At 65.6% G+C, this 55,571-nt stretch carries 51 protein-coding genes, 1 tRNA gene and 2 pseudogenes (2 of these 54 running past the window's edge); 20 read left to right on the top strand and 34 right to left on the bottom strand.

Going from position 1 to position 55,571, the window contains the following annotated elements:
• Positions 1–1,616, bottom strand: the 5' portion of a protein-coding gene (locus tag ACFPO9_RS26255; protein ID WP_379777093.1) for a sensor histidine kinase. Its footprint begins 202 nt before the window's first position; only the first 1,616 of its 1,818 coding nucleotides appear in the window; its start codon is at positions 1,614–1,616; the stop codon falls past the left edge of the window.
• 168 nt (positions 1,617–1,784) lie between these two features.
• Between ACFPO9_RS26255 and ACFPO9_RS26250 the strand changes: the two genes are divergently transcribed.
• Entirely contained in the window at positions 1,785–3,770 is a 1,986-nt protein-coding gene (locus tag ACFPO9_RS26250; RefSeq protein WP_379777090.1) for a helicase-related protein, read from the top strand.
• 7 nt (positions 3,771–3,777) lie between these two features.
• Here the strand turns inward: ACFPO9_RS26250 and ACFPO9_RS26245 are convergent, their stop codons facing one another.
• The 8 genes from ACFPO9_RS26245 to ACFPO9_RS26210 all read right to left on the bottom strand — a co-directional run bounded on the left by ACFPO9_RS26245 (position 3,778) and on the right by ACFPO9_RS26210 (position 9,043).
• Entirely contained in the window at positions 3,778–4,476 is a 699-nt protein-coding gene (locus tag ACFPO9_RS26245; protein WP_379777088.1) for an MgtC/SapB family protein, read from the bottom strand.
• 60 nt (positions 4,477–4,536) lie between these two features.
• The gene (locus ACFPO9_RS26240) at positions 4,537–4,752 is read right to left on the bottom strand and encodes a hypothetical protein (protein ID WP_379777086.1); all 216 of its coding nucleotides are present in this window, start codon (positions 4,750–4,752) and stop codon (positions 4,537–4,539) included.
• Positions 4,753–4,787: 35 nt separating this feature from the next.
• Complete coding sequence (locus ACFPO9_RS26235; protein ID WP_379777083.1) at positions 4,788–5,420, bottom strand: hypothetical protein; 633 nt, start codon at positions 5,418–5,420, stop codon at positions 4,788–4,790.
• Positions 5,421–5,536: 116 nt separating this feature from the next.
• Positions 5,537–6,058, bottom strand: a complete 522-nt coding sequence (locus ACFPO9_RS26230) for a TlpA disulfide reductase family protein (protein WP_379777080.1) — start codon at positions 6,056–6,058, stop codon at positions 5,537–5,539.
• Positions 6,059–6,122: 64 nt separating this feature from the next.
• Positions 6,123–6,752 carry a BON domain-containing protein gene (locus ACFPO9_RS26225; RefSeq protein ID WP_379777077.1) on the bottom strand — a complete coding sequence of 210 codons (630 nt, stop codon included), beginning with the start codon at positions 6,750–6,752 and terminating at the stop codon, positions 6,123–6,125.
• Positions 6,742–7,338 carry a phosphoheptose isomerase gene (locus tag ACFPO9_RS26220; protein ID WP_379777074.1) on the bottom strand — a complete coding sequence of 199 codons (597 nt, stop codon included), beginning with the start codon at positions 7,336–7,338 and terminating at the stop codon, positions 6,742–6,744. The genes ACFPO9_RS26225 and ACFPO9_RS26220 overlap by 11 nt, the downstream gene beginning before the upstream one ends.
• Positions 7,339–7,401: 63 nt before the next feature.
• The gene (locus ACFPO9_RS26215) at positions 7,402–7,764 is read right to left on the bottom strand and encodes a YraN family protein (RefSeq protein ID WP_379777071.1); all 363 of its coding nucleotides are present in this window, start codon (positions 7,762–7,764) and stop codon (positions 7,402–7,404) included.
• 1 nt (position 7,765) lies between these two features.
• A complete protein-coding gene (locus ACFPO9_RS26210; protein ID WP_379777068.1) occupies positions 7,766–9,043 on the bottom strand; it encodes a penicillin-binding protein activator in 1,278 nt (425 codons plus the stop codon).
• 10 nt (positions 9,044–9,053) lie between these two features.
• On the opposite strand from ACFPO9_RS26210, the gene rsmI reads away from it, so the two are divergent.
• A complete protein-coding gene (rsmI, locus tag ACFPO9_RS26205; RefSeq protein ID WP_379777065.1) occupies positions 9,054–9,962 on the top strand; it encodes a 16S rRNA (cytidine(1402)-2'-O)-methyltransferase in 909 nt (302 codons plus the stop codon).
• A 34-nt stretch (positions 9,963–9,996) separates the two neighbouring features.
• On the opposite strand, the gene ACFPO9_RS26200 is transcribed toward rsmI, so the two are convergent.
• On the bottom strand, positions 9,997–10,626 hold the full coding sequence (locus tag ACFPO9_RS26200; protein ID WP_379777062.1) for a hypothetical protein: 630 nt from the start codon (positions 10,624–10,626) through the stop codon (positions 9,997–9,999).
• A gap of 89 nt (positions 10,627–10,715) precedes the next feature.
• Between ACFPO9_RS26200 and ACFPO9_RS26195 the strand changes: the two genes are divergently transcribed.
• Positions 10,716–10,792, top strand: a tRNA-Pro gene (locus tag ACFPO9_RS26195).
• Positions 10,793–10,889: 97 nt separating this feature from the next.
• Here ACFPO9_RS26195 and ACFPO9_RS26190 read toward each other — a convergent pair.
• The 10 genes from ACFPO9_RS26190 to ACFPO9_RS26145 form a co-directional block, all read right to left on the bottom strand.
• The gene (locus ACFPO9_RS26190) at positions 10,890–11,798 is read right to left on the bottom strand and encodes a hydroxymethylglutaryl-CoA lyase (RefSeq protein WP_379777060.1); all 909 of its coding nucleotides are present in this window, start codon (positions 11,796–11,798) and stop codon (positions 10,890–10,892) included.
• 3 nt (positions 11,799–11,801) lie between these two features.
• On the bottom strand, positions 11,802–12,731 hold the full coding sequence (locus ACFPO9_RS26185) for a 2-hydroxyacid dehydrogenase (protein WP_379777056.1): 930 nt from the start codon (positions 12,729–12,731) through the stop codon (positions 11,802–11,804).
• 9 nt (positions 12,732–12,740) lie between these two features.
• Positions 12,741–14,789 carry an acetyl/propionyl/methylcrotonyl-CoA carboxylase subunit alpha gene (locus ACFPO9_RS26180; protein ID WP_379777053.1) on the bottom strand — a complete coding sequence of 683 codons (2,049 nt, stop codon included), beginning with the start codon at positions 14,787–14,789 and terminating at the stop codon, positions 12,741–12,743.
• A gap of 150 nt (positions 14,790–14,939) precedes the next feature.
• The gene (gene bioB, locus ACFPO9_RS26175; protein WP_379777051.1) at positions 14,940–15,968 is read right to left on the bottom strand and encodes a biotin synthase BioB; all 1,029 of its coding nucleotides are present in this window, start codon (positions 15,966–15,968) and stop codon (positions 14,940–14,942) included.
• Positions 15,969–15,991: 23 nt separating this feature from the next.
• Positions 15,992–16,816: a dethiobiotin synthase gene (gene bioD, locus ACFPO9_RS26170; RefSeq protein WP_379777048.1), complete on the bottom strand. Its 825-nt coding sequence runs from the start codon at positions 16,814–16,816 to the stop codon at positions 15,992–15,994.
• Entirely contained in the window at positions 16,813–18,018 is a 1,206-nt protein-coding gene (gene bioF / locus ACFPO9_RS26165) for an 8-amino-7-oxononanoate synthase (protein ID WP_379777045.1), read from the bottom strand. Before bioF ends, bioD begins: the two co-directional genes overlap by 4 nt.
• The gene (gene bioA, locus ACFPO9_RS26160) at positions 18,015–19,364 is read right to left on the bottom strand and encodes an adenosylmethionine--8-amino-7-oxononanoate transaminase (protein ID WP_379777043.1); all 1,350 of its coding nucleotides are present in this window, start codon (positions 19,362–19,364) and stop codon (positions 18,015–18,017) included. The genes bioF and bioA overlap by 4 nt, the downstream gene beginning before the upstream one ends.
• Before the next feature lie 5 nt (positions 19,365–19,369).
• Positions 19,370–20,158, bottom strand: coding sequence for an enoyl-CoA hydratase/isomerase family protein (locus tag ACFPO9_RS26155; RefSeq protein WP_379777040.1), 789 nt, complete (start codon positions 20,156–20,158; stop codon positions 19,370–19,372).
• Between the two features lie 16 nt (positions 20,159–20,174).
• Entirely contained in the window at positions 20,175–21,782 is a 1,608-nt protein-coding gene (locus ACFPO9_RS26150) for a carboxyl transferase domain-containing protein (protein WP_379777037.1), read from the bottom strand.
• 17 nt (positions 21,783–21,799) lie between these two features.
• On the bottom strand, positions 21,800–22,261 hold the full coding sequence (locus ACFPO9_RS26145) for a YchJ family protein (RefSeq protein WP_379777034.1): 462 nt from the start codon (positions 22,259–22,261) through the stop codon (positions 21,800–21,802).
• Here ACFPO9_RS26145 and ACFPO9_RS26140 point away from each other — a divergent pair.
• Entirely contained in the window at positions 22,212–22,472 is a 261-nt protein-coding gene (locus ACFPO9_RS26140) for a hypothetical protein (protein WP_379777675.1), read from the top strand. The two genes, ACFPO9_RS26145 and ACFPO9_RS26140, sit on opposite strands and share 50 nt — an antisense overlap.
• Before the next feature lie 12 nt (positions 22,473–22,484).
• On the opposite strand, the gene ACFPO9_RS26135 is transcribed toward ACFPO9_RS26140, so the two are convergent.
• Both ACFPO9_RS26135 and ACFPO9_RS26130 read right to left on the bottom strand, forming a co-directional pair.
• Positions 22,485–23,726 (bottom strand): D-amino acid dehydrogenase, encoded by a 1,242-nt coding sequence (locus ACFPO9_RS26135; protein WP_379777031.1) that lies wholly within the window; start codon positions 23,724–23,726, stop codon positions 22,485–22,487.
• A gap of 96 nt (positions 23,727–23,822) precedes the next feature.
• Positions 23,823–25,190, bottom strand: coding sequence for a serine hydrolase domain-containing protein (locus ACFPO9_RS26130; protein ID WP_379777029.1), 1,368 nt, complete (start codon positions 25,188–25,190; stop codon positions 23,823–23,825).
• 149 nt (positions 25,191–25,339) lie between these two features.
• Here ACFPO9_RS26130 and murQ point away from each other — a divergent pair, with 149 nt between their 5' ends.
• The 10 genes from murQ to ACFPO9_RS26080 all read left to right on the top strand — a co-directional run bounded on the left by murQ (position 25,340) and on the right by ACFPO9_RS26080 (position 35,315).
• Entirely contained in the window at positions 25,340–26,221 is an 882-nt protein-coding gene (gene murQ, locus ACFPO9_RS26125; protein WP_379777026.1) for an N-acetylmuramic acid 6-phosphate etherase, read from the top strand.
• Between the two features lie 76 nt (positions 26,222–26,297).
• Positions 26,298–27,563, top strand: a complete 1,266-nt coding sequence (locus tag ACFPO9_RS26120; RefSeq protein WP_379777023.1) for an MFS transporter — start codon at positions 26,298–26,300, stop codon at positions 27,561–27,563.
• Positions 27,564–27,702: 139 nt separating this feature from the next.
• Positions 27,703–28,845 carry an acyltransferase family protein gene (locus tag ACFPO9_RS26115; protein ID WP_379777021.1) on the top strand — a complete coding sequence of 381 codons (1,143 nt, stop codon included), beginning with the start codon at positions 27,703–27,705 and terminating at the stop codon, positions 28,843–28,845.
• Between the two features lie 17 nt (positions 28,846–28,862).
• Positions 28,863–30,473 (top strand): glycoside hydrolase family 10-like protein, encoded by a 1,611-nt coding sequence (locus ACFPO9_RS26110; protein ID WP_379777018.1) that lies wholly within the window; start codon positions 28,863–28,865, stop codon positions 30,471–30,473.
• A gap of 17 nt (positions 30,474–30,490) precedes the next feature.
• Entirely contained in the window at positions 30,491–30,883 is a 393-nt protein-coding gene (locus tag ACFPO9_RS26105; RefSeq protein ID WP_379777015.1) for an MAPEG family protein, read from the top strand.
• Between the two features lie 88 nt (positions 30,884–30,971).
• A complete protein-coding gene (locus ACFPO9_RS26100) occupies positions 30,972–31,907 on the top strand; it encodes an N-acetylglucosamine kinase (RefSeq protein WP_379777012.1) in 936 nt (311 codons plus the stop codon).
• A gap of 37 nt (positions 31,908–31,944) precedes the next feature.
• Complete coding sequence (locus ACFPO9_RS26095; RefSeq protein WP_379777009.1) at positions 31,945–32,883, top strand: N-acetylmuramoyl-L-alanine amidase; 939 nt, start codon at positions 31,945–31,947, stop codon at positions 32,881–32,883.
• 59 nt (positions 32,884–32,942) lie between these two features.
• On the top strand, positions 32,943–33,848 hold the full coding sequence (locus tag ACFPO9_RS26090; protein ID WP_379777006.1) for a LysR family transcriptional regulator: 906 nt from the start codon (positions 32,943–32,945) through the stop codon (positions 33,846–33,848).
• A gap of 32 nt (positions 33,849–33,880) precedes the next feature.
• A complete protein-coding gene (locus ACFPO9_RS26085; RefSeq protein WP_379777003.1) occupies positions 33,881–34,483 on the top strand; it encodes a M15 family metallopeptidase in 603 nt (200 codons plus the stop codon).
• Between the two features lie 103 nt (positions 34,484–34,586).
• Positions 34,587–35,315: a hypothetical protein gene (locus tag ACFPO9_RS26080; RefSeq protein ID WP_379777001.1), complete on the top strand. Its 729-nt coding sequence runs from the start codon at positions 34,587–34,589 to the stop codon at positions 35,313–35,315.
• A 4-nt stretch (positions 35,316–35,319) separates the two neighbouring features.
• Here the strand turns inward: ACFPO9_RS26080 and ACFPO9_RS26075 are convergent, their stop codons facing one another.
• The 3 genes from ACFPO9_RS26075 to ACFPO9_RS26065 are packed head-to-tail and all read right to left on the bottom strand — an operon-like array spanning position 35,320 to position 38,775.
• A complete protein-coding gene (locus ACFPO9_RS26075) occupies positions 35,320–35,844 on the bottom strand; it encodes a GNAT family N-acetyltransferase (protein WP_379776998.1) in 525 nt (174 codons plus the stop codon).
• A complete protein-coding gene (gene dacB / locus ACFPO9_RS26070) occupies positions 35,841–37,517 on the bottom strand; it encodes a D-alanyl-D-alanine carboxypeptidase/D-alanyl-D-alanine endopeptidase (RefSeq protein ID WP_379776995.1) in 1,677 nt (558 codons plus the stop codon). Before dacB ends, ACFPO9_RS26075 begins: the two co-directional genes overlap by 4 nt.
• Positions 37,518–37,536: 19 nt before the next feature.
• Positions 37,537–38,775, bottom strand: coding sequence for a nucleoside recognition domain-containing protein (locus ACFPO9_RS26065; protein WP_379776992.1), 1,239 nt, complete (start codon positions 38,773–38,775; stop codon positions 37,537–37,539).
• A 155-nt stretch (positions 38,776–38,930) separates the two neighbouring features.
• Here ACFPO9_RS26065 and ACFPO9_RS26060 point away from each other — a divergent pair, with 155 nt between their 5' ends.
• From ACFPO9_RS26060 to ACFPO9_RS26050, 3 genes are all read left to right on the top strand, one after another.
• Positions 38,931–40,718 (top strand): ABC transporter substrate-binding protein, encoded by a 1,788-nt coding sequence (locus ACFPO9_RS26060; protein WP_379776990.1) that lies wholly within the window; start codon positions 38,931–38,933, stop codon positions 40,716–40,718.
• A gap of 207 nt (positions 40,719–40,925) precedes the next feature.
• A complete protein-coding gene (locus tag ACFPO9_RS26055; RefSeq protein WP_379776987.1) occupies positions 40,926–43,754 on the top strand; it encodes a TonB-dependent receptor domain-containing protein in 2,829 nt (942 codons plus the stop codon).
• 202 nt (positions 43,755–43,956) lie between these two features.
• Positions 43,957–44,913 (top strand): S66 peptidase family protein, encoded by a 957-nt coding sequence (locus ACFPO9_RS26050; RefSeq protein ID WP_379776985.1) that lies wholly within the window; start codon positions 43,957–43,959, stop codon positions 44,911–44,913.
• Here ACFPO9_RS26050 and ACFPO9_RS26045 read toward each other — a convergent pair whose 3' ends face one another.
• Positions 44,914–45,459 carry a PaaI family thioesterase gene (locus tag ACFPO9_RS26045; protein ID WP_379776982.1) on the bottom strand — a complete coding sequence of 182 codons (546 nt, stop codon included), beginning with the start codon at positions 45,457–45,459 and terminating at the stop codon, positions 44,914–44,916.
• Positions 45,460–45,562: 103 nt separating this feature from the next.
• The gene (locus tag ACFPO9_RS26040; RefSeq protein WP_379777651.1) at positions 45,563–46,465 is read right to left on the bottom strand and encodes a LysR family transcriptional regulator; all 903 of its coding nucleotides are present in this window, start codon (positions 46,463–46,465) and stop codon (positions 45,563–45,565) included.
• 108 nt (positions 46,466–46,573) lie between these two features.
• Here ACFPO9_RS26040 and ACFPO9_RS26035 point away from each other — a divergent pair, with 108 nt between their 5' ends.
• The gene (locus tag ACFPO9_RS26035) at positions 46,574–47,590 is read left to right on the top strand and encodes a zinc-binding alcohol dehydrogenase family protein (protein ID WP_379776980.1); all 1,017 of its coding nucleotides are present in this window, start codon (positions 46,574–46,576) and stop codon (positions 47,588–47,590) included.
• A gap of 122 nt (positions 47,591–47,712) precedes the next feature.
• Here the strand turns inward: ACFPO9_RS26035 and ACFPO9_RS26030 are convergent.
• Positions 47,713–48,253: pseudogene (locus tag ACFPO9_RS26030) on the bottom strand (acyl-CoA dehydrogenase family protein); the annotation flags it as partial.
• A 256-nt stretch (positions 48,254–48,509) separates the two neighbouring features.
• On the opposite strand from ACFPO9_RS26030, the gene ACFPO9_RS26025 reads away from it, so the two are divergent.
• Complete coding sequence (locus ACFPO9_RS26025) at positions 48,510–48,899, top strand: hypothetical protein (protein ID WP_379776977.1); 390 nt, start codon at positions 48,510–48,512, stop codon at positions 48,897–48,899.
• Between the two features lie 199 nt (positions 48,900–49,098).
• Positions 49,099–49,347: pseudogene (locus ACFPO9_RS26020) on the top strand (IS110 family transposase); the annotation flags it as partial.
• Positions 49,348–49,420: 73 nt separating this feature from the next.
• On the opposite strand, the gene ACFPO9_RS26015 reads toward ACFPO9_RS26020, so the two are convergent.
• The 6 genes from ACFPO9_RS26015 to ACFPO9_RS25990 all read right to left on the bottom strand — a co-directional run.
• Complete coding sequence (locus ACFPO9_RS26015; protein WP_379776974.1) at positions 49,421–49,963, bottom strand: GNAT family N-acetyltransferase; 543 nt, start codon at positions 49,961–49,963, stop codon at positions 49,421–49,423.
• Positions 49,960–51,087: an acyl-CoA dehydrogenase family protein gene (locus ACFPO9_RS26010; protein ID WP_379776971.1), complete on the bottom strand. Its 1,128-nt coding sequence runs from the start codon at positions 51,085–51,087 to the stop codon at positions 49,960–49,962. Before ACFPO9_RS26010 ends, ACFPO9_RS26015 begins: the two co-directional genes overlap by 4 nt.
• Before the next feature lie 36 nt (positions 51,088–51,123).
• On the bottom strand, positions 51,124–51,792 hold the full coding sequence (locus tag ACFPO9_RS26005; protein WP_379776967.1) for an SDR family oxidoreductase: 669 nt from the start codon (positions 51,790–51,792) through the stop codon (positions 51,124–51,126).
• A 149-nt stretch (positions 51,793–51,941) separates the two neighbouring features.
• Positions 51,942–53,141: an acetyl-CoA C-acyltransferase gene (locus tag ACFPO9_RS26000; RefSeq protein WP_379776964.1), complete on the bottom strand. Its 1,200-nt coding sequence runs from the start codon at positions 53,139–53,141 to the stop codon at positions 51,942–51,944.
• Complete coding sequence (gene aceK / locus ACFPO9_RS25995) at positions 53,138–54,949, bottom strand: bifunctional isocitrate dehydrogenase kinase/phosphatase (protein WP_379776961.1); 1,812 nt, start codon at positions 54,947–54,949, stop codon at positions 53,138–53,140. Before aceK ends, ACFPO9_RS26000 begins: the two co-directional genes overlap by 4 nt.
• 162 nt (positions 54,950–55,111) lie before the next feature.
• Positions 55,112–55,571, bottom strand: the 3' portion of a protein-coding gene (locus ACFPO9_RS25990; RefSeq protein WP_379776958.1) for an isovaleryl-CoA dehydrogenase. It continues 725 nt past the right edge of the window; 460 of the gene's 1,185 nt are visible here — the last part of the coding sequence; its start codon lies beyond the right edge, outside the window; it ends in the stop codon at positions 55,112–55,114.

Raw genomic sequence — 55,571 nt, 5'->3', positions numbered from 1 at the left:
CGCGCGCGGTCCTCGGGCGCCATGCCGATGCCGCTGTCGCGCACCGCCACCACCACGTCGCCATCGGCTTCGTCGGCGGCCAGCACCACATTGCCGCCCGGCTTGTTGTACTTGATCGCGTTGTTCAGCAGGTTGTTCAGGGCGATGCGGAACAGGTCCTTGTCCACCGACACGGCGGCGATGTCGCGCGCCATCTGCAGCTCGAGGCGGATGCCCTTGGCCTCGGCGCGCGCGCGCGCCTGCTGCGATGCGTCGCGCAGCAGGTCGTCGAGTTTGACGCGGTGGCGCTCGGGGCGCATGCTGCCCATTTCCAGCTTGCTGACGTTGAGCAGGTTGTTGACCAGGGAGCTCATGCGCTCTACCTCGTCCTGGATCACGTTGATCGCCTCGACCCGGATCGCCGGATCGGATTCGCCGGCATCGGCCAGCATTTCGCCGTACATGCCGATCACGTTCAGCGGCGATTTCAATTCGTGCGACACGTGGGCGACGAAGTCGTTGCCGGCCTGGCGCGCGAGGTGCTCGCGGGTGGCGTCGCGCACCACCACCAGGGTGCCGTAGACCATCGCATGGCCATGCAGCGCCTGGGCGGTCACCCACAAACGCTTGTCCGGCACCAGCGCCGGGCTGAATTCGATGGTCATCTGGCTGCGGTTGTCCGGGCCGGCGCTGCGGAAGCGCGCCAGCATCGCGCGCAGCTCGGGGTCGCGGCACCAGGTGTCGAGCGGCTGCGACAGGACCTCGGCCACCGACACGCCGAGCAGCGGCTCGATCTTCCCGGTGGCGAAGGTGACGTCGCCGGCCTGGTCGAGCACCAGCATGCCGTCCGGCAGGCAGTGCAGGACCGCCTGCATCTTGTTGCTGTTGTATTCCAGCAGGCGGCTGCTGGCCATGTTCGCCACGTTGTCCTGCTCCAGCTCGTGGATGCGGTTGCTGGCCTGGTCGAGATAGCGATTCAGCTTGGTCGCCAGGCCGCGCACGTCCTGGTCGGCCTGCACCGCGGGCAGCATGGCCGGCTGGCGCGCGGCGATGGTCGCCAGCTGCTCGCCCAGCGCGGCCAGCGGCGCCATCTCGCGCTTGATCGTCAAATAGATGAGGGGCACCAGCAGGAACATGGCCAGCGCGATCAGCGCATAGAACTGCAGGTCCTTCATGGCCGCCATCGGACGCGGCTCGAAGTAGCCGATGCGCACCTGCAGGCGGCCCTCGGCGCTGGCGAGCGGGCCGCGGAATTCGCGGATCGCGCGCTGGTCGCGGGCCGGATCGACCAGGCGCTCGTCGAAGCCGGTCACCGCCAGCGGCGCGGCGGGCGGCAGGATGACGCCGGGACTGGCGACTTCGGCCAGGTTGCGGCCATTTTCGGCGCTCAGCGCGGCATAGGCGAAATCCGGATTGTCGCGGTAGGCCAGCACCGAATCGAGCACGCCGGGATGGGCCGCGCTGGGCGCCAGCACCGAGGCCGGCAAGGCCGCCAGCGAGCGCACCATGCCCAGGCCCTGCGCGCGCACCTGCTCCGCATGCTGGCTTTGCTGGCGCTGCAAGAGCAAGGCCATCACGAGCGCGATCACGGCCAGCGACGATACGACGAGTATCATGCCGATCCGGTTGTTTTTCATGGAAGAGTCTCCTGCGCGCCTTGGTGGAACGCCAGACTATAGTTGAAAATTTCTTATTGGAAAATAATATTCTGGTTCCTGCTTCTATTCCCGGCAACTTTTTGTATCCGCCGCAACAAACACCTTCCGCGATATAGTGCTACCTACTCAATATTGCATGATTTGCACATGAGCAATCCCCGTTTTCACACCGCCCCTGACGACGATACCCAGGACGACGACGCCTTCCTCGAGCGCGAACTGAAACTGCAGGAGCGCGGCGCCGAACTGGTCAAGATGGAAGGTCGCGTATTTGTCCGCTTCGGTGGGGCCGTGCGCGTGGACGGCCTGCACGTCGACTACCGCCTGGTGCCGGCGCGCGGCGTGCTGGCCAAGCCGAGCAAGTGGCGCAAAATGGATTTAAGCGCCCGCCGTGAACTCGTCGAGGAACGCGCCACCCGCGACGCCATGGACGACCTGAACCAGGAAGTCGAGGAATTCGTCCGCAAAATCGCCGACCAGTGCGATGACGCCGGCTTCGACCCGATGCTGTTCCTGCACGTGCTGGAAGAACTGGAAACCTCGGAGCCGGCCGAATATGTGTTCGAGCGCATCCAGCAGCGCCTCGAGCACGCCGTCGAGCGCGACCAGGAAGAGCGCCACGCCGCGCGCACCAAGGAAAGCATCAACCTGGCGGAATATCCGCAATCCTTCGAAGTCGCCAGCAAGATGGCGCGCCGCTTCATCGCCCTGCTGGGCCCGACCAACTCCGGTAAAACCCACCGTGCGATGGAAGCGCTGGCCGAGGCCGACAGCGGCGTCTACCTGGCGCCGCTGCGCCTGCTGGCGCTGGAAAACTACGAGCGCCTGCAGGGCGTGGTGGACGAGGATGGGAAACCGCTGGCGGTCAGCCTGATCACGGGCGAAGAGCGGCGCCTGGCCGAGAACGCGACCCACGTCGCCAGCACGGTCGAGATGCTGGACACGAAAACGCCGGTAGCCGTGGCGGTGATCGACGAAATCCAGATGCTGGCCGACCGCGACCGCGGCGCCGCCTGGACCGCGGCGGTGTGCGGCGCACCGGCCTCGACCGTCTACCTGGTCGGGGCGCCGGAAGCGCGGCGCGCGATCGAGGCGCTGGCCGAGCGCCTGGAATGCCCGCTCGAAGTCCACGTCCTGAAACGCAAGGCGCCGTTGTCGATGGAAGCCGGGGCCGTGCGCAAGATCCGCAACCTGCGGCGCGGCGACGCCGTCATCGCTTTTTCACGGCGCGACGTGCTGATGTGGCGCGACATGATCACGGAGATCGGCCTGTCGGTGGCGACCGTCTACGGCAATCTGTCGCCGGAAGTGCGGCGCGCCCAGGCCGAGCGCTTCCGCGAGGGCCAGGCCGACATCGTGGTCGGCACCGATGCGCTGGCCATGGGCCTGAACATGCCGATCCAGCGTATCGTGATGACGACCGCGGTGAAATACAACGGCGTCGAGGAAGAAGAAATCTCGGCCGCGCTGGCCAGGCAGATCGCCGGCCGCGCGGGGCGCTACGGCGTGCACGAGGAAGGTTTCGTCGCCGGTTATGACGACGATACCCACGACACCATGCGCGCCCTGATGAAGGAAAAGATCCCGCCCGTCAAAGCCAGCGGCTTCGCGGTCGCGCCATCGCTGGAACAATTGCACCGCATCGCCTCGGTGACCGGAGAAACATCGCTGGTGAAACTGCTGCGCCGTTTCGTGCACAACATCGACGTGCCGGACGGCTTCTTCTACCCGCGCATCACGGAAGAACAGAACGAGCGCGCCGAGTGGCTCGATACCCTCGATTTGTCGGTGGCCGAAAAATTCACGATGTCGCTGGTGCCGATCTCGACCCGCGTGCCGACGCTGGAGAACGCCTGGACGCATTGGGCGCAGTCGCTGGCGAAAAAGAAAATCTGCAAGCTCCAGCCTCACCCGCAAGAAATGTTCTGGCAGAACCTGCAGGAAGTCGAGGACACCTGCCGCATGTACTCCGCCTATGCCTGGCTGGGTTACCGGATGCCGGACTTCTTCCCGAGTATCGAACTGGCGCAGCAACTGGCGCGCGAGGCGTCGGAGCGGGTGGATTCGCTGTTGCAGCAGCAGAATGCGGCGGCGCGTAAAAAGCAGTCCAAAAAGGAAAGAGGCAGGTGGTAGGCGGGCGCTAACGGCCGCGCCGTTCCTGCGGTCCCTTTGCGTCCAGCTTGAGGACACCAGGAACGCGCTGCAGTTTGTCGAGCAGGATACGGAAATCGTTCTCGGACATGCGCGAGAACGCGATCAGCACGTCGTCCAGGTTGGACCCGTCGCCCTGCTGCTGGACGATGAAGGTGCTGATGCGGCTGGTGGCGGCGCCGATTTCCTTTTCCAGCACGTGCAGCGTCAAACGTCCCCGTTCCGCGGAAATCATCACTTCGCGCTTCTGCCTGGAAGAGAAATACCAGCGTTCCAGCGGCTTGATGCCGGCCAGGATGATCAGGATGATGACGGTGGCCGAGCCGGCGGCCACGTACAGACCGCCGCCAGTGGCCAGGCCGACCGCCGCCACCGTCCACAGGCTGGCTGCGGTGGTGAGGCCGCGCACGATCTCGCCGCGCAGGAGGATGGAGCCGGCGCCCAGGAAACCGATGCCCGACACCACTTGCGCCGCCACGCGGGAAGGATCGAGCGAGACGTGTTCGTGCTCGAGCACGTCCATGAAGCCATGGGCCGAGACGATCATGAACAGGCAGGAGCCGACGCACACCAGCATGTGGGTACGCAGGCCGGCGGCCCAGGAAAGACGCTCGCGTTCGAAGCCGATCGCGCCGCCGAGCAGCGCCGCCATGCCAAGACGTGTTATCAGTTCAAGGTGGGAAAGCAATGTGGTCCTCGGTCAAACCGTCGAGCCATCTTAGCACGCACTGCAGGGCAGGCCTCGTCCTCAACCCGGCGCCTGGGGCCGAACGACCTTCCCCACCGCCTCCAGCCACTCTTCCCAAAGCGCCGGATCCCGCGTCTGCCCATCCGGTCCCAGCTTGTACTCGCTCACCAGATCCGCCAGGTCGCTGGACTCGGTCAGCTCCACTTCGCGCTGGAGAAAGGCCAGCATGGCCCGGTAAGCCTGCTCGACCGTCATCGTGTCGTGCGCTGCATTCATGTTCGATCTCCTTCGATGACCGCAGCTTACCGCGATCAGGGCCGGCAGCGCGCCGCAATCCCGGCGCCGTCCGCACCCGCCACCGGGATGTCCGAGGGCGGCGTGCCATTGCCCAGCACCATGGTGGTGCCGCCGACATAGCGCAGCGGCAGTTCCTCGCCCGCGTAATCGCTCAGGGCCTGCGGGACGTAGATCGCGAAGCGGTAATCGAGGTTCGTATAAAAGCCATGCCGGAACACCTGGCTGGGCGGGCCCTCGTGGATCTCGGCCGCGATGGCGTCGACGATGGCCGCGGTGTCGGTGCGCGTGTTCAGGGCTATCGAGTCGTCCAGCCGCAGGGTGTAGGGGCGCAGCGGGCCGAAGCGGCGGCCGCCGAACTGCACGCGGAAGCGGTCGATGTCGTAGTAGAAGGCCGGCACTTTTGCGCCGGTGACGTCGATGCTGCACAGGACGAATACGGCCCAGAAGCCCTGCGATTCCAGCGGCTGCACGAAGTGGATCGCCTCATTGCGGCGCAGGAGCACCGGGTTGCGGAAGTCGATCCGGTGCACGTTGGCGACGTGCTGGTAATGCAGGATGACGGTGTTGCGCAGTCCGGGGTCCACGCTCGTGCAGCCCGCCGCCAGCAGGCAGGAAAGCAATAGCAGGGACTTGATCGGCTTGCGCATGGGGGTCTCCAGCGAACGCGTCAAGCTTGGACCAGCCGGGCGGGGTGAGTTTGCGGGAAGTCAGGGGTGCGCGGGGAAAATGTAGGGTGGGCACACCGTGCCCACGCGAACGTCGCTCAGCCTGCCACCAGCGATTTCTGCAGCAGCAAATGCAGCGAGGCGAAATCCGGCTCGCCCAAATAGCGCTTGAGGATCTTGCCGTCCTTGCCGATGACGAAGGTGGTCGGCGTCATGGCCACGTCGCCGAACTGCTTGGCCAGGTCGCCGCCGGAATCGAGCGCGACCTTGAACGGCAGCTTGCGGGTCTCGGCATAGTTCAGGACATAGTTGGGCGGATCGTAGCTCATCGCGACGGCGACGAATTCCAGGCCTTGCCCCTTGAACTTGTTGTAGGTCTCGACCATCTGCGGCATTTCCTTCACGCAGGTGGCGCAGGAGGTAGCCCAGAAATTGACCATCACGACCTTGCCGCGCAAGTCCTGCGAGCTGATCTTCTGGCCGTCGATGCTGATGAAGGTGACGTCGGGCGCCTGCTGGCGGCCGAAGACGGCGACACCGGCGCCGGCGGCAATGGCCACCATGGCAGCGCCGATGGCGAGGAACTTGCGCCGCGAGGGGCGGGGGGCAGGGGCGGTCATGGCTTCATCTCATCAAGGAGCGGGCGACGGATCATTATAAATCCGTCACCGTTTGCTTGCTGGATTACTGGGCAGCCTGGGGCGGCGACTGCGGCTGCATCGCGCGCAGGTCTTCTTCGCTGATGTACTCGAACATCTTGGTGACGCGCATGACACCGGACACGCCCTGCGCTACCTGGGCGGCAATATTGCCTTCGCGCTGGGTGACCAGGCCCATCAGGTAGACGTTGCCGCGCTCGGTCACGACCTGGAAGGAGTTCGCCGAGACGGTCTTCTTGTCGGCCAGGCTGAGTTTCACCTTGCTGGTGATCAGGGCGTCGCTGGAGCGCGAGGTGTAGCTCGACGGGCCGGCAACGATCAGCTCGTTGATCACGTTGTCGACGTTGGCAATGCCGCGTATTTCGTTCTCGACCGCGCGCTTCATGGCGTCGTCGCGCACCTCGCCGGTCAGCAGCACCTTGCGGTTGTAGCTGTTGACGTTGACGTGACCGGCGTCGCCGACGACCTGCGGCAGACGGGTTGCGGCCTTCACCTCGATGCCCTTGTCTTCGGTCTGGGTACCCAGGGTACGGCGATCAGTGCTCGCCATCGCGCCGGCGACCATGCCACCGGCAACCACGGCCACGCAGCCTTGCAGCGAGACCAGCACGGAACCGAGGAGGACGGCGGTCAGGACGGCTTTCTTAACTTGCATCTTCTTCTCCGAACAAGGCGACGTCGATGCCGTCGCAGATACTGTGGATCGCCACCAGATGCACTTCCTGGATGCGCGCGGTGCGGCTGTGCTGCACATTGATATGCACGTCGGCCTCGGTCAGCAGCGCGCCCAGCTTGCCGCCGTCCTTGCCGGTCAGGGCGACGACGCGCATCTCGCGCTCGAGCGCCGCTTCGGCGGCCGCCAGCACGTTGGCGGAATTGCCGGAGGTCGAAATCGCCAGCAGGATGTCGCCGGCCTGGCCCAGGGCCTGGACCTGCTTGCTGAAGATCTGGTTGAAGCTGTAGTCGTTGCCGACCGCCGTGATGATCGAGGTGTCGCAGCTCAGCGAGATCGCCGGCAGCGGGAAACGCTCGCGCTCGAAGCGGCCGACCAGCTCGGCAGCGAAGTGCTGGGCATCGCCGGCGGAACCGCCATTGCCGCATGCCAGGATCTTGTTGCCGTTGGACAGCGCATTGAACATCAGTTCAATGGCGTTGGAAATGGGTTGTGCCAGCAGCTGGCCCGACTTCAATTTGAGTTCGGCGCTTTCCTGGAAATGGGCGAGGATGCGTTGAGTATTCATGGTCGAAGATTATAGTGCAGCGGCAAGGTCCACCGCGCAAGTGGGGTAAAAAATGCTTACATTTCAGGCGGCTTCGATGGCGTTCCGTAACCATTCCAGCTGGACGCCATCGATGGCGACAACGTCGATGCGGCAGGGCGGCAGGCGCCTGAAACGCTGCAAATACACCTGGGCGGCGCGCAGGATGCGGCGGATTTTTGCCGGGGTGATGCTGGCGGCGGCCCCGCCGCGGCGACGGTCGGCGCGCTGGCGTACCTCGACGAAGACCAGGGTCTCGCCCTCGCGCATGACAAGGTCGATCTCACCCAATTTACACCGGAAGTTCGCTTCGATCAGCACTAAACCGTGGCGTTGAAGATACGCCAGCGCCGATTCTTCCCCTTTTCGACCCTGTTCCTGCTTTTGCGACAGGCGGGCCGGCCACATCTCAGGGGCCCGCGTCGACGGGTTCGAAGTTGCCGTTGCGGTAAACGGCCATGGCTTCGCGCCGCTGCAGGCGCGGGCCCTTGGGATCGACCTCCAGGCGGCCAGTGACACCGTCGATGACGAAGGGGCCGCCCGGGCGCAGGGCCAGCTCGCGCGCGACCAGGAATGCGTCGATGCCGAGCGCGTACAGGCGGCTCATGGTCAGCGGCTGTTCGGCGTCGAGCGGACGCGGGTAGACCATCACCGCGCGGTGGTCCGGGCGCACCAGCCAGGGCAGGTCGACCACGCGCAGGCCTTCCAGCTCGCCGATCGCCGCGCCGGGGGCCGCGCGGCCCGGATTGCCGGCGCTGCCGGTGTAGCAGGGAATCGCGGCGCCGCTCTGGGCGCGCACCTGGCGCAGCTCGACCACGTCGAGCGCGGCGAACAGCAGCTCGGGCGGATCGACGTCCAGGCGCGCTTTCAGGTCGCCGATGACGCCCTGGTCGACGCGGCCGTCGGTGGAGGGGACGTCGAAACGCTGGCCCGTATGGCCGAGCTCGTTCCAGCGCGCCTGGAAGGCGGCCGCCGCACGCTGGGCCCAGGGCGCGTTACCGGTGAGGATCAGCACCCGGCCCTGCGGATGTTCGCGCGCCGCCCATTCGGCGGCTTGCCTGGCTTCGTCCTCGATCGAGAGACCGGCGACCAGCATGCCGCGCGGGAGGTTTCCGCGTGGCTCGGGATGGTTCAGGGCAACCGTGGTACGGCTGACACCGCCGGTGGCCAGCGCGCTGACGGCGGGGCGGGCCAGCGGGCCGACCACGACCTCGTGCGAGGCGGCGGCATCGGCATAGGAAGCGAGCGTGCCGCCGGTGCTGTCGTCGGTGGCCACGAGGTCGACCGTGACGCCGGCGCCGTCGCGCTCGACACTGGCCATGAAGCCGGCGCGTACCGCTGCCGCGGCGCCGCCCAGGCTGGACGAATTCATCGGCAGCAGCAGGGCGATGCGGACCGGGCCGGCGCCCCTGGCGGCAGGCGCGGCGCCGGCCCCGGGTTCCTGGCCCGGCAGCAGGATGGGCGCGGTCTGCACCGGCGAGGTTTCCACTTCGCGCGGCGGCGGCGCGTAGGCCGGCGCGCGCGCGGGTTCGGGTTCCGGGCAGGCGTAATCGCCGCTGCGGGGACTTGTGTTTGCGCCCTTGGGCGCGCACAATCCCTGCGGCTCGTCCAGGCTCACCGTGCTGCAGCCGGCCAGCAGCAGGAATGTCAGTCCCGCGCCCAGCGCTTTGAGTTTTTTAATCAGCATCCGATCCCCCATGACCGCCATTCAGTCCAGCCAGATCGCCCAATTGCCCGTCTTGGGTGAGGCAGCCCAGCAGTCCTATCCTACCGCAACGCTCTACGTGGTGGCCACACCGATCGGCAACGTCACCGACATCACCCTGCGCGCCCTGCACGTGCTGCTGATCGCCGACGTCGTCGCCTGCGAGGACACGCGCAAGACCGGCGCCCTGCTGACGCGCTTCGGCCTGAACAAGCAGATGGTGGCGGCGCACCAGCACAACGAACGCGAAGCGGCCGAAAAGCTGATCCAGCGCCTGCTCGCGGGCGAACGCGTGGCCCTGGTGTCGGACGCCGGCACACCGGCCGTGTCGGACCCCGGCGCGCGCATCGTCGACGCCGTGCGCAAGGCCGGCCTGCAAGTGGTGCCGGTGCCCGGCGCCTCGGCGTCGGTGGCGGCGCTGTCGGCCAGCGGCTTCGTGAACGACCGCTTCCATTTTGTCGGATTCCTGCCGGCGAAGGCGAAGCAGCGCGAAACGGAACTGGCCCAGCTCAAACTCGATACCTCGACCCTCGTCATCTATGAGGCGCCGCACCGCATCACCGACTGCGTCGAGGCACTGGCTGCGGTATTCGAGCCGACCCGCCAGGTCGTGTTCGCGCGCGAGCTGACCAAGATGTTCGAAGAAATCCACCGCTGCCCGCTGAGCGAGGCGCTGGCCTGGGTCAAGGCCGACCAGAACCGCGAGCGCGGCGAATTCGTGGTGCTGGTGGAAGGCGCGGCGCCGTCGGCAGACGAAGGGGCGGCCGAGGCGGAGCGGATTTTGCAGATTTTGTTGACGGAGTGCTCGGTGAAGCAGGCGGCGAATCTGGCGGCGCAGATTACGGGGCGGAAGAAGAATGCTTTGTATGAGCGGGCGCTGCAAATCAAAGGCGACGCCTGAAACGTCGTTTACGCGCTAACAATGCACGCTCGCGCTACCACTTGCAGCCACTATCCTTCTTATCCATCGCCAGGAAAATCGGCGCCAATAAACCCCCCGGCACCCCATCCTTGCAATCCGGCCGCCTGGCCCCCTTGATGCCCCGCTCCAGTTTCGATTCGGTCTGCAAAGGCGGTGGCGGTAAACGTTCCAGCGCGGTGCCCACCTTGGCCGGATCCGGCTCGTTGGCCACCCTGCGTGCGACATTGCGCGCCGCATCCAGGTTGAAGCGCGGCGTGTCTCTGGATGCCGTATCCGCAGGCGGCGGCGTTTCGACCGCAAAAGGTTTTTCTTCCGATGCCGCCGGCTGCGGCGCTACGGCGATGATGCGGCGTGGCGTGCGCGGCGCCGGTTTGGCTGGCGCCTCGGCCTGTTTCGGCGGACGCACGGGTTCGGTCACCAGCGGTTTTTCCGGCGCAGCCTGCAGGCGCACGGTGAGCGGTTCGCTGACGGCTGCGGGCAAGGCCGACGGCTGCGGCTGGCGGTAAATGGCCAGCAGCAGTGCGTGCACGGCCAGCGAGATGGCGATGCCCGCCGCCACGCGTGTCGTGGTCTGACGGTCAGGCAGGCTTGTCATGCCGGTATTCGGCAATCCGTCGATTACAGCGTTCATGTGCAGCTCCATCGATTCCTGTGCCGGAAAGCCTCAACCGTGCACATTCGCGGGCGCTGTCCTTGACCGCTACCATTGCGAAAGGGTATTATTGCTGTCTTCGGAGTGTAGCGCAGCCCGGTAGCGCACCTGGTTTGGGACCAGGGGGTCCAAGGTTCGAATCCTTGTACTCCGACCAAGTATACCGAAAAGGCCGACAGTGAAAGCTGTCGGCCTTTTTCATTTCCGCGTCGTAGCGACAACGTGGGCTCCCTGTGCCCACGCTCACACGAAAATCAGCCCGCCCGCTTCGCCAGCAGCGCATTCCCCGCACGGCTCACGCCCTTGCGTCCCAGCTGCTGCGAAATGAAGGCGCCCGCATCCACCACCTGGTCCAGGTCGATGCCGGTCTCGATACCGAGCCCGTTCAACATGTACACCACGTCTTCGGTGGCGACGTTGCCGGTCGCGCCCTTCGCATACGGGCAGCCGCCCAGGCCGGACACCGACGAATGGAAGATGGACACGCCCACTTCCAGGCTGGCGTAAATATTCGCCAGGGCCTGGCCGTAGGTATCGTGGAAGTGACCGGAGATGCCCTCCAGCCGGAACGCGTGCGCCGCCGTCTCCATCACCGCCTGCGTCTTGCGCGGGGTCGAGACGCCGATCGTATCCGCGATGTCGATCTCGTCGCAGCCCAGGTCGCGCATGCGGCCCACCACGTCGGCGACGGCGTCCAGCGGCACTTCGCCCTGGTAGGGGCAGCCGAAGGAGCAGCTGATGCTGCCGCGCAGGCGCAGGCCGCGCTCCTTGGCGGCCTTTGCGACGCTCTCGAAGCGCGCGATCGATTCGGCGATCGAACAGTTGATGTTCTTTTGCGAGAAGGCTTCCGAGGCCGAGCCGAAGATCACCACTTCATCGGCCTTGCTTGCCAGCGCCGCCTCGAAGCCCTGCATGTTCGGCGTCAGCGCGGAATAGATGGTGCCTGCGCGGCGCGCGATGCCGGCCATGACCTCGGCACTGGTGGCCATCTGCGGCACCCACTTCGGCGAGACGAAGGAAGCTGCCTCGATGTTCGTAAAACCGGCGCGCGACAGGCGGTCGACCAGCTCGATCTTTACCGCGGCGGAGACGTTCTCCTTTTCGTTCTGCAGGCCGTCGCGCGGGCCGACTTCGACGATCTTGACTTGTTTGGGCAGGTTCATTTTCTAGTATCCCCGGTTGCGGTCGACCACGTCGGCGACGTGCTCTCCCTGTTCCAGCAGTGTGATCTTGTGCGCGATCTGGCGCACGGCTTCCTCGCGGATCGTGAGCGCCGAGATGTGCGGCGTAATGGTGATGCGTGCTTCGTCCCAGAACGGATGCGGCGCCGGCAGCGGTTCGTTGCGGAACACGTCCAGCGTGGCGCCCGCGATGTGGCCAGAGCGGATCAGCGCCAGCAGGTCCGGCTCGGCGACCTGGGCGCCGCGCGCGACGTTGATGACATAGGCGCCTTCGGGCAGCGCCGACAGCCGCGCGCGGTCCAGCAGGTTGTTCGTCTCCGGCGTCAACGGCAGCATGCTGACCAGCACGCGCGTGCCGGACAGGAAATCGTCGAGCGCCTCCATCCCGGCAAAGCAGTCCACGCCCGGCAGATCCCTGGCCGTGCGGCTCCAGCCGCGCACCGGAAAACCGAGCTGGCGCAGCGCCTGCACCACCGGGATGCCGAGTTTGCCGAGCCCCAGCACGCCGACCGTGAATTCTTCCTTTTGACGCGCGGCCAGCGGATTCCAGATGCCCTGGCGCGCCTGCTGCTCGTATTCGTCGAAGCGGCGGAAGTAGCGCAGTACCGCGTACGCCACATACTCCGCCATCTGCGCGCCCATGCCGGCGTCGCCGAGGCGGATCACCGGCACGTCGGGCAGCGCGTCGCCGAATTTCAGGATGGCGTCGACGCCCGCGCCCATCAGGAAGATCGCTTTGACACGCGACAGCTGGTCGAGCAGGGCCGGCACGGGCGCCCACAGGACCGCGTAGTCGCAGGCGTCGAGGCTTTGTCCCTCTTGCCAGGTGACCGTCTCGGCCCGCGGCAGCGCCTGCGCGAAATCGCGCGCCCACGGCTCGATCACGCCGTCGCCGCGGTACAGGAGGATGCGCATAGTCGCCTCTTACGCGGCGGCCTTGAAGGCCAGCAGCGGCGCACCGTCGGCCACCTGGTCGCCGACCTGGTACAGGATCTCTTCGACCAGGCCATCGCTCGGCGCCGCGATCGTGTGCTCCATCTTCATCGCTTCCATGATCACCAGCGGTTCGCCCTTCTTGACGGTCTGGCCGTCCTTCGCGATCACGGCGACCACCTTGCCGGGCATCGGCGCGGTCAGGCGGCCGCCCGCCGCTTCGGTTTCGCCCGCGTGCGCCATCGGATCGGCGTAGTGCAGCGTGGTGTGCTGGCCGCCGGTGAACACGTGCAGCAGTTCGCCGTCGCGGCGCACGGTGCCGTGCAGGGCCGTGCCGTCGAGGCGGATCGCGTATTCGCCGCCGTTCTTCGATACCAGCGCCAGCGGGTGGGCCGCGCCGTCGAGGTCCAGCACCCAGCCGTGCGGGTGGTAAGCCAGTTTCAGGTCGTAGGTCTTGGCGTCCAGCGTGGCGCTGTACTCGTCGCCGAAGGAGAGCTGGCGGCGGTAGGTGCCGTTCATGCGCCAGCCGTGGGTGCTGGTCCACGGATCGGCCGGATTGGCCGACACGGATAAAGCCTGCTCGGCGTCGGCCAGCGCGACCGCGGCCAGGGCCAGCGCGCCTTTAGTCGCAGGCGCGGCGGCCGGGAACAGGGAGGCGCCGTTACGCTCGATCAGGCCCGTATCCAGGTCGGCGCTGGAGAAGGCTTGCCCCTCCACCAGGCGCTTGAGGAAGGCGATATTCGTGGCCAGGCCGACGATGTGGAACTCGGACAGCGCCTGCGCCATGCGCGACAGCGCCTGGGTGCGGTCCGCGCCCCAGACGATCAGCTTGGCGATCATCGGGTCGTAGAAGGGAGAAATGGCATCGCCTTCGCGTACGCCCGAATCGATGCGCACGCCGGCCGGCGCCGCATTTGCACCACTTCCCGAACCGCCCAGTTCGAACGACACATGCGCCGGCACGTCCATGAAGCGCAGCGTGCCGATCGAAGGCAGGAAACCTTTTTCCGGATTCTCGGCGTAGACGCGCGCCTCGATCGCATGGCCGTGGATCGCCAGCTCATGCTGCTGCTTCGGCAGCGGTTCGCCAAAGGCCACGCGCAGCTGCCATTCGACCAGGTCGGTCCCGGTGATCATCTCGGTGACCGGGTGTTCGACCTGCAGGCGCGTGTTCATCTCCATGAAGTAGAAGGAGCCGTCCTGGTTGGCGATGAACTCGACGGTGCCGGCGCCGACGTAGCCGACCGCGCGCGCGGCCGCGACAGCCGCTTCACCCATCGCCGCGCGGCGCTCGAGCGTCATGCCCGGCGCCGGCGCTTCTTCCAGCACCTTCTGGTGGCGGCGCTGTACCGAGCAGTCGCGCTCGTGCAGGTAGACGCAGTTGCCGTGCTTGTCCGCGAAGACCTGGATCTCGATGTGGCGCGGGCGGGTCAGGTATTTCTCGGCCAGCACCTTGTCGTCGCCGAAGGAGGAGATGGCCTCGCGCTTGCAGGAGGCCAGCGCGGCCTGGAAATCTTCCGAACGCTCCACCACGCGCATGCCCTTGCCGCCGCCACCGGCGCTGGCCTTCAGCAGCACCGGATAGCCGATGCGGTTCGCCTCGCTCTGCAGCAGCTCCGGATCCTGGTCGTCGCCGTGATAGCCCGGCACCAGCGGCACATTGGCCTGTTCCATCAGCTGCTTGGCCGCCGACTTCGATCCCATCGCACGCATCGACGAACCCGGCGGGCCGATGAAGACCAGGCCGGCCGCCTCGCAGGCTTCGGCGAATTCCGCGTTCTCGGACAGGAAGCCGTAGCCCGGGTGGATGGCCTGGGCGCCGGTGGCCTTCGCGACTTCGAGGATCTTGTCGCCGCGCAGATAGCTGTCCTTGGCCGCGGCCGCGCCGATCAAGACCGCCTCATCGCAGACCGCGACATGCTTCGCGCCGGCGTCGGCTTCCGAGTAGACGGCAACGGTACGGATGCCCATGCGGCGCGCGGTGGCGGCGACACGGCAGGCGATTTCGCCACGGTTGGCGATGAGGATCTTGGTGAACATGTGGTGTCTCGTCTGTTTATGTTTATAAGAGTTAGCCTTAAGACCGTCATTCCCGCGAAGGCGGGAATCCAAGTTCTGCATGCGTCTCGACTGCTCACGCAAACTTGGGTTCCCGCCTTCGCGGGAACGACGGCTCACGGTGCGGTGGCCTCAGCAGCCGCAACTTTCCTTCTGCACCGACTCCAGCATCGCCGAGCGGGTCCTGAGTCCCAGCTTCTCCAGCAGCGCACGGTCGTCGTTCGCTTCCGGGTTATCGGTGGTCAACAGCTTGTCGCCGTAGAAGATGGAGTTGGCGCCGGCCATGAAGCACATCGCCTGCACCGCCTCGCCCAGCTCGCGCCGGCCAGCGGATAAACGCACGCGCGCCTTCGGCATGGTGATGCGGGCCACGGCGATGGTGCGCACGAATTCGATCGGGTCCAGCGCCGGCAGCCCGTGCAGCGGGGTGCCTTCGACCTGCACCAGGTGATTGATCGGCACCGATTCCGGATACGGGTTCATGTTGGCCAGCTGGGCGATCAGGCCGGCGCGCTGCGAGCGCGTCTCGCCCATGCCGACGATGCCGCCGCAGCAGATCTTTAAACCGGCATTACGCACGCGTCCCAGGGTATCCAGGCGGTCGTTGTATTCGCGGGTCGAGATCACGTCGCCATAAAAGTCCGGCGAGGTGTCGATGTTGTGGTTGTAGTAGTCCAGGCCCGCGTTCTTGAGCTGTTCGGCCTGGCCCGCTTCCAGCATGCCGAGGGTGGCGCAGGTTTCCATGCCGAGCGCCTTCACGCCGCGCACCATGGCTTCGACCTTCTCCATGTCGCGCTCTTTCGGGCTGCGCCAGGCGGCGCCCATGCAGAAGCGGGTCGCGCCCTTGGATTTGGCTTCGGCGGCCGCGGCCAGCACGGTGTCCAGCTCGAGGATCTTCTTGGCTTCGACGCCGGTGTCGTAGCGCGCCGCTTGCGGGCAGTAGCCGCAGTCTTCCTCGCAGCCGCCGGTCTTGATCGACAGCAGGGTGGCCAGTTCAACGTCGCCGTCGGGGAAGTTGGCGCGGTGGGCTTGCTGGGCGCGGAACATCAGCTCCGGCAGCGGCAGCTCGAACAGGGCCAGCACGTCGGCCAGCGGCCAGGTGGCGTCCTTCGGCAGCGAGGCCTGGGTCGCGGGCGGGTGAAGGGTAACGACTTGGGTCATGTTTGCATCCTTGTTTTGGTGTTTCAGGAGCGGACGGACGGCCATCCCGGCACGCCCGCGAGCTCGATATAGGCCGCTGCATCGGCGGCCGATGGTTGGTCCAGGCGCGGCACGCGTCCCAGCAGGGGCGCGGGCATGCGTTGTTCGAGTGCGGCCACGTTCTCGTCGGCGAAGCGCATGCCGGGGTCGACCTGGTTGGCGACCCAGCCGGCCAGCACCAGGCCGCGCGCGACGATCGCCTCGGCGGTCAGCAGCGCGTGGTTGATGCAGCCGAGGCGCAGGCCGACCACCATGATCACGGGCAGGTTGAGCTGCACGGCCAGGTCGGCGCTGTCGAATTCCTCCGAAAAGGGCACGCAGAAGCCGCCCACGCCTTCGACCACGGTGGCGTCGGAAGCGCCCAGGATCTCGGCATAAGCGGTCAGGATGGGCACCGGCTCGATGCGCACGCCTTCCAGTTCCGCAGCGATGTGCGGGGCGCAGGGCTCGCGCAGCATGAAGGGCGTGGTGATGTGCTGCGGCAGGTGCACGTTGCCGGCGGCGCGCAGCATGGCGGCGTCTTCGTTGTGCAGCTCGCCGTCGCGTTCCTCGGCGCCGGCCGCGATCGGCTTCATGCCGCAGGCGCGCTGGCCGTGCTGCACCAGCTTGTGCAGGATCGCGGCGGAGATCAGGGTCTTGCCGATCTCGGTATCGGTACCGGTGACGAAGCAGGCGAAGCGCGTCGGCACGCCCTCGGCGGCCAGCGGGGCCGGGATGGCGGCGACGGCGGGTGCGGTGGCCGTCACCGGCTCCGCGTAGCCGACTTCGGGCTGGGTGCCGCCCGCTTGTTCGGGATCGTTGAGGCTCATGCTGCGCTCCTTTCCAGCTGGTGTTCAAATGCATTGAGCGTGGCGGCCAGCCGCGCCACCTCGTCTTCCGTGTGCGCGGCGCACAGGGTCACGCGCAGGCGCGCGGTGCCCGGCGCCACGGTCGGCGGACGGATCGCCGGCACCCACAGCCCCTGCTCGTGCAGGCGGCTCGCCACATACAGGGCTTCGTCGTTGCCGCCGATGACGATCGGCTGGATCGCCGTGTGCGACAGCGGGCGCTGCCAGCGTGCCAGCTTCAAGGTATCGTCCAGCAGCGCGATCAGCCGGTTCAGGTGCGCACGGCGTGCGGCGCCTTCCTCGCCCTCGATGATGTCCAGGCTGGCCAGCAGCGCATGCGCCAGCGCCGGCGGCGCCGCGGTCGTGTAAATATAGGGGCGGGCGCGCTGGATCATCAGCTCGACCACCGAGGCGTGGGCAGCGATGAAGGCGCCGCCGACGCCGGCCGCCTTGCCCAGCGTGCCGACATACACCAGGTTGGGCGAGCGCAAATCGAAATGTTCGAGGGCGCCGCGGCCGTGCGCGCCAAGCACGCCGAAGCCGTGGGCATCGTCGACCACCAGCCAGGCGCCATACCGTTCGCACAAGGCCAGCAGCGCGGGCAGCGGCGCCAGGTCGCCGTCCATGCTGAACACGCTGTCGGTGACGACGATTTTTGCCCTTGCATTGCTGGCGATGAGTTGCGCTTCCAGCGCCGCCACGTCGCGGTGGGGGTAGACCGTGACGCCGGCCCGCGCCAGGCGGGCGCCGTCGATCAGGGACGCATGGTTCAGCGCCTCCGAGAAGATCATCGCGTCCGGGTCGCTGCCCAGCGCGGTCAGCACCGCCAGGTTGGCCATGTAGCCGGTGCAGAAGTAGAGCGCGCGCGCATCGACCAGGTGCGGCGCCTCGAAGGCGGCCAGCCGCTCTTCCAGTTGCGCGTGTGCGCGGCCATGGCCCGACACCAGGTGCGAGGCGCCGCTGCCGGCGCCGTACAGTTCCGCCCCTTCGCGCAGGGCCGCGACCACGCGCGGGTGCGCGGCCAGGCCCAGGTAGTCGTTGCTGCAGAAGGCCAGCATGGGGTGGCCGTCCACCAGCTGGCGCGGCGCCGTGGGCGAGTCGGCGGTACGGCGGCGGCGCATCAGGCTTTGCGCCGCCAGCGTGTCCAGCTGGCGCTCGATGCCGGCGATCAGATCCTGGGTCATTCCGCGATCACCTTTTCGAACACGGTGCGCGTGCGCGCGGCCAGCCCGGCGATCTCTTCCTCGTCCAGCACATACGGCGGCATCAGGTAGACCGTGCGGCCGATCGGGCGCAGCAGCAGTTCGTTCTCGACCGCGCTGCTGAAGAAGCGGCGCGCGAAGGTCGCCGCGCGCTTCGCATCCGGCTCGACGGCGTCGAAGGCCAGGATCATGCCGCGCTGGCGGACGTTGGTGACGCGCTCGTGCTCGAGCAGCGGCGCCATTTCCAGCATCAGGCGGGTGGCCGTTTCGCGGTTTTTGACGAGCACGTCGTCGTCGCGGAAGATCTGCAGGGTCGCCAGCGCCGCGCGGCAGGCCAGGGCGTTGCCGGTATAGGAGTGCGAGTGCAGGAAGCCGCGCGTGATGTCTTCGCTGTAGAAGGCTTCGTAGATCTTGTCGGTGCTGAGCACCAGCGACAGCGGCAGGTAGCCGCCGCTGATCCCTTTCGACAGGCACAGGAAGTCCGGCCAGATGGCGGCCTGTTCGCAGGCGAAGAAGGTGCCGGTGCGGCCGCAGCCGACCGCGATCTCGTCGGCGATCAGGTGCACATGGTGCTTGTCGCACAGCTCGCGCAGGCGCTGCAGGTAAAGCGGGTCGTGCATCGCCATGCCGGTCGCGCACTGCACCAGGGGCTCGACGATGATGGCGGCGATGGTGTCGCCGGATTCAATGAACAGCTGCTCGACATCCTTGATCGCGCGGCGCGCCACGTCCTGGCTTGACTCGCCATCGACGGCGTTGCGCGCATCCGGCGAGGCCACGGTGCGGGCGGCGCGCAGCAGCGGGCCGTAGGCGTCCTTGAACAGGGCGACGTCGGTGACGGCCAGCGCGCCGATGGTCTCGCCGTGGTAGGAGCCCTGCAGGCAGACGAATTCCTGCTTGTTCGGGTAACCGGCGTTGCGCCAGTAGTGAAAACTCATCTTCAGCGCGATTTCCACCGCCGAGGCGCCGTCGGACGCATAGAAGGCGTGGCCGAGCGCGTGGCCGGTCAGCGCGGCCAGCTGCTCGGACAGTTCGACCACCGGCTCGTGCGTGAAACCGGCCAGCATCGCGTGTTCGAGCGTATCCAGCTGCTGCTTGAGCGCCGCATTGATGCGCGGGTTGGCGTGGCCAAACAGGTTGACCCACCACGAACTGATCCCGTCCAGATAGCGCCGGCCCTCATGGTCATAAAGCCACGGGCCTTTGCCGTGGCTGACCGCGATCAGCGGCACCTCTTCGTGGTGCTGCATTTGCGTGCATGGGTGCCAGACGCTGCGCAGGCTGCGCGCGATCCAGTCGGAAGAGCTGTGGTGTGTCGGGTGCGTCAAGATACTTATTCCAGCCAGGCGGGTTTGCGCTTTTCGAGGAAGGACGCGACCCCTTCGCGTCCCTCGGCGGATGCACGGATCGCCGCGATGCGCCCGGCCGTATCGGCCAGCAGCACATCGTCGATCGGCAGCCCGGCAATGTCGCGCACCAGCTTCTTCGCTTCGCGCACGGCATTCGGGCTGTTGTTCACCAGGGCGCGGGCGATGCCGGCCACGGTGGCGTCGAGTTCCTCCGCCGGCACGACTTCATGCGCCATGCCCAGGCGCTTCGCTTCGCGCGCATCGAAGCGCTCGGCGGTGAGGAAGTAGCGGCGCGAGGCCTGGTCGCCCATCGCCTTGATGACGTAGGGGGAGATCGTCGCCGGGATCAGGCCCAATTTGACTTCGGACAGGCAGAAGTTGACGCCGTCGGCGGCCACCACGATGTCGCAGGCCGCCACCAGGCCCATGCCGCCGGCGTAGCAGTCGCCCTGGACTTTCGCGACGACAGGCTTCGGGCTGAAGTAGATGGTGCGCAGCATGTCGGCCAGGCGCAGGGCGTCGGCTTCGTTCTCCTCATGCGAATAGCCGGCCATCTTCTTCATCCAGTTCAGGTCCGCGCCGGCGCAGAAGGCCGGGCCGTTCGCGGCCAGCACGATGGCGCGCACGTCGGCATCCTGGCTGACTTCGTCGAAGGCCATCGTCAGGTCGGCGATGGCGGTTTCGTTGAAGGCGTTGCGCACGTCCGGGCGGTTCAGGGTGATGGTTGCGATCTTGTTCGCAACGCCGATCTCGAGGGTGTCGTAGGTATCCATCGCATTGTCTCCCTTCTTACATCCTGAATACGCCGAACTTCGTGTCTTCGATCGGGGCGTTGAGCGCGGCGGACAGGCCCAGGCCCAGCACCATGCGCGTGTCGGCCGGATCGATGACGCCGTCGTCCCACAGGCGCGCGCTGGCGAAATAAGGGTGGCCCTGGTGCTCGTACTGGTCCTTGATCGGCTGCTTGAACGCAGCCTCCTCATCTGTTGACCACTGGCCGCCCTTGGCTTCGATGCCGTCGCGCTTGACGGTGGCCAGCACCGATGCCGCCTGGTCGCCGCCCATCACGGAGATGCGCGCGTTCGGCCACATCCACAGGAAGCGCGGCGAGAAGGCGCGGCCGCACATGCCGTAGTTGCCGGCGCCGAAGGAGCCGCCGATGATCACGGTGAACTTCGGCACCGAGGCCGTCGCCACCGCGGTCACCATCTTGGCGCCGTTGCGGGCGATGCCTTCGTTCTCGTACTTGCGGCCGACCATGAAGCCGGTGATATTTTGCAGGAACACCAGCGGGATCTTGCGCTGGCAGCACAGCTCGATGAAGTGGGTGCCCTTCAGCGCCGACTCCGAGAACAGGATGCCGTTATTCGCGATGATCCCGACCTTCATGCCGAAGATGTGGGCGAAGCCGCACACCAGGGTGGTGCCGTAGCGCGCCTTGAATTCGTCGAACTCGCTGCCGTCGACGATGCGGGCGATCACCTCGCGCACGTCGAAGGGTTTCCTTGTATCGACCGGGATCACGCCATACAGCTCTTCCGGCGCGTACTTCGGTTCCTGGGTGTCACGCAGCGCACCCTGTTGCGGTTTCACGCGGTTCAGGTTCGAGACGATGGTGCGCGCCAGCGACAGCGCGTGGGTGTCGTTCTGGGCCAGGTGGTCGGCCACGCCGGACAGGCGGGTGTGGACGTCGCCGCCGCCCAGGTCTTCGGCGCTCACCACTTCGCCGGTCGCCGCTTTCACCAACGGCGGGCCGCCCAGGAAGATGGTGCCCTGTTCCTTGACGATGATGGACTCGTCGCTCATCGCCGGGACGTAGGCGCCGCCGGCGGTGCAGGAGCCCATCACCACCGCGATCTGCGGGATGCCCTTGGCGGACAGGTTGGCCTGGTTGTAGAAGATGCGGCCGAAGTGGTCGCGGTCCGGGAAGACATCGTCCTGGTTCGGCAGGTTGGCGCCGCCCGAATCGACCAGGTAGATGCAGGGCAGCTTGTTCTGCTCGGCGATCTCCTGGGCGCGCAGGTGTTTTTTCACCGTCATCGGGTAGTAGGTGCCGCCCTTGACGGTGGCATCGTTACAGACGATCACGCACTCCTGGCCGGCCACGCGGCCGATGCCGGTGATGATGCCGGCGCTGGGGGCCGCGTTGTCATACATCTCGTAGGCCGCCAGCTGGGACAATTCCAGGAAGGGCGTGCCCGGATCGAGCAGCATCTGCACGCGGTCGCGCGGCAGCAGCTTGCCGCGGGCGACATGCTTGGCGCTGGCCGCTTCGCCGCCGCCCTTGGCGATGGCCGCGACTTTGGCGCGCAGGTCGTCGACCACGGCTTGCATGGCCGCGGCATTGGCCTTGAAATCCTCGCCGCGCGGGTTGAGCTTTGTTTCGATCTGGGGCATCGCGTCTCCTGCGTATTCTATTTGGTACCTTGCTCGGGGAAGCTGCCGTCCACATAGAACCAGCGCATGATCGAACCCGGGTCGCCGGGCGTTTCGGCCTCGCGCACGAAGTGACTGATCTCGTGCAGGCGCTGGCCGCGGCCATTGACCCTGAAGCGGGCGACGAATTCGACGGTGTCCTGGTCTGTCTGTTCCGGCAGATCTGCTTTACGTTGACGTAAACGTAAAGCAGATTTTATCTCAAGTCCGAGCCATTGAATCTTTTCATTTTTGTCGATGATGGGATCGCTTGGCCGGGTGCTGGGGTGCCAGGTGGCGCGCAAGTAATCTTCGACCCCCATCACATAAGCCGTGTAGCGCGAACGCATCAGCTTCTCGGCCGTGGGCGGCAGCTCGGCGCCGGCGATATACGGACCGCAGCAGCGCAGGATGGGCAAGGTGCTGCCGCAAGGGCAGCCGGATTTCGGCGGGGTAGACATGGCGGCAATTATCCGCCATTTCAGGGGCTCAGGTGAAAGGGCGTGCCGGTTTGGGATTTCCGAGAAGACAGCATATTGCGCGCTGTTGCCGCATCTTCGGCCATCTTTTGCCGAAAATAAATTCAACCGTCCCGAAAAATTTCCAAAAACCGGGGTCAGAGCCCGAATTTTGGTAACTGCCTTTAGGCTATTTCCACAAACCGGGCTCTGACCCCGGTTTGCGTTAGCGCAGGCTCAGGCCTTCGAGCGTGAACGGTGGGGCTTTGCCCTGCACCAGGTCGGCCAGCACGGTGGCGGTGCCGCAGGCGAAGGTGAAGCCGAGGGGGCCGTGGCCGATGTTCAGCCACAGGTTCGCGTAGGGCGAGGGGCCGACGATGGGGGCGCTGTTCGGGGTGGCGGGGCGCAGGCCGGCCCAGGGGATGACGCTGTTGTAGTCGGCCGCGTTGGGCATGGTTTCGCGCACCTGGCGCGTCAGGCTGGCCAGGCGGCGCGCGTCCAGGCTCAGGTCTTCGCCCATCATGTCGACCATGGCCGCCACGCGCAGCTTGCCGCCGATGCGTGCGTACAACACTTTGCGTTCGAAATCGGTGACGCTGATCTCCGGCGCCACGTCTTCCGGGCGGATCGGCGCCGTCAGGCTGTAGCCCTTCAGCGGGTAGATCGGCAGCGAGATGCCGGCGCTCTTGCCCAGCGCGCGGCTTTGCATGCCGGCCGCCAGAACGTAGGCGTCGGCTTTCACCAGGCCGGTGCTGGTCTGCAGGCCGGTGATCTTGTTGCCGGCGGTGACGAAGCGCTGCGCGTCCGCATGCAGGAAGCCGCTGAAGCGCGGATGCGCGGCGATGCGCTCGGCCAGCTTCACGCAAAACAAGTAGCAGTCGGCCACGGCTTCGCCGCCGTTGTAGATGCCGCCTTCCAGCTTGTCCGCGACAGCGGCCAGCGCCGGCTCGTGGGCCGCGCAGTCGGCCGCGCTCCAGACCTGGGTCTTGTTGGACGACTCCATTTTGGAAGTCGCCGCTTCGAAAGCCTTGCGGGTACGGTAGACCACCAGCTTGCCGGATTCGCGCCACTGGAAGGACTCGGGCGGCACCACCGGCTCGAGCTGGACCATTGCGCGGCGCGACAGTTCGCCCAGCTGCAGCAGTTTATGGGTGGTCTTGCGGTTGGCGTCGGCGCGGCAGTTGGCCAGGAAGGCCGCCAGCCAGGTCCATTGGTGCAGGTCGACCTGGGGCTTGAAGCGCAGCGGGCCGTATTCCTGGAACATCCATTGCAAGGCTTTCAGCGGCACGCCGACGTCGGCCAGCGGCGAGACGTAGCGGTAGCTGAGCTGGCCGCCATTGCTGAAGCTGGTGCCGGTGCCCACTTGTGGTGCACGTTCGAGCAGCGTGACCTTGTGGCCCGCCTCGAGCAGCCACCAGGCCGAGGTCAAGCCGACAACACCCCCGCCGATCACGATTATTTCTTGCATCCGCGCACACTATTTTTATTAGGTAATGACATGGAAGCTTAGGGGCTGGCCCCTGCTTTCGCTAATGAATGTAGCGCGGGCAGGCATAACCGCCAGTCATGCACGCACCAGGATGGCGCGGCGATGCATTGCCGTGAGGATCTGTTCCTGGAAGCGCGCCAGCGAGGAATAGGCGCCCTTGTAGGCCAGCGGGTCGGTCGACGTGCCGCCGACCAGCGCCACCATGCCGTTCCGGTTTTTCAAATCCGCGGCGAACACCGACATCAAGCCATAGGCATCGCCCAGGTGGCCGACCGCCGCAAAACCGCCGCCCTCGACCAGGCGGGTGCGGGTGGCGGGATCGTCCGGGAACTGCTCGTTGCCCAGGCCCCAGCAGTTAAACAAGCCGTCGAGGCTGTCGCCGTTGCCGCCCCTCCCATCGTAGGTCCATTGGCGCGCGAACATGCGGTCCAGGGTCGCCTGCTGCAGCAGACGTTGACCGTCGTGCACCCCGCCGTTCATGATCATCTGCATGATGACGCCCATGTCGTGGGCCGAGATGCGCATGCCGCCGGTCGGACTGAAGGGCGTGGCATTCGCGCCGATGACGTAGCGTTCGATGCCGGGCGGCGGCGAAGGCGGGGAGCGAGAATAGTCGTCGGCCTGGGCGATCCAGGGGCCGTTCGCGTCCCATACCTCGGTGTCGACGGTGCGCTTGCGGTAGAGCGTGGCGATGTTGGCGATGTCTTCCGGCGGCAGCTCGGACGGGTTGTAGCCGGCGTGCAGGCCCAGCGGCTCGACCAGCAGGCGCCGCATCAGGCGGTCGAAGCGCTCGCCGGTGACACGTTCCATGATGGTGCCGATCACGCCCCAGCCGAGGTTGCAATAGGTGAAATAGGCGCCCGGCCCGGCATTCGCCGCCCACATCTTGCCCTCGCCATGCAGGCGGCTGCCGGGCACCAGCACGTCTTTCAAGGCGACGTCCGTGCCCCAGGAATAGCCGGCTTCGTCGCGCAGGGACGAAGTATGCGTTAACAGGTGCCGCAGGACGATGGGCTGGTCCGGGAAGTGCGGGTTGCGCAGATTAAAACCGAGATAGCCGGAGACGTCGGCATCGAGATCGAGCTTGCCCGCCTCGACCAGGCGCATCAGGCCAAGGGTGGTCATCATCTTCGAGATCGAGGCGATGCGGAACAGGGTACGGGAGTCGACCGGTTTGCCGGCGATGCCGCCAGCGCCGATGAAACGCTGGCCGAACTGGGCTTCATAAGCAATGCGGCCGCCGCGGATCGCCAGCACCGACAGGCTGGCCAGTTCGCAGGCGGGATTCGCGACAATGGCCGCCAGTTCCTGGTCGAGCTTCGCCTTCAGCGCGGCAGGCATCGTGGCAGACGAGGTACGGCCAGACGCGGGCGTGGCCGCCATCAACGGATCGATCATGCCCAATAAAGCCATTCCCACCACATTGCGCCTGCCCCGATTCATATCGTCTCCTCATCGTTATCATTTCCAGCATACGGAGTCGCCGCACAGCAGGCCAATGAATAGGCCGAAGCTGTACATAACTTTTCGTAATGATAATGGCCGATCCTTTCATGGCAGCCTGCTGGGATTGGTATTACACTGGTTTTACTATGCTGAACACCGAAACCCCCGCCTCGCAACACGCTTCCCTGGATCAATATCCCACCACCGAGCTGGTGAATGTGCTGGTCGATGACCAGTTCAAGGCCGTGGAGGCGGTCCGCGCCGCCGCACCGCGCATCGCCGCCGCCGTGACGGCCGCCTTGCCGCGCATGGAAGCGGGCGGACGCCTGATCTACGTCGGCGCCGGCACCTCCGGCCGCCTGGGCGTGCTGGACAGCGTCGAACTCTACCCGACCTTCTCCTGGCCGCACGGCCGCGCGGTGGCGCTGCTGGCCGGCGGCACCGACGCCATGTTCGTCGCGGTCGAAGGCGCCGAGGACGACATCGTCCAGGGCGCGGCCGACCTGCAGAGCGTGAACGTGGGCAAGGACGACGTCGTGCTGTGCATCGCGGCCTCGGGCGGCACGCCTTATGTGCTGGGCGCCCTGCGCGCGGCACGTGCCGCCGGCGCCCTGACCGTCGGCTTCGCCAACAACCCGGATGCGCCGGTCGCCACCGAAGCCGAAATCGGCGTCACCCTGGACACCGGCCCGGAAGCCATCTCGGGCAGCACCCGCCTGAAGGCCGGCACTTCGCAGAAGATCGCCCTGAACACGTTCTCGAGCGCCCTGATGGTGCGTTTGAACAAGGTTTATGGCAACCTGATGGTAGACTTGAAGGCAACCAACGCCAAGCTGGTGCGCCGGGCGATCCGCCTGACCACCTTCGCGACGGGCGCCGACGACGAATCGGCGCGCCAGGTGCTGGAGCAGTGCGGCTTCCACGTCAAGGTTGCGATCGTGGCCTTGTCCAAGAAAATCCAGGTCGAGCAGGCGCGCGCCTTGCTGGACAGCGCCAACGGCAGCGTGCGCGACGCATTGGCAAGCTGAGCATCGCCAGCTGACGCGGTTCCGCTGAACCCCAGCGGCGCATGCGCCGCGCCCGGCCTGGGATCACGAAAGAGTTATGCAGACATCGCAAGCAAAGAACCCGTGGCTGTGGGTGCCCTCCCTGTACTTTGGCCAGGCAATCCCCTACATCGTCGCCAACAACCTGTCGGTCGTCATGTACAAGGACATGGGGATCTCCAATACCGACATCGCCTTCTACACCAGCCTGCTCTACCTGCCCTGGGTGATCAAGCCGCTCTGGTCGCCGCTGGTCGACATGTTCGGCTCCAAGCGCGGCTGGACCGTCGCGCTGCAGCTGCTGCTGGCCGCCGGCCTGGGGGCGGTCGGCGCGACACTGCATCTACCTGCTTTCTTCACGGTCAGCCTGGCCGTCATGTGGATCATGGCCTTCGCCTCCGCCACCCACGACATCTCGGCCGACGGCTTTTACATGCTGGGCATGCGCCCGCAGCAGCAGGCCGCCTACGTGGGCGTGCGCTCGACGTTTTATCGACTCGCCACATTGGCGGGGCAGGGGCCATTGGTGATTTTGGCCGGTACCCTGGCGGTGTCGCTGAACGACGTGCACCAGGCCTGGGCCATCGTGTTCTTCGTCCTCGCCGGCCTGTTCTTCGCGCTGTTCGCCTGGCACCAGGCGGTGCTGCCGCGGCCCGAGGCCGACCGCCCGGCGGTTGACGGGACCAACCCGCTGCGCGCCTTCCTGGCCACCTTCGGCAGCTTCTTCGGCAAGCGCGACATCTGGCTGATCCTCGGTTTTATCCTGACCTTCCGCCTCGGCGAATCGCAGTTGCTGAAACTGGTCGCCCCCTTCCTCAAGGACCCGGTCGAGAAGGGCGGCCTGGGCCTCACGACCGCGCAATACGGTACCGCCTACGGCACCATCGGCATCATCGCGCTCACCATCGGCGGCCTGGCCGGCGGCTGGCTGATCTCGCGCTGGGGCTTGAAGCGCTGCCTGTGGCTGATGGTGGCCGCGGTGCACCTGCCGGACCTGGTCTTCGTCTACTTGTCCTCGACCCAGCCGCAGAACTTCGGCGTCATTTCCGGCTTCCTGGCGATCGAGCAGTTCGGCTACGGCTTCGGCTTCACCGCGATGCTGATGTACATGATCATGGTCTGCGAGGGCCCGTATAAAACCGCGCACTACGCAATCTGCACCGGCCTGATGGCGCTCGGGATGATGGTGCCGGGGATGTGGAGCGGGAAGCTGCAGGAGATGCTCGGGTATCAGCATTTCTTCGTGTGGGTGTGCGTGGCGACGATTCCGGCGTTTGTGATGGCGGCGCTGGTCAGGATCGATCCCGAATTCGGGAAGAAGTGAGGCCTGCGGCCTCAAAACGTCGTCCCCGCGCAGGCGGGGATCCAAGTTCTGCGTGCGTTTCGACTGTGCGTGCAACTTGGGCCCCCGCCTTCGCGGGGACGACGGCGTATAAATAAAAATAAGAGGGAGACAACACGTCATGCGCGACACAAGCAGCCGCCTGGCTTCGCTCGACGCCTTCCGCGGCTTCACGATCGCCGCGATGGTGCTGGTGAATAACCCGGGCGACTGGGGCCACCTGTATTCCCAGCTCGAACACGCCAAGTGGAACGGCTGGACCTTCACCGACTGCATCTTCCCCTTCTTCCTCTTCATCGGCGGCGTCGCCATGGCGCTGTCGCTGGGGCGGCTGGCCGCAGCCGGCGCCGACCGGCCGAAGCTGCTGGCCAAGCTTGCCAAGCGCGCCGCGCTGATCTTCCTGATCGGCTTCCTGCTCAATTTCATGCCCTACTTTAACGTCGAGAAGGTGCGCATTCCGGGGGTGCTGCAGCGGATCGCGCTGTGCACGCTGCTGGCCGCGCCCATCGTCGTCTACTGTGGCTGGCGCATGCAGCTGGCCATCATCGCCGCGCTGCTGACCTTGTACAGCGTGCTGATGCTGCTGGCGCCGGTGCCCGGCATCGGCGCCGGGGTGCTGGAGCCGGGCCAGGATTTCGGCGCCTGGATCGACCGCGCGCTGCTGGGCAAGCACTTGTGGGTGCAGAGTAAGACCTGGGATCCGGAAGGCCTGGTGTCGACCCTGCCGGCCCTGTGCAGCCAGTTGTTCGGCGTGCTGGCCGGGCGCTGGCTGGCGACGAGCATCCACCGTACCGAGCAGACCGTCTGGATGCTGCTGGCCGGCCTGTTGTGCGTCTGGATCGGCGTGATTCTCGATACTATTCTGATGCCAATTAACAAGAGCCTGTGGACCCCGTCCTATTGCTTCCTGATGACGGGCTGGGCCTTGATCGTGTTTTCCGCCTTTTACTGGCTGCTGGACGTGAACCCCTACGCCGCCGTGCGCGAGGCCGCGGCGCGCTGGAGCAAGCCCTTCATCATCTATGGCATGAATGCGCTGTTCATCTTCGCGCTGTCGGGTTTCCTGGCCAAGATGTTCGGCTTTATCAAATTCACCCAGCCGGACGGCAGCCTGCGTTCGCTGGGCAAGACCTTGTATGCGCCGATTGCCGCGCTGCCGATCGGGCCCGTGAACACCTCGCTGCTGCATGCGGTGCTGTTCAATGCCCTGATGTTCGCGGTGGCCTGGGCCATGTGGCGCAAGAAGTGGTTCGTCAAAGTCTAAGAAAAAGAGGAGTGAAGGTGCAAGCACATCAACAACGACGCGCGTTCGCGCTTGCGGGAGTCGCCGGGGCGCTGGCGCTGAGCGGGCTGTTCTCGGCCTGTACCACGACCCCGGGCGCGGGCAAGATCGCCACGGCCGGCGCCGGTGCGGGCGAAACGCCGCCGCCTGCGCCGCGCGAATTCCGCGCCGTCTGGGTCTCGACCGTCGCCAACATCGACTGGCCCAGCAAGCAGAACCTGAACGCCGCCCAGCAGCAGGCCGAGGCCATCGCCATCCTCGACCGCGCCAAGGCGATGAACCTGAACGCCATCGTGCTGCAGGTGCGGCCCTCGGCCGACGCCATCTACGCATCGACGATCGAACCGTGGTCGGAGTACCTGACCGGCGCCCAGGGCAAGCCGCCCCAGCCCTGGTACGACCCGCTGAAATTCTGGGTCACGCAGGCGCATGCGCGCGGGCTCGAGCTGCATGCCTGGTTCAATCCTTATCGCGCCCGCCACAACATCGCCAGGTCGCCGGCCGCACCGAACCACATCACCCGCAGCAACCCGGCCGCCGTCAAAACCTACGGCAAGTTCGAATGGATGGATCCGGGCGAGGAATCCGCCGTCAAGCAGACCCTGGACGTGGTGATGGACGTGGTGCGCCGCTACGACGTCGACGGCGTGCACATCGACGATTATTTTTATCCCTACCCGATCGAGGCGCCGAATGCGACCGCCGGCAACGAGACCGCGCTGACCGGCAAGGCCGGCAAGACCGAACTCGACTTCCCGGACGAGCCGTCGTGGCAGCGCTACCTGGCCGGCGGCGGCAAGCTGGACCGCGCTTCCTGGCGCCGCCAGAACGTGAACCACCTGATCCAGGCCATGTACGAGGGCGTCCACAAGGAGAAGAGCTGGGTGCGCGTCGGCATCAGCCCCTTCGGCCTGGGCCGCCCGGACCGCCGCCCGCCCGGCATCACCGGCTTCTCGCAATACGACAAGCTGTACGCGGATGCAGAGACCTGGCTGCAGAACGGCTGGCTCGACTATTTCACGCCGCAACTGTACTGGTCGCTCAAGCAGCCGGGCCAGGCCTACGACCAGCTGCTCGACTACTGGATCGGCCAGAACACCATGGGCCGCCACATCTGGCCGGGCCTGTACACCAGCCGCATCGGCATCGCGCCGCCGGCCAAGGATTATCCGCCGCAGGAAATCATCGACCAGATCGCCGTCACGCGCTCGCGCCCGACCGCGGGCGGCCATGTCCACTTCAGCATGGTGGCGCTGATGGAGAACCGCAAGGGCATCGCCGACCAGCTGCGCACCATCTCCTATGCGACCCCGGCGCTGGTGCCTTCGACGCCATGGCTCGGAAAATCCGTGCCGGAAGCGCCGTCGGTGGCGGCCACCCGCAAGGGCAATGCCGTGCGCCTGAAGCTGGCGGCGGGCAAGGAGAACACCCTGTATGCGGTGTGGTCGCGCTTCGGCGGGCAATGGAAGTTCACGGTGGTGCCGGCTGGGCTGAGCGAGTGGCTGGTGGCCGACGATGCGACCCTGGGGGCGGCCGACCTGGTGGTGGTCAGCGGGATCGACCGCCTGGGTAACGAGAGTGCGCGCGTCAAGGCCTGGAAGAAGTCTTGACCCTGATAGGAAATGAAATGACTATCGCCAACTGGTGCATCTTGATCGCCTGCGCGCTTCCGGTCGCGACCGTCGGCCTGGCGAAGCTACATTCGGCCAGCCTGGCGGGCGGCCAGGGACGATATAGCAATCGTCAGCCGCGAGAATGGGCGGCCAGCCTGACCGGTTGGCAACTACGCGCCAATGCGGCGCAGAGCAACGGCTTCGAAGCGCTGCCCCTGTTTATCGGCGCCGTGTTGATGGCACAGCAGGCCAACGCCGATCAAGGACGAATCGACATGCTGGCGATGGCCTTCATCGCAATCCGGCTGGCATATATTGCCTGCTATCTGGCGAATCTGGCGACCTTGCGCACCGTTGTCTGGGGCAGCGGGGTGGTGGTTTGCCTGGCCATCGCCTTCACCAGGTAAAAAAGCCCGCCATAACCTTTAGTCATGCATGTACGCCCCCCTTTCATTCGCGTGCACCACGCGTAGGGGCGTACACTTCGCTTCGACCATGATCCAACCCGAATCTCCCTCCACCCCTGCGCTCGGTCTCGGCATCGACGCCGGCGGCACCCAGACTCGCTGGGCGCTGGCCGCGCCCGGCGGCGCCATCCTGGCCGAGGGCAAGGTCGCGGGGCTGTCGGCCCTGCAGATGGGCACCCCGCACGGCCGCGAGACCGTGCGCGCCACCTTTGCCGAGCTGGCCGCGAACGCGCTGCCGCACGGCGTGCCGGCGCGTGTCCAGGCCGGCCTGACCGGCTTCGGCGGCGACAGCGAACAGCTGCAGCGCTGGCTGGCCGAGCTGCTGCACATGCAGGCGGCCGATATCCACTTCTGCAGCGACATGGAAATCGCCTACCGCGCCAGCTTCGCGCCGGGCGAGGGCTACCTGGTCTATGCCGGCACCGGTTCGATCGGCGCCTTCATCGACCGCGACGGTACGTTCCACCGTGCCGGCGGCCGCGGCGTGGTGCTGGACGATGGCGGCGGCGGCTTCTGGATCGCGAAAGAGGCGCTGCGCCACATCTGGCGCCTCGAAGACGAGCGTCCCGGCGCCTGGCGCGCCTCGAAGATGGCGCAGGCCGTGTTCGACTACGTCGGCGGCGATGACTGGGCATACTCGCGCCAGTTCATCTACGGCCAGGAACGCGGCGCCGTCGGCAAGCTGGCGCTGGCCGTGGCCGCCACCGCCGACCAGGACCCGGCCGCCAGCGCCATCCTGCGCAATGCCGGCCGCGAGCTGGCGCGCCTGGCGCGGGCATTGATCAGCCGCTTCGGGCCGCGTCCGGTGGCGGTGTCGGGCCGCGCCGCCGAGCTGCACCCGTCCATCGTGGCGGCCATGCGCGACCTGCTGCCGGCCGGGCTGGACTTCAGCCAGACCTCGGGCGGCGCCCATTACGCGGCGGCGCGCATGGCGGTCGAGCTGCCTGCCACCCCTGCGGCATAATAATCAATAACAAACACTCGACGAGACCCAAGCACCCATGAAGACCCTTGCCGCCACCCTCCTGATCGCCCTGCTGGCAGGCTGCGCCACCGGCCCGCAATACGACAAGACCTACACGGCCAAGGGCCAGAGCTCGCGCGCCCGCTTCCTGGTGCTGCACTACACCGTCGGCGACCGCGCGTCCTCGCTGAAGACCCTGACCGAGGCGCAGGTGAGCGCCCACTACATGGTCACCGACGATCCCAAGCCGGTCATCTACAACCTGGTCGACGAGAACAACGCCGCCTGGCATGCCGGCAATTCGAGCTGGAAGAATTACACCCAGCTGAACAACAGTTCGATCGGCATCGAGATCGTCAATTCCGGCTGGAAGGACACCCCGAACGGCCGCGTCTACGCGCCTTTCCCGCAATCGCAGATCGACGCCATCATCCCGCTGGTGCGCGACATCGTCACGCGCCACCACATCACGCCGGAAAACGTGCTCGGCCACAGCGACATCGCCCCGCTGCGCAAGCAGGACCCGGGTCCGATGTTCCCGTGGAAGCAGTTCGCCGACGCCGGCCTGGTCGTGTGGCCGGACGCCGCCCGCGTTGCCGTCGTGACGCCGATCTTCCAGACCCAGTTGCCGGACGTGGCCTGGTACCAGAAGAAGCTGGCCACCTGGGGCTATGGCCTGGTCCAGTCCGGCAACCTGGACGAGCAGACCCGCACCGTGCTGTCGGCTTTCCAGATGAAATACCGTCCTGCCAACATCGACGGCATGCCGGACGTCGAGACCGCCGCCCTGCTGGAAGCGCTGACCAACCCGGCCGGCCCGCTGCCGCCGGTACCGGCGCCGCCACCCGTGATCGGCGTGCCGGGCGTACCGCCGGCGGAGCCGGTTCCAGCCCCTGTATCTGCGCCTGTACCGGCCCCGGCCGTAGTCGCGCCGGCTGCCGTTCCCGCAACACCACCGGCAAAAGTCCAGCATTGATGCTATCCGGCAGCGCCAGTTTTACGTATCCTTCTCGTTCTACTTGAAGGAATAGAGCGATGCGCCTGCGCCATATCGAAGTTTTCCACGCCATCATGCAGGTCGGCACCATCAGCGGTGCCGCCCAGGTTCTCCACATCTCGCAGCCGGCAGTGACCAAGGTGCTGCAGCATGCCGAGCTGCAGCTGGGCATGCCGCTGTTCGAACGCGTGCGCGGCAAGCTGTATCCGAAGCCGGAAGCGCACCGCCTGTTCGCCGAGACCGAGAAATTGAACCGCGACCTGCAGGGCATCCGCCGCCTGGCCGCCAGCCTGAAAAACCGCGCCGGCGAGACCGTGCGCCTGGTCTCGACGCCGACCATCGCCATCAGCGTGCTGCCGGCCGCCCTGACCGACTGGCGCCGCGATTTTTCCCAGACCCGGTGCGAACTGGCGACCTTCCACACCAGCGAGATCGTGAACGCGCTGCGCCTGGGCGAGGCCGACCTGGCGCTGTCGCTGCAGGACCCGCGCCATCCCGGCATCGAAGCGGAACCGATCGCCGCGGGCAACCTGATGGTGATGGCGCCCAAGGGCACCTGGTCCGAGGAAGAATGCCGTGAACCGATCACGCCGAGCGGCCTCAAAGGAGAATTGATCGGCCTGGCGGACCGCGATCCGCTCGGCGAGATGGTGGTCGCCGCCTGCGAAGCCCAGGACGTGCATCCCGTGTTCCACACCGTGGTGCAGACCTACCAGATCGCCCGCTCGCTGGTCGAGGCGGGCGCCGGCAGCGCGGTGCTCGATCCGTTTACGGCGGCGTCCGCGGCGCGCGACAAGGTGCAATGCCGCCAGTGGGCGCCGGCGATCCCGGTCCAGCTCTACCTGCTGACCGCCAGCCACGCGCCGCTGTCGCATGGCGCGCGCGAGCTGGCCAACTGCATCGGCGCGACCGCGCGCGCATTGTTAGATAAAGGAAGTTCGTGAGTATTACCGGTCCCCTTGGTACAAGCCCGACCATGGTCGCCAGCGAAGACATCGCCGGCGATCCCGAGTTCCGTCACCTCTCCAGCATCGCCGGCATCGCCGTCGACCTGCGTTACGCCACCCCGGATAACTTCATCGGCCGCGACCTGTATTCGCCCTACGACTGCGCCTGGCTGCACGTCGATGCCGCCGCCGCGCTGGAGCGGGTGGTGGCCTGGTTGCATGACAAGCGACCCGGCTGCACCGCCCTGATCCTGGACGCCCTGCGCCCGCAGCGCGTGCAGCAGCAGCTGTGGGACGCGCTGGAAGGCACCGGCCTGCAGATGTACCTCGCGAATCCGGAGCGCGGCTCGATCCACTCCTACGGCATGGCGCTCGACATCACCATCCTCGACGAAGACGGCCGCGAGCTCGACATGGGCACCGGCTTCGACGACATGACCGAACTCTCGCACCCGAAGCTGGAAGAAGGCTTTTTACAGGCCGGCGCCCTCACCGAAGCGCAGGTCGCGAACCGCCATCTGCTGCGCGAAGCCATGTTCCAGGCCGGCTTTGTCGGCATCAATACCGAATGGTGGCACTTCGATTGCGGCGACCGCAACCTGGTGCGCCAGACCTTCCGCCGCGTACTCTGATACCTAAAGGTTCCCGCGCACGCTTGAGCTAACTCATGCGTTCCGCATGAGCGAGCGCGAAAATCGTAGCCTTCACATACGTCCAATGACAGGGAGGCTTGCGATGAGAAGATTGAAAATGGCATGCGCGGTGGCCGCCGTGACGGCAGCCACGCTGGCAGGATGCAGCACCGCGAACGGCAGCAACCCGCTGGCCTCGCGCAGCACGACGGTGGAGTATTACCGCGTATTCGATATCAAGACCGAGGTTCCCGCGCAGACGGTCGCCAGGGCGGCCACCGACGGCATCAACCGCAACGTCAAGGATGCGGTGGTGGCCACGCCGCCCGGGGTCGAGGCGACCGAGCTGCCCGGCCATTTCAAGATCGCCGACCCGACCAGCGCGCCGCCGGGCGAGCCGGTGGCCAAGGGCCCCAGCTGCGACGGCGCTTCCTGGACCGCCAAGGCCACGCCGCGCGTGCGCGGCACCGAGGACATGAACCTGGTCGCCTGCCTGTTCCCGTATAAAAGCGGCTACCACCTCGACATGGTCGCCGTCTTTACCAAGCCCGAAGGCGGCATCATGCAATGGCCGCGGCGCCTGGGCAGCGTCTTCCTGGGCACGCCGGAAAAATTCACCGAGTCGACGATGATGGACCTGGTGCGCGCGATCCGCGAGGGCACCGGCGCCAAGGTCTCGCTGGTGGAGGCGAAACCGGATCTGGCCGGCACGCCCTGGCTGGAACCGGGCGCGAACGCGCAGGCCAGCACGGCGACCGGTTCAGCGACAGCGCCGACCGCCGCGCAGCCGGGTAGTGCGCCTGGCGCAGCGAAGCCGAGTTCGGTGCCTTGAGGCTTTACTGCCTGAGCTGCAGCTGCATGGTCTGCTCGAGCAGCGGAGAACCCGGGCGGATCGGCTCGGGCGCGCCGGTGTTGCCGAAGCCTTTGCGCAGGTAGAGCTGAATTGCCGCCTGGTTGTCGGTCACGACGCCCAGCTGGACGAGGCGGGCGCCAATGGAACCTGCCCAGGCCACCGCTTCGTCCACCAGGGCGGCAGCCACGCCGCGGCCGCGCGCTTCCGGTGCGACCCACATCTGGAACAGGTTGACGATGCCGGCGTCGGCGGCGTCGCACTTGGCCCAGAGCAGGCCGAGCATGGCGCCGTCCGCGCCGGCGTCGGCGGCTTCCGCGACCAGCGGGCAGTCGCGGCTAGAAACCTCGGCGGCGGTCAGGCGCGCCATCCAGAGTTCGTGTGCCCAGGCTTCCTCGGCGGCGTAACTGCTGCCGAAGGCGTTGGGGGCGTCGGCCAGCGAGCGCAGGCGCAGGGCGCGGTAGGCCGGCCACTCGCGGGCCGTGAAGCGGCGGATACGGATGCCGCTCACCGGCGGCCCGGTGCCGGCGTTGTCGGTGCGGACGGCAGAGGCTGGCGCATACCGTCCTGCTCTTGCTGCGGCAGAGGCTGGGGCTGGGGCTGGGCCGGCTGCAGCGGCTGCGCGGGCTGGGCCGGCGGGTTCGCCAGCACGCCTTGCGGGGTCGGCTGCGGCCCCGGCGTGGCCTGGTTCGGCGCGGCCTGTCCCGGCACGGCGAGCACCGGCAGGGCAGGGCCGCCCAGGTGCGCCACCCAGTCGACCAGGCTGTCGACCACGGCGCGGCCGCGGCCGCCGCCCGCCAGGCTGCTGTTGACGAAGGCCACCACCACCAGTTGCTTGCCGGTGGCGTCCGGCACATAGCCGGCCAGGGCCACCACGTTGCTGAGGGTGCCGGTCTTCATGCGCGCGCGGCCGGCCGCCGGGCTGCCGTGCAGGCGGCGGCGCATGGTGCCGTCGACGGCGACGATCGGCATGCTGGACTGGAATTCCGGCGCCCAGGGGCTGCGCAGGCCGGCCAGCAGCAGGCCGCCCATCTGCGCCGGGGTGATCCGCTCGGTGCGCGACAGGCCGGAGCCGTTTTCCAGCACCAGGCCGGTGTCGTTGATGCCGTGGGCGCGCATCCAGTTGCGCACGGCGGCGTCACTGCGCGAGAAGGTCAGCTCGGCGCTGCCGGCTTGCGGGCGGCTGCCCAGCGCCGCGTCGGCTTCGAGCGAACCCAGGCTGAGGAAGACCATGCGCGCCAGCAGGTTGTCGGAGGGTTTATTGGTGTCGCGGACGATTTCCGGCAGCATGCGCGAGAGGTGGGCCGCCAGCTGGCGCGAGCCTGCAGGCGTCGCGCCTTCGATGGTGGTGTCGGAAATGGTCCCGCCCAGGCGTTTCCAGGTTGCGCGGAACAGGCGGTCCACGTATTCCTGGCGGTCGACGACGTTGATCGAATAGCTCTGGTTGCAATTCTTCGGGAAGGTCCCGTGCAGCATGAGCTTGATGCCGCCATTCTTTTGCGGCACGGCTTCCGGCAGCTTCCAGCCGCTTTCCCAATTTTCGCAGTTGGCGTCGATCAGTTTCATGTCGTGCGCGATCGTCACGCCCTGCAGCGCGGGCTGCATCTGCACCTTCAGTTGCGAGCCGGTCGAGCGCAGGTCCAGCTGCAGCATGTTCTTGTTGATCATCGCCGCATCGGGGATGACGTTGTAATAGGCCTCGGGCGACTCGTCGAAAGGCGGCACGCCCAGGTCGGCGCGTGCCGGATTGAACAGCTGGCGGTCGATCACCAGATGGCCCTGGATCTTGCGGATGCCCTGGTAGCGCAGGCTGCGCAGCATGTTTTCCAGGGCCTCGCCGGACAGGTCGACGTCGGCGCCGCCGCGCAGCACCAGGTCGCCCTTCAGGGTGTCGCCCTGCAGTTCGCCGCTGGTGCGCAGCTCGGTCCGGCCGCGGAACACGGGGCCCAGGGTTTCCAGGCCGACCAGGGTGCTCACCAGCTTCATGGTCGAGGCCGGCTGCATGGGGCGGTCGGCCAGGTGGGACAGCACGGTCTGCTCGTCGCGCAGCACCAGCACGCTGATGGCGTCTTCGGCGATGCCGGTCGTGCGCAGCGCCTGCATCACCGGTTCAGGCAGCTGGGCGTGGGCGAACGAAGATGCGGCAAAGGCGGCGGCGAGGGCAAGCGAGCGGAGGCGGAACATGCTGGTCCTTTAGTAAAAATTATCCGAAGAACACGTAGGCCACCGAGATGGCGGCGATGATGCCGGCCAGGTCCGCGATCAGGCCGCAGGAGATGGCGTAACGGGTCTTCTTCACGCCGACCGAACCGAAGTACAGGGCGACGATGTAGAAAGTGGTATCGGCCGAGCCCTGGAAGATGCAGGCCAGGCGTCCGACGAAGGAATCCACGCCATAGGTCTTCATGGCGTCGATCATCATCGCCTTCGAGCCGCTGCCGGACAGCGGCTTCATCAGTGCGGTCGGCAGGGCGGGCGTGAAGGCGGTGTCGATGCCGGCCATGCGGATCAGCCACTCCAGGCCCTGCACGATAAAGCCCAGCACGCCGGAATTGCGGATCACGGAAATCGCCACCAGCATGCCGACCAGGTAGGGAATGATGGTCAGCGAGGTCTGGATGCCGCCCTTCGCGCCCTCGATGAAGGCCTCATAGACATTGACGCCCTTGCGCAGCGCGCCGACGATGAACACGACGATGATGGTGAACAGGATCAGGTTGCTCGTGACCTTGGAGAAGGTCTCGATTTCCGGCTTCGACAAGAAGGTCGTGATGTACCAGATAAAGGTGACGATGGCGGCCGTCATCCCGCCCAGCCAGCTCAGCACGACGCCGTTGAGCAGGTTGATGCGCTGGCGGATGCTGACGGCGATGATGCCGGTGACGGTGGCGACATAGGTCGCGATCATGCAGGGAATGAAGATGTCCGAGGGATCCTTGGCGCCGAGGATGGCGCGCTGGGCCATGATGGCCAGCGGAATCAGGGTCAGGCCCGAGGTGTGCAGCACCAGGAACATGATCTGGGCGTTGCTGGCCGTGTCCTTTTGCGGGTTCAGGGTCTGCAGGCTTTCCATCGCCTTCAGGCCGAAGGGGGTGGCGGCATTGTCCAGGCCGAGCAGGTTGGCCGAGAAATTCATCACCATGTGGCCGGTGGCCGGGTGGTCCTTCGGCACTTCCGGGAAGATGCGCGAGAAGAAGGGCGAGATGACTTTCGCCAGCCAGCCGACCGCGCCGGCCTTTTCGCCGATGTTCATGATGCCCAGCCACAGCGTCATCACCCCGGCCAGCGGCAGGGCGATGTCCATCACGCCCATCTTGGCGGAATCGAAGGTGCCGTCGATGATGCGCTTGAAGATCTCGGTATCTCCAAGGAAGATCCACTGGGCCAGCGCCGCGACGAAGCCAACCAGGAAAAAGCCGATCCAGATGTAATTCAGTGCCATGTGATGTCGTTTGTTCCACCAAGCGCGAGCGTGCGCTCGATTGTGCAGCGGAGAGTATAGGCGCAGCGCAAGCTGCCATGATGAAAGAATGCGCCGAGGCTATGTGAAAAAGTTATGTATTGCTTGCCGCTAAGCGCTCGGCCTATGATAGGAGGATGAAATTCCGCACCCTCGCCGCCGCCGTGCTGGCTTATTCCCTGCTGCACCTGCCCGTCCAGTCCGCTCAAGCCGAAGAAGCCAAGGTCCTGCACATGTTTTTGTCGACCAGCGAAGCCGGCCTCGATCCGGCGGTCGGCTCGGACCTGGCCACGCTGTCGCTGCTGGAAAACCTGTTCGATCCCTTGCTGCGCTACGACTACCTGGCGCGGCCCGTGAAATTGCAGGGCAACACCGCGACCGGCCTGCCGATTGTGGAGGATGGCGGCCGCACCTACACCTTCAAGATCCGTCCCGGCATTTATTTCACGCCGGATCCTGCGTTCAAGGACAAAAAGCGCGAAGTCACGGCCCAGGACTACGTCTACAGCTTCAAGCGCCTGTACGATCCCAGCCTGCATTCGCCCTTCGGCTATATCTTCGACGGCAAATTGCAAGGCGACGAGGCGCTGAAGAAGAATTTCAGCTATGCCACCGAGATCCCTGGCTTGCAGGCGATCGACCGCACCACCCTGCGCATCCGTTTAAAAGAGCCGGACAATAACTTTTTGTTCTACATGGCGATGCCGGCCGCCTCCGTGGTGGCGCGCGAGGTGATGGATGCCTATCCGGGCCAGGCCGGCAACCACCCGGTCGGCACCGGTCCCTTCATGATCGGCGACTGGAAGCACAGCGATCGCATCGTGCTGCTGAAAAACCCGGAATCCAGCGCCGTCTTCCACACCAGCCTGGGCGCCGGCAACGATGCCGCGGACAAGGCGCTGGCCGCCAGCCTCGAGGGCCAGCGCCTGCCGCGCGTGGACCGCGTCGAAGTCAAGATTGCCGAGGAATTCCAGGGCCGCATGCTGGGTTTCCTGAACGGCGAATACGATTACATGGAGCAGGTGCCGGAATCGATGACGGACATGGTCATCCGGGACGGCAAGCTGAAGCCAGAGCTGTCGGCGCGCGGCATGCAGCTGTATCGCTTCCCGGTGCTGCAGACCTATTACATGTGGATGAACATGCAGGACCCGGTGGTCGGCGGCTATGGCAAGGAGAAGGTGGCGCTGCGCCGGGCCATCTCCCTGAGTTATAACAATGCCGAGGATATTGCCCTGCTGAAGAAGGGCTTCGCCATGAAGGCCGATTCGCCGCTCCCATCCGGCGTGCTCGGTTACGACCCGGACTATCACAGCCCCGTACCCTACGATCCGGCGCTGGCGAACGCGCTGCTCGACCGCTACGGCTACGGCAAGCGCGATGCCGACGGTTTTCGCCGCCAGCCGAACGGCGAGGCGCTGACCCTGGCGATGAGCAGCGAAGCCACCGTCGGCGGCCGCCTGCGCGACGAGTTGTGGAGAAAATGCCTGAACGCAATCGGCCTGCGCGTGGTGTTCAAGTCGGACAAGAAGCCCGAAATCATCAAGGCCTCGCGCCTGGGCAAGGTGCAAATGTTCGAAAGCAATTGGGTGGCCGACTTCCCGGACGGCGACAATTTCTACCAGCTGCTCTACGGCCCCAACGCGGGCCGCGCCAATTATTCCCGCTTCAACCTGCCGGCCTACAACGAACGCTACGAGAAAGCGCATGCGCTGCAGGACGGCCCGGAGCGCCAGAAGCTGTATTTCGAGATGAACCAGCTGATCCACGCCTATAACCCGTGGGTGCTGCTGAGCCATGTTTTATCGGCTGATATTCGTCAACCGTGGTTGAAAAACTACAAACGCCATCCCGTGGAATTCACGCAATGGCGTTATTTGGACCTCGATGTTGCAGAAAGAGCACGCGCTACCCCAGTGAAATGAAAGTTTGCGTTAGATTTTCCCTAGCAAAACATTCCCTGTAGTTATACTCGATTCCGGATTTTTCATTGGAACGCGCAAATACGTCCGCGTACCCTCGGAATTAATAATAACGTAATGCATTGACATTACTTGACAGTAAAACTATCCCAAGACAAACGTCGCAGCACTACCAAGGAGAGACGCGTGAAGTTAAAGAAGTTAGCACAGATGATTGCCCTGATCGGCATCGTCAGCCCAGCCATCGCACAGGAAGCGGAGCAGGCGAAACCGATCCAACGCGTCGAGATCACCGGTAGTAGCATCAAGCGCATTGCCAAGGAAGGCGCACTGCCGCTGGAAATCATCAGCCGCAAGCAGATGGAAGACCAGGGCATCGTCACCGCCGAGCAGCTGATCGCCAACCTGAACGTCAACGGCAACGGTTCCGATAACCTGGCCTCGAACTCCGACGTCACCACCGGCGCCCAGCGCGGCAACAACGGCGCCTCGAGCGCCAACCTGCGCGGCCAGGGCGCCGACTCGACCCTGGTGCTGCTGAACGGCCGCCGCGTGGCGACCTACGGCATGAAAGGTTCGGCGGTCGACCTGAACTCGATCCCGTTCGCCGCGGTGGAGCGCGTCGAGGTGCTGAAGGACGGCGCCTCCGCGATCTACGGTACCGACGCGATCGGCGGCGTGATCAACTTCATCACCAAGAAGAACTACCACGGCCTGGAAGCCAACGTCTTCGAAGACGCTACCCAGCACGGCGGCTCGAACATCGCACGCGCCTCCCTGACCGGCGGCTGGGGCGACCTCGACAAGGACGGCTACAACCTGCTGGTGACTGGCGCCCGCGCCGAGAACAATGCCCTGAAAGGCAGCCAGCGCGACTTCGTGAATGCCTTCCAGCCGAACCGCGGCGTGTCGGTGGATACCCGCGGTTCGCCGTTCGCCAACGTGTTCGGCGTGTCGCCGACTTCGTACGGCAAGACCCTGCTGGGCACCAATGCCAGCGGCGTGGCGCTGCCGGGCGGCACCACCCTGTACAACGGCATCAGCGTGCTCGACCTGCCGGGCGGCAAGGGTTGCAACAGCATCGACGGCATGCAGGCCTATGACGAAAAACTGTGGGACACCCCGGGCGCCGCTTACGGCTGCGCATGGGACACGGGCCGTGCGGCCGTCCTGCAGCAGCCGGTGACCAGCAACAACGGCCTGGCGCGCCTGACCATCCAGCGCGGCGAGCACCAGTTGTTCGCCGAACTGGTCGGTTCGCAAGTGACTTCGAAGAAGAGCTTCTCGCCGAACCAGATTTCGCCGTCGACCGTCAACTTCCCGTACAGCTCGTTCTACCCGAGCACCGGCTCCGCCTATAACATGGTGTACAACGAGCTGGTCAAGGTGTTCCCGAGCATCGCCGCCAACTACGGTTCGCCGATCGCCTACCGCTGGCGCTGCATGGAGTGCGGCAACCGCGAGATCGAGACCGAAAGCAAGGCAGGCCGCCTGCAAGTCGGCGCCGATGGTCCGCTGACCCTGTTCGGCCGCCGCTTCGACTACCGCATCGGCGCATCGAAGGCCTACAGCGAAGCTGAATCGCACCTGGGCAAGGGCTACAACTACACCGTCGCCCTGGCGAATGCACTGGGCACCGGCATCATCAACCCCTTCCTGCTGCCGGGCGAGAAGCAGAGCCAGGCCGCGATCGACCTGATCAACAGCACCTCGGCCGAAGGCGTCACCATGTACGGCGGCCGCACCACCCTGACCCAGGCCGACGCCGCGCTGTCGGGCGAGATCTTCAACCTGCCGGCCGGCGCCGTCATGGCCGCACTCGGTACCGACCTGCGCCGCGAAGGCTACTCGTTCAACGGCGATGGCCGTGCAGCAGCGGCCCGTCCGGCCATCCTGAACGCGCCCTTCGACGACCAGAACGCACTGAACGAGAAGACCCGCGACATCAAGGCGGTGTACTTCGAATTCCTGATCCCGGTCACCAAGTCGCTGGAAGTGAACATCGCCGGCCGCCAGGATCATTACTCGGGCTTCGGCAACACCTTCAACCCGAAGTACTCGTTCCGCTTCCAGCCGATCGAGTCGCTGCTGTTCCGTGGTTCGTACAACACCGGCTTCCGCGCACCGTCGTTCAACCAGCTGTTCAACGGCGTGACCGAGTCGCAGTATGCCGGCAAGGACCTGGCCGATCCGGCCAAGTGCCCGACCCTGAAGGTCGACAGCACCAAGCCGGGCTGCGAATCGATTACCCCGGTGATTTTGACGGGTGGCAAAACTACCCTGGGTCCGGAAACCGCCAAGCAAGGTACCGTTGGCGTCGTGTGGCAGCCGCTGGCCAATTTCTCGATGAACGCCGACCTGTGGGAAATCCGCAAGCAGAACACGATCGACTCGTTCACGCTGGCGACCATGACCGCGAACTACGGCCTGTTCAAGGACCAGTTCCTGCGTGACGCTTCCGGCAACCTGATCGCCGTCGACCAGCGCTGGGTCAACGCCGGTGAGCGCATCACCCGCGGCCTGGAACTGGGCGCCCGCACCAACGGCAAGCTGGGCCAGGGTACCTGGAGCGCGAGCATCGACGGCACCCGCCTGCTGGAGAAGAAGTCGCGCGCCACCACGACCAGCGATTTCGGTCCTAGCGAAATCGGCAAGTTCCTCTTCACCGGCGATCTCGGCCTGAAGTGGAAGCACACCGCCTTCGTGACTTACAAGCAGGGCGACTGGAGCACCACGCTGACCAACGTCTACCGTGCAGGCTACAAGGACCAGGTGCTGCCGGGCGTGGCCAACGGTGTCGTCAAGCCGGTCGACCTCGATCCGGACGTCAAGCCGTACTCGATCTTCCACCTGAGCCTGAGCTATACCGGCGTGCCGGGTACCACGATCACGGCCGGCATCAAGAACCTGCTGGACAAGGATCCGCCGTTCGCGATCACCTACGACAGCAATTCGGGTGCAGGCAGTTCCTGGGAGCCGCGCGTAGCGGACCCGCGTGGCCGTTCGTTCACCCTGATGGTGAACCACAAGTTCTTCTGATCGGCTGCAAGCGGAACAGCAGCGGCCCGTTGACCGGGGAGCCAGCCTCCCCGGCCCGCGGGCCGTTTTTCATTGTTTAATCTGGACGCCAACGGACATGTCTAACTTCAGCAGGCGCGATTTTGCGAAGCTGGCGGCTGCCTCCATGCTACTGCCGGCGTCATTCCCCAGCGCTGCGGCCAAACGTCCGCGTACCTCTCCCATGCAACACCTGATCAAACCCCCGCGCCTCAAGAAAGGCGACCTGGTCGGCCTGATCGCGCCCGGCGGCTACACCAGCGACGCCTCGATTCAGAAGGCCGTGAAAAACATCGAGGCGCTGGGCTTCCGCGTCAAGCCGGGCAACTACCTGCGCGAGGTCTGGGGCAATTACGGCGGCACCGTGGCCGCCCGCATCGCCGACCTGCACGGCATGTTCCGCGATCCCGAGGTAAAAGCCATCTGGGCGATCCGCGGCGGCTCCGGCTGCATCTCGCTGCTGAAGCACCTGGACTTCGACCTGATCCGCAAGCACCCGAAGATCCTGCTCGGCTACTCGGACATCACGGCCCTGCACCTGGCCATCCACCGCCATGCCGGCGTGGTGACTTTCCACGGCCCGGTGGCATCGAGCACGCCGTCCGAGTATTCGAACGAGCACATGCTGGCGGTGCTGATGGACCCGCGCGCCAGCTACACGATTCCGATGGCGCAGGAGAATGCGCGCCGCGCCCTGCTGGAACCGCAGTATGCCGTCCGCACCGTGCATGGCGGCACGGCGACCGGTCCGCTCATGGGCGGCAATTTGTCGCTGGTGGCCGCGCTGGCCGGCACGCCGTATGCCGCCGACTTCAAGGACAGCCTGCTGTTCATCGAAGAGGTCAACGAAGAACCCTACCGCATCGACCGCTGGATGACCCAGCTCGACCTGGCCGTCGGCCTGGATCAAGCGGCCGGCGTCATGATCGGCATCTGCGAGAACTGCGGCCCGCAGGGCAACGGTTCCTCATTGACGCTGGACGAGACCCTCGATGTGCACCTGCAGCCGCTGCACGTGCCGGCGGTGAGCGGCTACTCCTTTGGGCACATCCGCAACCAGTTCACGATGCCGGTCGGCGTGCGCGCGACCCTTGACACCGAGCGGCAGACGTTGACCTTGCTGGAGCCGGCGGTCAGCTGATTACTTGGCCTTTGCTTCGAACACGAGGCAGGTCGTGGTCGCATGCGCGATCAGCCGGCCTTGCGCATCGACGATCTTGCCCTCGGCGGTGGCCAGCTGGCGGCCGCAGTGCAGGACCGTGCCGATCGCGCGCAGCGGGCCGCCATCCAGGCGCGCGCCGCGCACCAGGTTCACGCTCAACTCCGCCGTCGTATAGCCCTGGCCTGGCTCCAGCATGGTCTGCACCGCGCAGCCGACCGCCGAGTCGAGCAGGGTGGCGTACCAGCCGCCGTGCACGGTGCCCATCGGGTTCAGGTGTTTTTGCTGGGGCGTGCCCTGGAAGGTCGCCTGGCCGCGCTCGACCTTGACCAGATAGAAATCCAGCGTTTCCGCGATGGGGGGATAGGGAAAGTGGCCCTCCAGCAAGGCCTGCATGATGTCCAGGCCCTTCATCTCGCGCGCCTGCGCGATGGGGACCACGCCGGCGTGCGCGCCGTTGTCCTTTGCGCGGGCGCGGACCGCGTCCAGCTCCTGCTGCCATTGTTCGATCGTCGCCTGTGCGTCCATGCTGCTCCTTCTTGTGTTGTGCGTAGGGTGGGCACCCTGTGCCCACGTGTGGCGTTGAAAGAAGCATTCTGCACTGCCGCCGCAAACTCTGCTGGCGACGGCTTCAGGCGCCGAGCAGCGCCTTGCAGCGGCTGACCAGGAATTCGCGCAGCACCCGCACCGCCGGCGACACCTGCTTGCGGTTCGCCACCAGCATCGTCAGCGGCGCGTTGACGCCTTCCCACGCCGGCAGGATCAGGCGCAGGCGGCCGCTGGCCAGGTCCGCATGCACGTCGATGCGCGAGCGGTAGCAGATGCCGAGTCCCGCCAGCGCCCAGCGCTTGACGATTTCAGAATCGTCGGCCACCCGGTCGCCCTGTACCGCGACCTCGATCTCCTCGTCGCCCTTGCGGAAGCGCCAGCGGTCGTTGACGCTTTCGTCCAGCATGAAACAAAGGCAGTTGTGGTCCGCCAGCTCATGCGGGGAGGCCGGCACGCCGCGCCGCGCGAGGTAGGCGGGCGAAGCGCACAGCACGCGCCGGTTCTCGGCCAGCAGCGGCAGCGCCACCATGCTCGATTCGGGCGGCACGCCGAAGCGCAGCGCGATGTCAACCGGCTCCCGATAAATGTTGGCGAGGCGGTCGGTCAGCTGCAGGCGCAGTTTCACGCCGGGGTAGCGCGCCTGGAAATCGTTCAGCCAGGGTAGCACCACGTGGCGCCCGAGGTCGGAGGGCATCGAGATCTGCAGCTGGCCTTCGATGGCGTCCTGGCCGGCGCGCAGCTCGTCTTCCGCTTCGCGCAGGCCGTCCAGCAGCGCCTTGCTGCGCCCGAGCAGGCGTTCGCCGGCCAGGGTCAGGCGCATGCTGCGCGTGCTGCGGACGAACAGCGCCACGCCAAGATCGGCCTCCAGGCGCTTCAGGCTGGCGCTGGCGACGGCCGGGGAGGTGTCGAGCATTCTCGCCGCGCTTGATAAGCTGCCGTGCTCGGCGGTGGCGACGAAGGTGGCGAGGTCCTGCAGGTTGCGGATTTTCAAAGGAATATTGAAAGTGATTTCGGGATTGCCCAGTTTATCAAAAAGCCCCGGCTGGTCAGAATGGCATCCATCGAAACCTTACTCAGCTCAGGAGCCCTTCAAATGAAAGCCATCGGATACCAGAACAACCTGCCCATCGATCAAGTCGAATCGCTGGTCGACATCACGCTGCCCGACCCGGCCGCCCAGGGCCACGACCTGCTGGTCGAGGTGCGCGCCGTGTCCGTCAATCCGGTCGACACCAAAGTGCGCAAGAGCGCCAAGCCGGAAGGCGATGGGTGGAAGGTGCTGGGCTGGGATGCGACCGGTATCGTCAAGGCGGTCGGCCCGGACGTGACCCTGTTCCAGCCGGGCGACCGTGTCTGGTACGCCGGCTCGATCGCCCGCGCCGGCAGCAACAGCGAGCTGCAGCTGGTCGACGAACGCATCGTCGGCCGCATGCCGGCCTCGCTGGATTTCGGCGCCGCCGCGGCGCTGCCGCTGACCGGCCTGACAGCCTGGGAAATGCTGTTCGACCGCCTGCAGGTGCCTCGCGACGATAGCGGCAAGGGCAAGACCCTGCTGGTGATCGGCGCGGCCGGCGGCGTCGGCTCGATCCTGGTGCAGCTGGCGCGCCAGCTGACGCAGCTGACCATCATCGCCACCGCCTCGCGTGCCGAAACGCGTGAATGGGTGCGCGAGCTCGGCGCCCATCACGTGATCGATCACAGCAAGCCGCTGGCCGCGGAAATCGCCGCCGCCGGGCTGCCTGCACCGGCGTATGTGACCAGCCTGACCCATAGCGACGTCCACTTCGACCAGGTGGTCGAGGCCATCGCGCCGCAGGGCAAGTACAGCCTGATCGACGACCCGGCGACGCCGATCGACATCATGAAATTCAAGCGCAAGGCGATTTCGCTGCATTGGGAGCTGATGTTCACGCGTTCGCTGTTCAATACTGCGGACATGATCGAGCAGCATCGCATTTTGAACCGCCTGGCGGAACTGGTGGATGCGGGGACGGTTCGGACGACGGCCAATGAGAACTTCGGGCGGATCAGTGCGGAGAACTTGCGGCGGGCGCATGCGCTGATCGAGTCGAACACGGCGCGGGGGAAGATTGTGCTGGAGGGGTTCTGAACTAGCGCAGCTGGTAGCTCATATAGCTGAGATCAAGACTCTCCCCATCGATCTCCAGCATGTCCTCGATCCGCGCCGTCATCGTGAACCCTGCACGCAGGTAGAGCGCGACGGCCGGATCTTCACAGCGCCCGCGCGATCAGGATCTTCTGGATGCCGCTGGTGCCTTCATAAATCTGGCACACGCGCACGTCGCGGTAGATGTGTTCGACCGGGAAGTCGGCCACGTAGCCGTAGCCGCCGAATACCTGCATCGCGCTGGAGACGACGCGCTCGGCCATCTCGGAGGCGGATAGCTTGGCCATCGCGGCTTCCTTCAGGCAGGGCAGGCCCGCGTCCTTCATCGATGCCGCGTGCAGGATCAGCTGGCGCGCGGCTTCGATCTGCATCGCCATCTCGGCCAGGCGGAACTGCACGGCCTGGTGGTCGAAGATTTGCGTGCCGAAGCTCTCGCGCTCCTTGGCGTAGGCCAGCGCCGCTTCGAAGGCCGCGCGCCATGTCGACCGATTGCGAGGCGATGCCGATGCGGCCGCCCCAGACCGGACAAGGCGATCTTTTAGCCTTCCCCCCATTTCGCCGATCAGGTTATCAAGTGGGGCGGCACTTATCAAACACGATCTGCGCCGTGTCGGCCGAGTGCTAGCCCATCTTGTCCATGATCCTAGTCATAGCTTCCTGGGGATTGCCTGAGGGCCACCCACACCCGCCTAATCCATGCCACGAATTTGGTGATTACCGTACCGGCGAACTCAGCTTCGCCAAATCACTCATGCAGGCCATGCCAATGACGCTCTGACGATCTTCGACCGCGCAGACTTTGATTCCTAAAGGAATAAAAATTGCCCATGGTCAATCTTCTCTTGTCAGCTCTTTTTACAATCAAGTCGTAACTTCCTTAAACCTTGACTTTGGAGCGACCATGCGAGTTATGTCTATTTTCTTTGCCGCCACCGCGCTGCTAGCGACTGCAGTCGCAGCACATGCTGAAAGCGGATCGACCAAACTGCAACGTGCCAACACCGAACATATGTATCAAATACGCGGTACGTACCTGCTTAGTGACGGCCGCAAGGTCAATCTCTTCTTACTGCATGACAGGCTTTACGCACAAATCGCGCATGACCAACGGAAAGAAATCCTGCAGGCGAATCAAACCCAATTTGCATCGCGCGATGGCACGATCTTAATCCAATTCGGTCCTGAGCTCGATACAAGTAACATCGAGCTCGTACAAGCTTTTGGCATTGTTCCTCAGGACGCGATTCGTGTTGCTGTCAACATGCGATCAGATCAAGGAAGAGCCGACTAACATTGCGTAAAAAGAGGTAGGCGACGCTCGCTACTCCACTATTACTTTGCTTCTTTCAGGTAATTAGCGCATTTAGTGGGCAAAGGATTCACCAAAAACGCCGGCCTTGAGGATTGGCGTTTTTGCTTTAACCGTACCTAAAAATTATCTCTAAAAAGCATTTTTAGAAGCAGCTCAAGCACAGCCAAGTTGCGGAGGTTTCGCCAATCTACCAGCTTGCCTGATTAGCATGGAAGCTAGAGATAGCGCTCATTGCGGGGCAAGAAGACTGCAGGTGCTCGGTCACACGGTGAAGCTGATGGCGACACAGTTTGTCAAACCCTACGTCAAAAAGAACAAGCACGACGTTGCTGATGCAGAAGCGACTTGCGAGAGCGTCTGACGGTTGAGCATGCCGTTCATGCCAGTTAAGAATATCGAGCAGCAGGCAGTACGAGCGTTATATCGGTAAGGCGGGGCTAGATCAAGGCAAGGACGGTATTTCGAGGAAGATATGAGATCACTCTCGTTCCCGGTAAACGTCAGCGCAGCTGGTAGCTCATATAGCTGAGATCGAGACTCTCGCCATCGATCTCCAGCATGTCCGCAATCCGCGCCGTCATCGTGAACCCTGCACGCAGGTAAAGCGCAACGGCCGGATGGTTCTCCGACAGCACCTCGAGATCGATCCATTTGAGGCCATCCTCACCGCGCGCCCAATCGACCGCGGTGCTCAAGAGCTGCGCACCCAGCCCGTGGCGGCGGTAAGCGCGATGCACCCCCATCCCCAGCATCGCCCGATGCCGCGCCCCTGGCTCCGGCCGCGCACGCAAATCGACGTGCCCCGCAATCGAACCACGCGCATCCAGCGCCAGCCACAGGCGGCGCCAGCGCGGCTGGCCGACCGGGATTGCGACGCCGTCGACGAAGGAGGCTTTCAAGCCCGGCGGCAGCGACGACTGTGCGCGCGACAAGGGCTGGAACAGCGGCACGCCATCGCGGCCGTTGTCGCGCAAATGGTCTTCGAGGTAGACGAAAAAGGCCGGCAAATCGGCCGCATCCGCCGGCCGAATGTTTACAGTCACAGCGCCCGCGCGATCAGGATCTTCTGGATGTCGCTGGTGCCTTCGTAGATCTGGCACACGCGCACGTCGCGGTAGATGCGCTCGACCGGGAAGTCGGCCACGTAGCCGTAGCCGCCGAACACCTGCATCGCACTGGAGACGACGCGCTCGGCCATCTCGGAGGCGAACAGCTTGGCCATCGCGGCTTCCTTCAGGCAGGGCAGGCCCGCGTCCTTCATCGATGCCGCGTGCAGGATCAGCTGGCGCGCGGCTTCGATCTGCATCGCCATCTCGGCCAGGCGGAACTGCACGGCCTGGTGGTCGAAGATTTGCGTGCCGAAGCTCTCGCGTTCCTTGGCGTAGCCGAGGGCCGCTTCGAAGGCCGCGCGCGCCATGCCGACCGATTGCGAGGCGATGCCGATGCGGCCGCCCTCCAGGCCGGACAGGGCGATCTTGTAGCCTTGTCCCTCTTCGCCGATCAGGTTTTCAAGCGGGATGCGGCAGTTCTCGAACACGATCTGCGCCGTGTCCGACGAGTGCTGGCCCATCTTGTGCTCGATGCCGGCGACGATGTAGCCGGGGGTATTGGTCGGCACCCAGAACGCGCTGATGCCTTTCTTGCCGGCCGCTTTATCGGTGACGGCCATGACGATGGCGACGTCGCCGTTCTTGCCGCTGGTGATGAACTGCTTGGTGCCGTTGATGACGTATTCATTGCCATCGCGGACGGCGGTCGTGCGCAGCGCGGCGGCATCGCTGCCGGTGTGCGGCTCGGTGAGGGCGAAGGCGCCCAGCATCTCGCCTTGCGCCAGCGGGCGCAGCCATTTTTCCTTTTGCGCCTCGTTCGCGTACATCATCGCGATCGAGCATACCGGGCAGTTGTTGACCGAGATGATGGTCGAGGTGCCGCCGTCGCCGGCCGCGATCTCTTCCAGCACCAGGGCCAGCGACACGTAGTCGAGGCCCGCGCCGCCGTACTGCTCCGGCACGGCCACGCCGAAGGCGCCCAGCTGGGCCAGTTCCTTCAGCTCCTCTTTCGGGAAATGCTGCTCGCGGTCCCAGCGCGCTGCGTTGGGCGCCAGGCGCTCCTGCGAATAGCTGCGCAGGGCGTCGCGGATCATCTGGTGTTCTTCGCTCAGGATCATATGTCTCGTGTGTCGTTATCGTTGTCTAGTAGAGGTTCACCAGGCGATCGGTGTACCGTCGTGGTTCAGGAAAGAGCCGTGCTGCGAGCGGTCCGCGCCGGCCAGGGTCGCGCGCAGCGTGCGCACGCTTTCCTCGACGCTGAGCGGCGCGCCGGCGCCGCCCATGTCGGTCTGCACCCAGCCCGGGTGGAAGCTGATGCAGGTCACGCCCTGCGGCCCGAAGCTCAGCGCCGCATCCTTCAGCACCGAGTTCAGCGCCGCCTTGCTGGCGCGGTACAGCGAACCGCCTGCGCCGGTGCGCTCGCCGATCGATCCCATGCGCGAGGAGATCACCGCCAGCCTGCCGCGCGCGTTCGCCACCAGCGGGCCGATAATCGGCAGCAGGCGCATCGCCGCCAGCACGTTGGTGTGCATGACCTCGTCGAACTCCTGCTGGGTCGGGAAGCCGTCATGGCGCGGGCCGTAGACGCCGGCCACCAGCCAGGCGTGGTCGATCTTCTCGTCGTCCAGTTTCCAGCCCAGGCCGCCGATCGCTTCCGGATTGGTCACGTCGAGCTCGTGCGCCTCGGCGCCGAGCTGGCGCAACTCTTCGCAGTCCTGCGGCTTGCGGGCGGTGGCGATCACGCGCCAGCCGTCGGCGCGGTACTGGCGGACCATTTCGTGGCCGATGCCGCGGGATGCGCCGATGATGAGAGCGGTGGACATGGAAAACTCCTTGGTTCGTCGGTGACGGGAATCCGTCACCATACCGCGAAATCGGACGGGCCGTCGTCCGTAGGGTGGGCACCCCGTGCCCACGCAAACGTCGACGGTCCGCATCCGTCACGCGTGGGCACGGTGTGCCCACCCTACGATTACACCATCTCGATCGCCATCGCCGTCGCTTCGCCGCCGCCGATGCACAGCGACGCCACGCCGCGCTTGCCGCCGGTCTTCTTCAGCGCGCCCAGCAGGGTGACGATGATGCGCGCGCCCGAGGCGCCGATCGGGTGGCCCAGGGCGCAGGCGCCGCCGTGGATGTTGACCTTGCTGTGCGGGATCTCGAGGTCGCGCATGGCGGCCATCGGCACCGCGGCGAAGGCTTCGTTGATCTCGAACAGGTCGACGTCGCTGGCCTTCCAGCCGGTCTTCTTGAACAGCTTCTGCATCGAGCCGATCGGCGCGGTGGTGAACAGGTTCGGTTCCTGTGCATGGGTAGCGTGGCCGACGATGCGGGCGATCGGGGTCAGACCGAGTTCCTTGGCGGTCGATTCGCGCATCATGACCAGTGCGGCGGCGCCATCGTTGATCGACGAGGACGAGGCGGCGGTCACGGTGCCGTCCTTCTTGAAGGCCGGGCGCAGCGACGGGATCTTGTCGATCTTGGCCTTCAGCGGGCCCTCATCCTTGTCGATGACCTGCTCGCCCGCGCGGCTGGCGACGCTGACCGGCGCGACTTCCCATGCGAACGAGCCGTCGTTGTTGGCGGCTTGCGCGCGCTTGACGGATTCGATCGCGAAGTTGTCCTGGTCTTCGCGCGAGAACTGGTAGGTGGCCACGCACTCTTCGGCGAAGGTGCCCATCGAGCGGCCTTCGCCGGTCTTCTCGTTGCGCGAGTAGGCGTCTTCCAGGCCGTCCAGCATCATGTGGTCGAACATCGGCGCGTGGCCGATGCGGTAGCCGCCGCGCGCCTTCGGGATCAGGTAAGGGGCATTGGTCATCGACTCCATGCCGCCGGCGACGATCACGTCGGCGCTGCCGGCTGCCAGGGCGTCGTAGCCGAAGATCGCGGCCTGCATCGCCGAGCCGCACATTTTAGACAGGGTCACGGCGCCGGTGGACATCGGCAGGCCGGCCTTGATCAGCGCCTGGCGCGCCGGGGCCTGGCCCTGGCCGGCCATCAGGCAGTTACCGAAGTAGACGTGTTCGACCTTTTGCGGATCGACGCCGGCGCGCTCGACGGCGGCCTTGATGGCCACCGCGCCCAGGTCGCTTGCGGTCTTCGAGGAGAAATCGCCCTGGAAGGCGCCCATCGGGGTACGGGCTGCGCCGACGATAACGACTGGATCATTCATTGTGTGTGCTCCAAAAAGGAAGGTGACGGACTGGCCGCCGGGTTGGATTGTTGAAAACGGATCTGCTGCGCATACGGGAACACGTCTTCGACGATGCCCGCCTGGATGCGCTCCTTGTGCGACTGCCACCAGGCGCGCGAGAGCAGCTCGGCGTGGTGCTGCATGAAGATGGTGCGGATGTTCGGATTTCCAAGCAGGAAGCGCTCGAACTGCTCGGGAAAGACGTCGTGCCTGCCGATCGGGTACCAGGGCTCGGCCGCCATCTCGTCTTCTTCGTTGCGCGCGGCCGGGATGTCACGGAACTGGCAGTCGGTGAGGTACTCGATCTCGTCGTAGTCGTAGAACACGACGCGGCCCTGGCGGGTCAGGCCGAAATTCTTGTACAGCATATCGCCGGGGAAGATATTCGCCGCCACCAGGTCGCGGATCGCATTGCCGTATTCGATCACGCCATGCTCGAGGCGGGCCTGGTCGCCGCTGCGCTCGGCCTCCTGCAGCCAGATATTCAGCGGCGCCATGCGGCGCTCGATGTACAGGTGCTTGATGACGATGCGGTCGCCTTCGACCTCGAGCAGCGAGGGCGCGTCGCGGCGCAGCTGCTCCAGCAGGCCGTCCGGGAAGCGCGCCAGCGGGAAGGCGACGTCCGAGTATTCGAGGGTGTCGGCCATGCGGCCCACGCGGTCGTGGTGCTTCACCAGCAGGTATTTTTCCTTGATGTTCTCGCGCGTGGTGTCCTTCGGCGGCGGGTAAAAATCCTTGATGACCTTGAACACGTAGGGGAAGGACGGCAGCTCGAACACCAGCATCACCAGGCCGGGGATGCCGGGGGCGATGCGGAATTCGTCCGAGCTGTGCTTCAGGTGCTGCAGGAAGTCGCGGTAGAACAGGGTCTTGCCCTGTTTCTGCAGGCCGAGCACGGTGTAGATCTCGCTTCTCGGCTTGTTCGGCATCAGGCTGCGCAGGAACTGGACATAGGCTGAGGGGACTTCCATGTCGACCATGAAGTAGGCGCGCGTGAACGAGAACAGGGTCAGCACCTGGTCCGGCTCGGTGAGCACGGTGTCCAGAACCAGCTGCCCGCGGCCGTCGTGCAGCACCGGGATCACGAAGGGATATTCGCGGGCGCCGTCGATGGCGCGGCCGACGATGTAGGCGCCCTTGTTGCGGAAGAATAGGTTAGCGAGCACCTGCAGCTGCTGGTCCGGTTCCGCCTGGTCCAGCCCGAACTGCTCGCGCATGCGCCGCTCGACCAGGGCGACGTCGCGATCGAGGCCGGCGAAGGGGCGGGCCAGCTGGAAGTTGGTGACGATGCGGCGCAGGGCGCCGTGCAAACCGTCCGCGGCCGGATAGTAGACGCGCCAGGTCGGCTGCGGCTCCTCGGTCTCGATGTACTCGGTCGAGACGGCCGGGCGCACGAAGATGAACTCGTTGCGGTAGTAGCTGCGGTGCAGCAGCCGGCAGCTGACGGAGTTAAAAAAGCTCTCGGCCAGTTCCGGGCGCTTGTGGCCGGTGAGCAGGCCGATGTAATGGAGCTTGGTTTCGCGCCAGGTGGCGTCGTCGAGCTCTTCGGGCGCGTAGTCGTCCTCGAGGATGCGCACGCATTCCTGCACGCGCTTGTCGTAGAAGTCGATGCGCTCGCGTGCGGCGCGCTGGGCGGTGGCCCAGTCGGCTTTTTCAAAATAGGCTTTGGCCGCCTGGCTGGCCTGGCGGAACAGCGCGTAGTGGCGGTCGAAGCCGTCCAGGATGGTTCGCGCGATGTCGAAGGCGATCTGCGACGAGAGCAGTTTGGGAAAACTTGCCTGGGTCATCGGTTCATGTCGCGCGGTGGGAGGGGAGAAGGTTATTGTAATGCTGCCCCGTCGTCCCCGCGCAGGCGGGGACCCAAGTTTGCATGCGTTACGACGACTCAAGCGGAACTTGGGTTCCCGCCTCCGCGGGAACGACGATTCATAGGCCGCGGGACGACGTCCTTACGCCGTCTCGCCAAACAACTCACGCCCGATCAGCATGCGGCGGATCTCGCTGGTGCCCGCGCCGATTTCGTAGAGCTTCGCATCGCGCCACAGACGACCGACCGGATACTCGTTGATATAGCCATTGCCGCCCAGGGTCTGGATCGCTTCGCCGGCCATCCAGGTGGCTTTTTCGGCGCTGTACAGGATGGCGCCGGCGGCGTCCTTGCGCAGGGCGCGCACGGCGGCGGCATTGTCTGCGCGGTCGCAGGCCTGGCCGACCGCATACACATAGGCGCGGCAAGCCATCATGGTCGAATACATGTCGGCGATCTTGCCCTGCATAAGCTGGAACTCGCCGATGGCCTGGCCGAACTGCTTGCGCTCGTGGATGTAGGGGACGACCACGTCCATGCAGGCCGACATGATGCCCAGCGGGCCGCCGGACAGCACGGTGCGCTCGAAGTCCAGGCCCGAC

Origin of the sequence: Massilia aerilata (assembly GCF_042656905.1) — a bacterium.
In the GTDB taxonomy this organism is placed as follows: Bacteria; Pseudomonadota; Gammaproteobacteria; order Burkholderiales; family Burkholderiaceae_D; genus Telluria; species Telluria aerilata.
The sequence above is the reverse complement of the archived record's forward strand: the minus strand, read 5'-3'. Positions and strand labels throughout refer to the sequence as shown.

Excerpts from the sequence above, each read along its gene's own strand:
- ACFPO9_RS26215 (WP_379777071.1), bottom strand. The coding sequence starts at position 7,764 with ATGTGGCCGGCCCGCCTGTCGCAAAAGCAGGAACAGGGTCGAAAAGGG.
- ACFPO9_RS26120 (WP_379777023.1), top strand. The coding sequence starts at position 26,298 with ATGCAGACATCGCAAGCAAAGAACCCGTGGCTGTGGGTGCCCTCCCTG.
- ACFPO9_RS26065 (WP_379776992.1), bottom strand. The coding sequence starts at position 38,775 with ATGGCACTGAATTACATCTGGATCGGCTTTTTCCTGGTTGGCTTCGTC.
- ACFPO9_RS26035 (WP_379776980.1), top strand. The coding sequence starts at position 46,574 with ATGAAAGCCATCGGATACCAGAACAACCTGCCCATCGATCAAGTCGAA.
- ACFPO9_RS26150 (WP_379777037.1), bottom strand. The coding sequence starts at position 21,782 with ATGCCCCAGATCGAAACAAAGCTCAACCCGCGCGGCGAGGATTTCAAG.
- ACFPO9_RS26080 (WP_379777001.1), top strand. The coding sequence starts at position 34,587 with ATGAGAAGATTGAAAATGGCATGCGCGGTGGCCGCCGTGACGGCAGCC.
- ACFPO9_RS26145 (WP_379777034.1), bottom strand. The coding sequence starts at position 22,261 with ATGTCTACCCCGCCGAAATCCGGCTGCCCTTGCGGCAGCACCTTGCCC.
- ACFPO9_RS26200 (WP_379777062.1), bottom strand. The coding sequence starts at position 10,626 with ATGGAGCTGCACATGAACGCTGTAATCGACGGATTGCCGAATACCGGC.
- aceK (WP_379776961.1), bottom strand. The coding sequence starts at position 54,949 with ATGACCCAGGCAAGTTTTCCCAAACTGCTCTCGTCGCAGATCGCCTTC.
- ACFPO9_RS26250 (WP_379777090.1), top strand. The coding sequence starts at position 1,785 with ATGAGCAATCCCCGTTTTCACACCGCCCCTGACGACGATACCCAGGAC.
- ACFPO9_RS26025 (WP_379776977.1), top strand. The coding sequence starts at position 48,510 with ATGCGAGTTATGTCTATTTTCTTTGCCGCCACCGCGCTGCTAGCGACT.
- bioF (WP_379777045.1), bottom strand. The coding sequence starts at position 18,018 with ATGACCCAGGATCTGATCGCCGGCATCGAGCGCCAGCTGGACACGCTG.
- bioD (WP_379777048.1), bottom strand. The coding sequence starts at position 16,816 with ATGAGCCTCAACGATCCCGAACAAGCGGGCGGCACCCAGCCCGAAGTC.
- ACFPO9_RS26225 (WP_379777077.1), bottom strand. The coding sequence starts at position 6,752 with ATGCAAGTTAAGAAAGCCGTCCTGACCGCCGTCCTCCTCGGTTCCGTG.
- ACFPO9_RS26100 (WP_379777012.1), top strand. The coding sequence starts at position 30,972 with ATGATCCAACCCGAATCTCCCTCCACCCCTGCGCTCGGTCTCGGCATC.
- murQ (WP_379777026.1), top strand. The coding sequence starts at position 25,340 with ATGCTGAACACCGAAACCCCCGCCTCGCAACACGCTTCCCTGGATCAA.
- ACFPO9_RS26005 (WP_379776967.1), bottom strand. The coding sequence starts at position 51,792 with ATGTCCACCGCTCTCATCATCGGCGCATCCCGCGGCATCGGCCACGAA.
- ACFPO9_RS26115 (WP_379777021.1), top strand. The coding sequence starts at position 27,703 with ATGCGCGACACAAGCAGCCGCCTGGCTTCGCTCGACGCCTTCCGCGGC.
- ACFPO9_RS26230 (WP_379777080.1), bottom strand. The coding sequence starts at position 6,058 with ATGACCGCCCCTGCCCCCCGCCCCTCGCGGCGCAAGTTCCTCGCCATC.
- ACFPO9_RS26000 (WP_379776964.1), bottom strand. The coding sequence starts at position 53,141 with ATGAATGATCCAGTCGTTATCGTCGGCGCAGCCCGTACCCCGATGGGC.
- ACFPO9_RS26055 (WP_379776987.1), top strand. The coding sequence starts at position 40,926 with ATGATTGCCCTGATCGGCATCGTCAGCCCAGCCATCGCACAGGAAGCG.
- ACFPO9_RS26235 (WP_379777083.1), bottom strand. The coding sequence starts at position 5,420 with ATGCGCAAGCCGATCAAGTCCCTGCTATTGCTTTCCTGCCTGCTGGCG.
- ACFPO9_RS26105 (WP_379777015.1), top strand. The coding sequence starts at position 30,491 with ATGACTATCGCCAACTGGTGCATCTTGATCGCCTGCGCGCTTCCGGTC.
- ACFPO9_RS26185 (WP_379777056.1), bottom strand. The coding sequence starts at position 12,731 with ATGCGCATCCTCCTGTACCGCGGCGACGGCGTGATCGAGCCGTGGGCG.
- ACFPO9_RS26085 (WP_379777003.1), top strand. The coding sequence starts at position 33,881 with ATGGTCGCCAGCGAAGACATCGCCGGCGATCCCGAGTTCCGTCACCTC.
- bioB (WP_379777051.1), bottom strand. The coding sequence starts at position 15,968 with ATGACCCAAGTCGTTACCCTTCACCCGCCCGCGACCCAGGCCTCGCTG.
- ACFPO9_RS26050 (WP_379776985.1), top strand. The coding sequence starts at position 43,957 with ATGCAACACCTGATCAAACCCCCGCGCCTCAAGAAAGGCGACCTGGTC.
- ACFPO9_RS26140 (WP_379777675.1), top strand. The coding sequence starts at position 22,212 with ATGGGCAAGGTGCTGCCGCAAGGGCAGCCGGATTTCGGCGGGGTAGAC.
- ACFPO9_RS26010 (WP_379776971.1), bottom strand. The coding sequence starts at position 51,087 with ATGATCCTGAGCGAAGAACACCAGATGATCCGCGACGCCCTGCGCAGC.
- ACFPO9_RS26045 (WP_379776982.1), bottom strand. The coding sequence starts at position 45,459 with ATGGACGCACAGGCGACGATCGAACAATGGCAGCAGGAGCTGGACGCG.
- ACFPO9_RS26210 (WP_379777068.1), bottom strand. The coding sequence starts at position 9,043 with ATGCTGATTAAAAAACTCAAAGCGCTGGGCGCGGGACTGACATTCCTG.
- ACFPO9_RS26155 (WP_379777040.1), bottom strand. The coding sequence starts at position 20,158 with ATGGATACCTACGACACCCTCGAGATCGGCGTTGCGAACAAGATCGCA.
- rsmI (WP_379777065.1), top strand. The coding sequence starts at position 9,054 with ATGACCGCCATTCAGTCCAGCCAGATCGCCCAATTGCCCGTCTTGGGT.
- ACFPO9_RS26130 (WP_379777029.1), bottom strand. The coding sequence starts at position 25,190 with ATGAATCGGGGCAGGCGCAATGTGGTGGGAATGGCTTTATTGGGCATG.
- ACFPO9_RS26180 (WP_379777053.1), bottom strand. The coding sequence starts at position 14,789 with ATGTTCACCAAGATCCTCATCGCCAACCGTGGCGAAATCGCCTGCCGT.
- ACFPO9_RS26060 (WP_379776990.1), top strand. The coding sequence starts at position 38,931 with ATGAAATTCCGCACCCTCGCCGCCGCCGTGCTGGCTTATTCCCTGCTG.
- dacB (WP_379776995.1), bottom strand. The coding sequence starts at position 37,517 with ATGTTCCGCCTCCGCTCGCTTGCCCTCGCCGCCGCCTTTGCCGCATCT.
- ACFPO9_RS26135 (WP_379777031.1), bottom strand. The coding sequence starts at position 23,726 with ATGCAAGAAATAATCGTGATCGGCGGGGGTGTTGTCGGCTTGACCTCG.
- ACFPO9_RS26090 (WP_379777006.1), top strand. The coding sequence starts at position 32,943 with ATGCGCCTGCGCCATATCGAAGTTTTCCACGCCATCATGCAGGTCGGC.
- ACFPO9_RS26095 (WP_379777009.1), top strand. The coding sequence starts at position 31,945 with ATGAAGACCCTTGCCGCCACCCTCCTGATCGCCCTGCTGGCAGGCTGC.
- ACFPO9_RS26190 (WP_379777060.1), bottom strand. The coding sequence starts at position 11,798 with ATGAACCTGCCCAAACAAGTCAAGATCGTCGAAGTCGGCCCGCGCGAC.
- ACFPO9_RS26240 (WP_379777086.1), bottom strand. The coding sequence starts at position 4,752 with ATGAATGCAGCGCACGACACGATGACGGTCGAGCAGGCTTACCGGGCC.
- ACFPO9_RS26220 (WP_379777074.1), bottom strand. The coding sequence starts at position 7,338 with ATGAATACTCAACGCATCCTCGCCCATTTCCAGGAAAGCGCCGAACTC.